Source organism: Pseudomonas indica NBRC 103045 (genome assembly GCF_002091635.1).
Taxonomy (GTDB): domain Bacteria; phylum Pseudomonadota; class Gammaproteobacteria; order Pseudomonadales; family Pseudomonadaceae; genus Pseudomonas_M; species Pseudomonas_M indica.
Genome location: NZ_BDAC01000029.1, coordinates 1 through 54,996 on the forward strand (window position 1 = coordinate 1; position 54,996 = coordinate 54,996).

The 54,996-nt window shown below is 65.0% G+C and carries 56 protein-coding genes and 1 riboswitch; of the genes, 24 read left to right on the forward strand and 32 right to left on the reverse strand.

Going from position 1 to position 54,996, the window contains the following annotated elements; all coding sequences use genetic code 11:
* The 4 genes from PIN01S_RS23515 to PIN01S_RS23530 all read right to left on the reverse strand — a co-directional run.
* Window positions 1–5,706: VCBS domain-containing protein (locus PIN01S_RS23515; RefSeq protein ID WP_139809710.1), on the reverse strand; the 5,706-nt coding region annotated here is incomplete at its 3' end.
* 60 nt (window positions 5,707–5,766) lie between these two features.
* Window positions 5,767–6,528: an efflux RND transporter periplasmic adaptor subunit gene (locus PIN01S_RS23520; protein WP_084339346.1), complete on the reverse strand. Its 762-nt coding sequence runs from the start codon at window positions 6,526–6,528 to the stop codon at window positions 5,767–5,769.
* The gene (locus PIN01S_RS23525; RefSeq protein ID WP_084339347.1) at window positions 6,525–8,045 is read right to left on the reverse strand and encodes a TolC family protein; all 1,521 of its coding nucleotides are present in this window, start codon (window positions 8,043–8,045) and stop codon (window positions 6,525–6,527) included. Before PIN01S_RS23525 ends, PIN01S_RS23520 begins: the two co-directional genes overlap by 4 nt.
* 589 nt (window positions 8,046–8,634) lie before the next feature.
* Window positions 8,635–9,189 (reverse strand): thioesterase family protein, encoded by a 555-nt coding sequence (locus tag PIN01S_RS23530; RefSeq protein ID WP_084339348.1) that lies wholly within the window; start codon window positions 9,187–9,189, stop codon window positions 8,635–8,637.
* 106 nt (window positions 9,190–9,295) lie between these two features.
* Between PIN01S_RS23530 and PIN01S_RS23535 the strand changes: the two genes are divergently transcribed.
* Window positions 9,296–10,267: a GlxA family transcriptional regulator gene (locus PIN01S_RS23535; RefSeq protein ID WP_084339349.1), complete on the forward strand. Its 972-nt coding sequence runs from the start codon at window positions 9,296–9,298 to the stop codon at window positions 10,265–10,267.
* A gap of 190 nt (window positions 10,268–10,457) precedes the next feature.
* Here PIN01S_RS23535 and PIN01S_RS23540 read toward each other — a convergent pair whose 3' ends face one another.
* On the reverse strand, window positions 10,458–11,672 hold the full coding sequence (locus PIN01S_RS23540) for an MFS transporter (protein ID WP_084339350.1): 1,215 nt from the start codon (window positions 11,670–11,672) through the stop codon (window positions 10,458–10,460).
* A gap of 99 nt (window positions 11,673–11,771) precedes the next feature.
* On the opposite strand from PIN01S_RS23540, the gene PIN01S_RS23545 reads away from it, so the two are divergent.
* The 3 genes from PIN01S_RS23545 to PIN01S_RS23555 all read left to right on the forward strand — a co-directional run bounded on the left by PIN01S_RS23545 (window position 11,772) and on the right by PIN01S_RS23555 (window position 14,443).
* Window positions 11,772–12,722, forward strand: coding sequence for a LysR family transcriptional regulator (locus PIN01S_RS23545; protein ID WP_084339351.1), 951 nt, complete (start codon window positions 11,772–11,774; stop codon window positions 12,720–12,722).
* A gap of 234 nt (window positions 12,723–12,956) precedes the next feature.
* Window positions 12,957–13,448, forward strand: coding sequence for a GNAT family N-acetyltransferase (locus PIN01S_RS23550; RefSeq protein WP_084339352.1), 492 nt, complete (start codon window positions 12,957–12,959; stop codon window positions 13,446–13,448).
* Between the two features lie 269 nt (window positions 13,449–13,717).
* Window positions 13,718–14,443, forward strand: a complete 726-nt coding sequence (locus PIN01S_RS23555; RefSeq protein WP_084339353.1) for an NYN domain-containing protein — start codon at window positions 13,718–13,720, stop codon at window positions 14,441–14,443.
* A 146-nt stretch (window positions 14,444–14,589) separates the two neighbouring features.
* Here PIN01S_RS23555 and PIN01S_RS23560 read toward each other — a convergent pair whose 3' ends face one another.
* On the reverse strand, window positions 14,590–14,964 hold the full coding sequence (locus PIN01S_RS23560; protein WP_084339354.1) for a hypothetical protein: 375 nt from the start codon (window positions 14,962–14,964) through the stop codon (window positions 14,590–14,592).
* Window positions 14,954–15,175 carry a helix-turn-helix domain-containing protein gene (locus PIN01S_RS23565; RefSeq protein ID WP_084339355.1) on the reverse strand — a complete coding sequence of 74 codons (222 nt, stop codon included), beginning with the start codon at window positions 15,173–15,175 and terminating at the stop codon, window positions 14,954–14,956. The genes PIN01S_RS23560 and PIN01S_RS23565 overlap by 11 nt, the downstream gene beginning before the upstream one ends.
* A gap of 55 nt (window positions 15,176–15,230) precedes the next feature.
* Here PIN01S_RS23565 and PIN01S_RS23570 point away from each other — a divergent pair, with 55 nt between their 5' ends.
* A complete protein-coding gene (locus PIN01S_RS23570) occupies window positions 15,231–15,551 on the forward strand; it encodes a DNA-binding protein (RefSeq protein ID WP_244505985.1) in 321 nt (106 codons plus the stop codon).
* A gap of 169 nt (window positions 15,552–15,720) precedes the next feature.
* Here the strand turns inward: PIN01S_RS23570 and xopAG are convergent, their stop codons facing one another.
* From xopAG to PIN01S_RS23595, 5 genes are all read right to left on the reverse strand, one after another.
* On the reverse strand, window positions 15,721–17,226 hold the full coding sequence (xopAG, locus tag PIN01S_RS23575) for a XopAG/AvrGf1 family type III secretion system effector (protein WP_084339357.1): 1,506 nt from the start codon (window positions 17,224–17,226) through the stop codon (window positions 15,721–15,723).
* Window positions 17,227–17,550: 324 nt separating this feature from the next.
* Window positions 17,551–17,817, reverse strand: a complete 267-nt coding sequence (locus PIN01S_RS23580) for a bacteriocin immunity protein (RefSeq protein ID WP_084339358.1) — start codon at window positions 17,815–17,817, stop codon at window positions 17,551–17,553.
* Window positions 17,818–17,990: 173 nt separating this feature from the next.
* On the reverse strand, window positions 17,991–18,242 hold the full coding sequence (locus tag PIN01S_RS23585; RefSeq protein WP_084339359.1) for a bacteriocin immunity protein: 252 nt from the start codon (window positions 18,240–18,242) through the stop codon (window positions 17,991–17,993).
* A 2-nt stretch (window positions 18,243–18,244) separates the two neighbouring features.
* On the reverse strand, window positions 18,245–19,561 hold the full coding sequence (locus PIN01S_RS23590) for an S-type pyocin domain-containing protein (protein ID WP_084339360.1): 1,317 nt from the start codon (window positions 19,559–19,561) through the stop codon (window positions 18,245–18,247).
* A gap of 84 nt (window positions 19,562–19,645) precedes the next feature.
* Window positions 19,646–20,341: a phytanoyl-CoA dioxygenase family protein gene (locus PIN01S_RS23595; protein ID WP_084339361.1), complete on the reverse strand. Its 696-nt coding sequence runs from the start codon at window positions 20,339–20,341 to the stop codon at window positions 19,646–19,648.
* 179 nt (window positions 20,342–20,520) lie between these two features.
* Between PIN01S_RS23595 and PIN01S_RS23600 the strand changes: the two genes are divergently transcribed.
* Window positions 20,521–21,360, forward strand: coding sequence for an EamA family transporter (locus PIN01S_RS23600; protein ID WP_084339362.1), 840 nt, complete (start codon window positions 20,521–20,523; stop codon window positions 21,358–21,360).
* Between the two features lie 230 nt (window positions 21,361–21,590).
* Here the strand turns inward: PIN01S_RS23600 and PIN01S_RS23605 are convergent, their stop codons facing one another.
* Window positions 21,591–22,868, reverse strand: coding sequence for an acetyl-CoA C-acetyltransferase (locus PIN01S_RS23605; RefSeq protein ID WP_084339363.1), 1,278 nt, complete (start codon window positions 22,866–22,868; stop codon window positions 21,591–21,593).
* 193 nt (window positions 22,869–23,061) lie between these two features.
* Between PIN01S_RS23605 and PIN01S_RS23610 the strand changes: the two genes are divergently transcribed.
* On the forward strand, window positions 23,062–24,414 hold the full coding sequence (locus PIN01S_RS23610) for a 3-oxoacyl-ACP reductase (protein ID WP_084339364.1): 1,353 nt from the start codon (window positions 23,062–23,064) through the stop codon (window positions 24,412–24,414).
* Between the two features lie 396 nt (window positions 24,415–24,810).
* Here PIN01S_RS23610 and PIN01S_RS23615 read toward each other — a convergent pair whose 3' ends face one another.
* Window positions 24,811–25,803 (reverse strand): AraC family transcriptional regulator, encoded by a 993-nt coding sequence (locus PIN01S_RS23615; RefSeq protein WP_084339402.1) that lies wholly within the window; start codon window positions 25,801–25,803, stop codon window positions 24,811–24,813.
* A gap of 182 nt (window positions 25,804–25,985) precedes the next feature.
* Between PIN01S_RS23615 and PIN01S_RS23620 the strand changes: the two genes are divergently transcribed.
* The 4 genes from PIN01S_RS23620 (at window position 25,986) to PIN01S_RS23635 (ending at window position 28,603) form a co-directional block, all read left to right on the forward strand.
* Window positions 25,986–26,840, forward strand: a complete 855-nt coding sequence (locus tag PIN01S_RS23620) for a MaoC family dehydratase (RefSeq protein ID WP_084339365.1) — start codon at window positions 25,986–25,988, stop codon at window positions 26,838–26,840.
* A gap of 70 nt (window positions 26,841–26,910) precedes the next feature.
* Window positions 26,911–27,216, forward strand: coding sequence for a nucleotide pyrophosphohydrolase (locus PIN01S_RS23625; RefSeq protein WP_084339366.1), 306 nt, complete (start codon window positions 26,911–26,913; stop codon window positions 27,214–27,216).
* The gene (locus PIN01S_RS23630; RefSeq protein WP_084339367.1) at window positions 27,213–27,965 is read left to right on the forward strand and encodes a methyltransferase; all 753 of its coding nucleotides are present in this window, start codon (window positions 27,213–27,215) and stop codon (window positions 27,963–27,965) included. The genes PIN01S_RS23625 and PIN01S_RS23630 overlap by 4 nt, the downstream gene beginning before the upstream one ends.
* 35 nt (window positions 27,966–28,000) lie before the next feature.
* Window positions 28,001–28,603: a DUF4136 domain-containing protein gene (locus PIN01S_RS23635; RefSeq protein ID WP_084339368.1), complete on the forward strand. Its 603-nt coding sequence runs from the start codon at window positions 28,001–28,003 to the stop codon at window positions 28,601–28,603.
* Window positions 28,604–28,615: 12 nt separating this feature from the next.
* Here PIN01S_RS23635 and PIN01S_RS23640 read toward each other — a convergent pair whose 3' ends face one another.
* The 12 genes from PIN01S_RS23640 to PIN01S_RS23695 form a co-directional block, all read right to left on the reverse strand.
* Window positions 28,616–29,410, reverse strand: coding sequence for a cobalamin-binding protein (locus PIN01S_RS23640; protein WP_084339369.1), 795 nt, complete (start codon window positions 29,408–29,410; stop codon window positions 28,616–28,618).
* A complete protein-coding gene (locus PIN01S_RS23645) occupies window positions 29,410–29,829 on the reverse strand; it encodes an MFS transporter (protein ID WP_084339370.1) in 420 nt (139 codons plus the stop codon). The genes PIN01S_RS23640 and PIN01S_RS23645 overlap by 1 nt, the downstream gene beginning before the upstream one ends.
* On the reverse strand, window positions 29,826–30,443 hold the full coding sequence (ribA, locus tag PIN01S_RS23650; protein ID WP_084339371.1) for a GTP cyclohydrolase II: 618 nt from the start codon (window positions 30,441–30,443) through the stop codon (window positions 29,826–29,828). Before ribA ends, PIN01S_RS23645 begins: the two co-directional genes overlap by 4 nt.
* A gap of 186 nt (window positions 30,444–30,629) precedes the next feature.
* The gene (locus PIN01S_RS23655) at window positions 30,630–31,277 is read right to left on the reverse strand and encodes a retropepsin-like aspartic protease family protein (RefSeq protein ID WP_084339372.1); all 648 of its coding nucleotides are present in this window, start codon (window positions 31,275–31,277) and stop codon (window positions 30,630–30,632) included.
* 18 nt (window positions 31,278–31,295) lie between these two features.
* Window positions 31,296–32,021: a substrate-binding periplasmic protein gene (locus PIN01S_RS23660; RefSeq protein ID WP_084339373.1), complete on the reverse strand. Its 726-nt coding sequence runs from the start codon at window positions 32,019–32,021 to the stop codon at window positions 31,296–31,298.
* An 8-nt stretch (window positions 32,022–32,029) separates the two neighbouring features.
* Window positions 32,030–32,515 carry a phosphatidylglycerophosphatase A family protein gene (locus tag PIN01S_RS23665; RefSeq protein WP_244506037.1) on the reverse strand — a complete coding sequence of 162 codons (486 nt, stop codon included), beginning with the start codon at window positions 32,513–32,515 and terminating at the stop codon, window positions 32,030–32,032.
* The gene (thiL, locus tag PIN01S_RS23670) at window positions 32,508–33,476 is read right to left on the reverse strand and encodes a thiamine-phosphate kinase (RefSeq protein WP_084339374.1); all 969 of its coding nucleotides are present in this window, start codon (window positions 33,474–33,476) and stop codon (window positions 32,508–32,510) included. Before thiL ends, PIN01S_RS23665 begins: the two co-directional genes overlap by 8 nt.
* Window positions 33,477–33,526: 50 nt before the next feature.
* The gene (gene nusB / locus PIN01S_RS23675; RefSeq protein ID WP_084339375.1) at window positions 33,527–34,015 is read right to left on the reverse strand and encodes a transcription antitermination factor NusB; all 489 of its coding nucleotides are present in this window, start codon (window positions 34,013–34,015) and stop codon (window positions 33,527–33,529) included.
* Window positions 34,012–34,488 (reverse strand): 6,7-dimethyl-8-ribityllumazine synthase, encoded by a 477-nt coding sequence (gene ribH, locus PIN01S_RS23680; protein ID WP_084339376.1) that lies wholly within the window; start codon window positions 34,486–34,488, stop codon window positions 34,012–34,014. Before ribH ends, nusB begins: the two co-directional genes overlap by 4 nt.
* A gap of 61 nt (window positions 34,489–34,549) precedes the next feature.
* Window positions 34,550–35,638, reverse strand: coding sequence for a bifunctional 3,4-dihydroxy-2-butanone-4-phosphate synthase/GTP cyclohydrolase II (gene ribBA, locus PIN01S_RS23685; protein WP_084339377.1), 1,089 nt, complete (start codon window positions 35,636–35,638; stop codon window positions 34,550–34,552).
* Between the two features lie 14 nt (window positions 35,639–35,652).
* Complete coding sequence (locus PIN01S_RS23690; protein WP_084339378.1) at window positions 35,653–36,315, reverse strand: riboflavin synthase; 663 nt, start codon at window positions 36,313–36,315, stop codon at window positions 35,653–35,655.
* 195 nt (window positions 36,316–36,510) lie between these two features.
* A riboswitch (FMN riboswitch) is annotated at window positions 36,511–36,660 on the reverse strand.
* A 158-nt stretch (window positions 36,661–36,818) separates the two neighbouring features.
* Window positions 36,819–37,016 carry a cation transporter gene (locus PIN01S_RS23695; protein ID WP_084339379.1) on the reverse strand — a complete coding sequence of 66 codons (198 nt, stop codon included), beginning with the start codon at window positions 37,014–37,016 and terminating at the stop codon, window positions 36,819–36,821.
* A 120-nt stretch (window positions 37,017–37,136) separates the two neighbouring features.
* On the opposite strand from PIN01S_RS23695, the gene PIN01S_RS23700 reads away from it, so the two are divergent.
* The 3 genes from PIN01S_RS23700 (at window position 37,137) to cueR (ending at window position 40,387) form a co-directional block, all read left to right on the forward strand.
* Window positions 37,137–37,505, forward strand: a complete 369-nt coding sequence (locus PIN01S_RS23700; protein WP_084339380.1) for a hypothetical protein — start codon at window positions 37,137–37,139, stop codon at window positions 37,503–37,505.
* A gap of 85 nt (window positions 37,506–37,590) precedes the next feature.
* Window positions 37,591–39,972 (forward strand): heavy metal translocating P-type ATPase, encoded by a 2,382-nt coding sequence (locus PIN01S_RS23705; RefSeq protein WP_084339381.1) that lies wholly within the window; start codon window positions 37,591–37,593, stop codon window positions 39,970–39,972.
* Window positions 39,973–39,985: 13 nt separating this feature from the next.
* On the forward strand, window positions 39,986–40,387 hold the full coding sequence (gene cueR, locus PIN01S_RS23710) for a Cu(I)-responsive transcriptional regulator (RefSeq protein WP_084339382.1): 402 nt from the start codon (window positions 39,986–39,988) through the stop codon (window positions 40,385–40,387).
* A 124-nt stretch (window positions 40,388–40,511) separates the two neighbouring features.
* Here the strand turns inward: cueR and PIN01S_RS23715 are convergent, their stop codons facing one another.
* From PIN01S_RS23715 to PIN01S_RS23730, 4 genes are all read right to left on the reverse strand, one after another.
* A complete protein-coding gene (locus PIN01S_RS23715; protein ID WP_084339383.1) occupies window positions 40,512–41,417 on the reverse strand; it encodes an EamA family transporter in 906 nt (301 codons plus the stop codon).
* A gap of 125 nt (window positions 41,418–41,542) precedes the next feature.
* Window positions 41,543–42,010, reverse strand: a complete 468-nt coding sequence (gene bfr / locus PIN01S_RS23720; protein ID WP_084339384.1) for a bacterioferritin — start codon at window positions 42,008–42,010, stop codon at window positions 41,543–41,545.
* An 85-nt stretch (window positions 42,011–42,095) separates the two neighbouring features.
* Window positions 42,096–42,989: a PA4780 family RIO1-like protein kinase gene (locus tag PIN01S_RS23725; protein ID WP_084339385.1), complete on the reverse strand. Its 894-nt coding sequence runs from the start codon at window positions 42,987–42,989 to the stop codon at window positions 42,096–42,098.
* Between the two features lie 131 nt (window positions 42,990–43,120).
* Window positions 43,121–44,011 carry a LysR family transcriptional regulator gene (locus PIN01S_RS23730; RefSeq protein ID WP_084339386.1) on the reverse strand — a complete coding sequence of 297 codons (891 nt, stop codon included), beginning with the start codon at window positions 44,009–44,011 and terminating at the stop codon, window positions 43,121–43,123.
* A 105-nt stretch (window positions 44,012–44,116) separates the two neighbouring features.
* Here PIN01S_RS23730 and PIN01S_RS23735 point away from each other — a divergent pair, with 105 nt between their 5' ends.
* Window positions 44,117–44,758: an NAD(P)-dependent oxidoreductase gene (locus PIN01S_RS23735; protein WP_084339387.1), complete on the forward strand. Its 642-nt coding sequence runs from the start codon at window positions 44,117–44,119 to the stop codon at window positions 44,756–44,758.
* Between the two features lie 44 nt (window positions 44,759–44,802).
* Entirely contained in the window at window positions 44,803–45,084 is a 282-nt protein-coding gene (locus PIN01S_RS23740; RefSeq protein WP_084339388.1) for a DUF2218 domain-containing protein, read from the forward strand.
* Window positions 45,085–45,099: 15 nt separating this feature from the next.
* On the opposite strand, the gene PIN01S_RS23745 is transcribed toward PIN01S_RS23740, so the two are convergent.
* Together PIN01S_RS23745 and PIN01S_RS23750 are read right to left on the reverse strand one after the other, a co-directional pair.
* The gene (locus PIN01S_RS23745; protein WP_084339389.1) at window positions 45,100–46,281 is read right to left on the reverse strand and encodes an HD-GYP domain-containing protein; all 1,182 of its coding nucleotides are present in this window, start codon (window positions 46,279–46,281) and stop codon (window positions 45,100–45,102) included.
* A gap of 12 nt (window positions 46,282–46,293) precedes the next feature.
* Window positions 46,294–49,770 carry a response regulator gene (locus tag PIN01S_RS23750; protein WP_084339390.1) on the reverse strand — a complete coding sequence of 1,159 codons (3,477 nt, stop codon included), beginning with the start codon at window positions 49,768–49,770 and terminating at the stop codon, window positions 46,294–46,296.
* Between the two features lie 144 nt (window positions 49,771–49,914).
* Between PIN01S_RS23750 and ada the strand changes: the two genes are divergently transcribed.
* From ada to PIN01S_RS26845, 8 genes are all read left to right on the forward strand, one after another.
* Window positions 49,915–50,979: a bifunctional DNA-binding transcriptional regulator/O6-methylguanine-DNA methyltransferase Ada gene (gene ada / locus PIN01S_RS23755; RefSeq protein WP_084339391.1), complete on the forward strand. Its 1,065-nt coding sequence runs from the start codon at window positions 49,915–49,917 to the stop codon at window positions 50,977–50,979.
* A 57-nt stretch (window positions 50,980–51,036) separates the two neighbouring features.
* Window positions 51,037–51,276 carry a hypothetical protein gene (locus tag PIN01S_RS23760; protein ID WP_084339392.1) on the forward strand — a complete coding sequence of 80 codons (240 nt, stop codon included), beginning with the start codon at window positions 51,037–51,039 and terminating at the stop codon, window positions 51,274–51,276.
* 76 nt (window positions 51,277–51,352) lie between these two features.
* Window positions 51,353–51,835, forward strand: a complete 483-nt coding sequence (locus tag PIN01S_RS23765; protein WP_084339393.1) for a CesT family type III secretion system chaperone — start codon at window positions 51,353–51,355, stop codon at window positions 51,833–51,835.
* 142 nt (window positions 51,836–51,977) lie between these two features.
* Entirely contained in the window at window positions 51,978–52,160 is a 183-nt protein-coding gene (locus PIN01S_RS23770; RefSeq protein WP_084339394.1) for a hypothetical protein, read from the forward strand.
* A 305-nt stretch (window positions 52,161–52,465) separates the two neighbouring features.
* Entirely contained in the window at window positions 52,466–53,227 is a 762-nt protein-coding gene (locus tag PIN01S_RS23775) for a phytanoyl-CoA dioxygenase family protein (RefSeq protein ID WP_084339395.1), read from the forward strand.
* A gap of 121 nt (window positions 53,228–53,348) precedes the next feature.
* On the forward strand, window positions 53,349–53,828 hold the full coding sequence (locus PIN01S_RS23780) for an LEA/WHy family protein (protein WP_084339404.1): 480 nt from the start codon (window positions 53,349–53,351) through the stop codon (window positions 53,826–53,828).
* Window positions 53,795–54,568 (forward strand): hypothetical protein, encoded by a 774-nt coding sequence (locus PIN01S_RS23785; protein WP_169715877.1) that lies wholly within the window; start codon window positions 53,795–53,797, stop codon window positions 54,566–54,568. The genes PIN01S_RS23780 and PIN01S_RS23785 overlap by 34 nt, the downstream gene beginning before the upstream one ends.
* 101 nt (window positions 54,569–54,669) lie before the next feature.
* The gene (locus PIN01S_RS26845) at window positions 54,670–54,813 is read left to right on the forward strand and encodes a hypothetical protein (protein WP_169715878.1); all 144 of its coding nucleotides are present in this window, start codon (window positions 54,670–54,672) and stop codon (window positions 54,811–54,813) included.
* Window positions 54,814–54,996: the final 183 nt, after the last annotated feature.

Below are 54,996 nucleotides of genomic sequence, written 5' to 3' on the forward strand. Positions count from 1 at the left end.
GGTCACGGTGATTGTGTGTTGGGTACCGTCCAGCGTGCTCACGGTGAAGGTCTCGACCTTAGTCTCACCGGCCTTGAGGTACTGCACCTGCGCGTTGGGCACGCTGTAAGTCCAAGTCCCGTTCGGAGCAATGGTCAGGGTGCCAAGGGCACCTGCGGACGGCGTGACGCTGCCTTGGAAGCTGCCTTCGCCGGTGTCCGGGTCAGCGATGGTCAGCACGCCGCCGGTGGTCAGATCGCCCTGACCATCGACATCGAGATCTTCGGTCACGCTACCGCTATCGGTACCGCCAATCACAGCCTCATCGTTCACGCCGAGGATGGTCACGGTGATTGTGTGTTGGGTGCCGTCCACCGATTGCACCGTAAAAGTCTCGACCTTTGTTTCACCCGCCTTGAGGTACTGCACCAAGGCGTTCGGCACGCTGTAGCTCCAGGTGCCATTGGAGTCGATGGAGAGCGTGCCAAGGGCGCCGGCGGACGGCGTGGCGAGGCTATAGAAGCTGGTCTCGTCGGTGTCGGGATCGGTGATGGTCAGCGAGCCGCCGGTGGTGAGATTGCCCTGGCCATCGACGTTCAGGTCCTCGATCACGCTGCCGGTATCGTTGCCGCCGATCACCGCCGCATCGTTCACGCCGTGAATGGTCACGGTGACCGTCTGCTGCGTGCCGTCCAGCGTGGTCACGGTGAAAGTTTCGACCTTGGTTTCGCCAGCCTTGAGGTACTGCACCAGCGCGTTGGGTACGCTGTAGATCCAGGTGCCATCCGCGGCGATGGTCAGGGTGCCGAGAGCGCCTGCGGACGGCGTGACGCTGCCTTGAAAGCTGCCTTCACCGGTATCCGGATCGGCAATGGTCAGCACACCACCCGTGATCAGGTCGCCCTGGCTATCGACGTCGAGGTCCTCGGTGACGCTACCGGTATCGCTGCCGCCAATCACCGCCGCATCGTTCACGCCAAGGATGGTCACGGTGACCGTTTGCTGGGTGCCGTCCACCGATTGCACGGTGAAGGTCTCGACCTTGGTCTCTCCGGCCTTGAGGTATTGCACCAAGGCATTCGGCACACTGTAGGCCCAGGTGCCATCCGGGGCGATGGTCAGGGTACCGAGGGCGCCGGCTGACGGCGTGACGCTGCCTTGGAAGCTGGCCTCGCCGGTATCCGGATCGGAAATGGTCAACGCGCCGCCGATGGTCAGGTAGCCCTGGCCATCGACGTCGAGGTCTTCGGTCACGGCTCCGGTATCGGTGCCGCCGATTACCGCGGGATCGTTCACCGCGGCGACGACGATGGTCACGGTGGCGGTGTTCGACACCAGGTTGCCGTCGGTGACCGTGTAGGTGAAGGTCGCCACGCCGTTGAAGTCCGGCGCCGGGGTGAAGGTCACCGTGCCGTCCTGGTTGAGCACAGCGGTTCCGCCCGTGCCGCTGGTGACCGAGGCGATGCTCAGCGAGTCGCCGTCGATATCGCCGTCATTGCCGATCAGTTGGGCGGCACTGTAGGTAACGGGCGTGTCCTCGGTGGCACCGAGATTGTCGTCGACGGCCACCGGCGCGTGGTTCGAAGGGGCCGCCACATCATTGTCCTGCAGGGTCGCAACGCCTTCGGCGCCAGCCAGGTTGGTTACGGTGCCGGATACCGGCCCAGTGCGCAGGCTGAAGGTCTCGTCCGGCTCGACGAAACTGTCATCCACCGTGGCGATGCGCAGGCGTACGGACAGCTCGCCGGGAGCGATGCTGACCGGACCGTTCACCACGACCCAGCCATTGCCGTCGAAACGCTCCAACTGCGCGGTCGTCCCGGTGTCGATGGCAATGTTGGCGGTGCCGCTGACCAGGACCGGGCTGAAGCCGATCGCCGTGGTGGACGGCTTGTCGAGGCTGACGACGAACTCGGCGTAATCCCCTTCGGTGACGGAGACGTTGGACACACTGAGGGTCGGGCGGTGGTCATCCAGCGTCGGGTAGCCGTTGCTACCGGATGCGTCCGGCGTGCCGGTGGTGTTGCCGGGAAGGTAGACGTCGCCTTCACCTTCGTCGTTGATGGTGCCCACCCCGATACTGCGGTCCCCGTTGCCGGTGGTGGCGATCAGCGTGAAGGACTCGTTGCCTTCGTGGATGTTGTCCTGGTTGACGGCTACCCGCACCAGCAGTTTGTCGCCGCTGGGGATGACCACCGAGCTGTCGGGGGTATAGCTCACCCAGGCGCTGCCATTGAAGTATTCCAGCGTGGTGCCGATGTCCGCGCCGCCACCCGACAGGCTGGCGCGGGTATCGCTCGCCGGCAGGCCGTCCGAATCGCTCAGCGCCAGGCTGACGGCGACTCCCGCACTGCCGCTCACGGTGAACACGGCATAGGGCGAAGCCTCGTTGACGAACACGCTGTTGACCGCAACGGTGTCGACGGCGCCTTCGATAGTGATCGTCAGGACGGCGATGTCAGACAGCCCGCTGCCGGAACGGTCGGTCACGGTGTAATTGAAGCGCTCGATCAGCGTCTGGCCGGGGTTCAGGGCCTGGACCGTGGAGTTGTTGTTATCGAGCACATAGGTCCAGTTGCCGCTGGCGTCGAGGGTCAGCGAGCCGTAGAGGCCCGCCAACGCGGAGCCCACCACACCGGCACTGCCACTGCCCTCCACCCCGCCGAGGCGCACGGCGGTCACGCGCAGCTCGCTGAGTACGTCGTCGACATCGGTGACGGGCGTCAGCACATTGCCGCTGGGGTTGTAGCCCGCCACGCCGTTGCTCACGCCGCTGGCCTCCACGGCGGCGGCGCTGGTATCGACCGCCACCGGCGCATCGTTCGCGCCGCGGATGGTGACGGTGAAGGTCGAGGAATCCCGCAGCCTGACGCCGTTGGTGGTCAGCCCATTCTCGAGGGTGTAGACGAAGGTGTCGGTCAGGGTGGCGGAGCTGTCCCGAAGCGCCTGGACCGTGGAGTTGCTGTTGTCGACCACGTAGGTGTAGGCGCCGTTGGCGCTGAGGGTCAGCTTGCCGTAGAGCCCGATGATTTCGGTATTGGTCCCGATGGTGGTGCTGGCGCTGCTGCTCGAGGCGCGGGCCGTGACGATCTGGTTGGTGCCGCTCGGCGTGGTGTCGTTGCTCAGCAGGTTGCCGGTCGGGTTCACGCCGGGCGTGCCGTTGGCCGTGCCGCCCTGCTCAGTGGCGAGCGCCGTGTCGGCCACGGCATTCGGGTCGTTGGTCCCGGAGCCGAGTACGGTGATGTAGAGGCTGGCGCTGCTGGTCACTCCGCTGGCGTCGCGCATCTGGTACTGGAAGCGCTCGACGGCCGACTGGCCCGCACTCAGGGCCGGGTTGTTGGCAGTCGGCGTGTAGACATAGCTGCCATCGGCATTGAGCAGCAGGCTGCCGTACTGGCCGACCAGCGTGACGCCGGCGCTCGTGCTGTTACCGAAGGTCAGCGCCTGGTTGTTCAAGGCCACGGCGGCGCTGAGCACGACCGAGGTGACCTGGCCGTTGCTGTCGTAGTTGATGCTCGTGATCGTCGGCGCGGTGGCGAGCCCGGTGCCGTAGACCGTCATGCCGACCGCGACGTTGCCCGTCATGCCGGACAGGGCCAGCGTGGTGGAGCTGCTGACGGTGGTCGAGTTGATGGTGCCGTCGACGAAGGTGCCGTTGCCCTTCATTACGCTGAAGCGGGTAATACCGGAGAGCGCGCTGGCATCGGAAAAGGTGAAGCCGATGGTGCTGCCGCTGCCGGTCTTGCTCGCCACCGTCACCGGCGAGCCGTTGGAAAACAGTTGCGTGCGGGTGCCGTCGCCGTTGAGGCGGTACACGGCGGCGCCGATGGAGATCGAGTTGGCGTCGTTGCTGTCGAGGGTGGTGTTGAAGGTGGTGGTACCGCCGGTGTTGCCGGTGGCTCCCCCTTCGATGCTGATGATGACGACCGTCTTGGTTTCCCCGTACCGATCCACGTCCACATCGTTGGTCAACACATTGCCCACGGCCTGGGACCCCAGCGGATCGCTGCCGTTATAGGCGGTGGAGTCGGTGCGCAGGGATTCCTTGGCGGTGCTGTAGTCGTCGCTCGCCAGCGGGGCATCGTTGGCACCGCGGATAGTCACCTTGAGCGTGGTGGTGGACGTCATGCCCGAGGCATCGGTCATGCGGTAGGTGAAGGTGTCGACCAGGGTGTCGCTGGCGCTGCGCAGGGCTTCGACCTGCGGGTTGGCGTCGTTCACCACGTAGCGGTAGCTGCCGTCCGCCCCCAGGGTCAGCGTGCCGTAGAGGCCGACCACCACGGTGCCGTTGGCCGAGGTGGTCGCGGTGTTCACGGCCTGGCTGGCGGAACCGGTGCCGACCGCCGTCACCTGCTTGGTGTCGGCCGAGGTGTCGTTGCCGAGCACGTTGCCGATTGCCGCGCTGCCGGCCGTGCCGTTCTGGCTGCCACCAGCCTCGACCGCCGCGCCGCCCGAGGTGCCGGCCGTACCGTTGGCGGTGTCGGCGACGGCCACCGGCGCCACCAGCGGGCCGACCAAGGCGTTGAGCGCCGCATCGACACGGTCGGACGACGAACCGACGTTCTTCAGGTTCGATACCTGGCTCTTCCAGCCCAGGCTGTCGAACCAGGCCTGGTCGACCACCAGCAGGAAGCCGCGGTTATCCGCGACGTTGCTGTCGCCATCCTGGTTGCCATCGGACTGGGCCAGGGCCAGCGAGGTGAAATCCGCATCGGTCCAGAAATAGAAGCCGCGCACCACACCGCCGCTCTTGATCGGCCGGCTGATCCAGCCGTAGTAAGTGGTGGAGCCGATGGTCACGGCGGTGGCCGAGACGTCGTTGCCGCTGAAGAAGCGGCTGTTGGTGGCATCGTTGACGGTCACCTGGCCGAGCGAAGTGAAGACGAAATCGTGGTTGTTGGCTTCCTTGCCCGCCGGGGTGGTCGCCGTGTTCACTTCGTAGGCGTTGCTGAAGGTCAGCGTGGCGAACTCCACGGAGACCGATTCGCCATCGAACTGCAGGGTGGCATGGTCGTTATCCACAGCGAAACCGGGTGTGCCGGTGTCGATGCCGCTGACCTCGGCGGCAAAGCGCTGCCCCTCGTCGCCGGCGGTATCGCCACCCTGGTTCAGCAGATTGTCGAGGTGATGGCCGTATTCCTCGATCAGCAGGCGCGACACCTGCTGCGTATCCAGCACGGCAAGCCAGTCGCGGTTGAGGAAGATCACCGGCGCACCGTCCGGCCCCTCCGCGGCATAGGCCGCCATGGCGCCCTTGATCTGGGCGTTGTCCAGCAGGGAGACGCCGATCTCCAGCGTTCCGTCTGCAATCGAAGTGCGCAGTCGCGCGAGTTCCGCGCGCCACTGCTCGCTTGGGGTGCTCTGCTCGCCCTTGAACAGCTCGAAAAGCTGCGCGTCGCTGGCCTGGGCCAGGAACTGGCGGATCTGCTCGGCTGCGCTCGCCGTCGCTTCGGCCAAGCCCGGATGGTCGCCGTCCGGCCTGAACAGGTCCGGCTGCTCGGCCGTCACCGGCTGGCGCTCGGCCGGCGCGGCATGCTCGATTGCCACGGCGGCCGAGCTTTCGGCAGCGTCCGACGCAGCCGGATCGGCCACCGGTTGGCTGGCCACGGTATCCACCGCATCGGCCGCCGCCCCATCGAAGACAAAGCGCTGCTCCAGGGCCAACGGCCGAGGGCGACCGCGCACCAGACGGGTGGATGCGGAGGGAGTTTTCGGCTGATCGGCCATCTCGGACCTCGATGCGCAGCGGGTTCGGGCGCAGGCCGCAGCCTGCGGTTCTGGGTTTGGTCAGGGCGAGGGCGGCGAGACCCGGACGCGGCCGCTCATACCGGCCATCAACTCGGGAAAACGCCCGTCGATAGCGGCAGCCACCTTCACCGATTGGCTGACCGGATCGACCCGTGCGCCGATGCGCTCGAAGCGCGCCGGATAACGCTGGCCGGTCTCGTCGATCTCGACATCGAAGGCCTGCCCCGGGCGCAGCCAGACGAGCCAGGCCGAGGGCACCAGGAATTCGAGTTCGAGCACGCTGTCGTCGAGGATGTCCAGCAGCGGTTGGCCGGGCTGCACGTACTGCTGCTCGCGAACCTTCTGCTCGGCGACCCGGCCGGCGAACGGCGCGGTGATGCTGCACTTGGCGAGCACCGCCTGCTGGGCACCGACCTCGGCCACCGCCTTCTGCCGGCCGGCGCGGCCCAGGTCGACCTCCAACTGGCCGACCGAATTCAGCTCGGCCAGGCGCCGGTTGGCCTTGTCGGTGGCCTCCGCGGCATTCAGCTCGGCGCGGGCCTTCTGCAACATGGCCTGCTGGACGCTGCAATCGAAGCTGACCAGCGCCTGGCCGGCCTTGAACGCACCGCCTTCGGGGATCGGCAGCTTGTTGACCTTGGCGCCGATCTCCGCCGCCAGGGTGGTGAACTGACGCGGCAGCAGTTGGGCACGAATCTCCTGCCGTTCGATACCGGCGCGGGCCGGAGCGACATCCACAGCCAGGGCCTGGACAGCGCCGGAGCCCAGCGCGGCCAGCAAACAGAGCGTCAAGCGTTTCATAGGCTCGCATCCTTGCGGGCGCGAGCGGCCAGCAATTGCCAACCGTTCCGGCTGGACGCCAACGTCTGGGTCAGGTCGTCCAGCGACATCTCGCCGACGCTACCGATCTTCGGCTCCACGCCCAGGGTCGCCTGCAAGCGGGCCTCGGCGGTCTGCGCCTGGGCCAGGGCCTGGTAGCGCCGGAGCAGGCTGAGGATCGCGGTGGTCTGGTTGGCCACCCGGTCCAGCTTGCTCTGCACTTGGGTCGCTTCGCGGTTGCTCATGTGCTCGCTGATGCGGCGGTCCACCTGCCAGATCGAATCGGCCCGCTGGAACTGGTGCTGCGCGTTGATCAACTGCTGCCGCGCCAAGTGCACTTGCGCCATCACCGCCATCTGCATCGAGACCCGGCGCTGGTCGGCCAGGGCGACGCCCGCCTCGGCCAGTTTGAGCTGGGCGGGACCGGTGAGCAGATTGAACAGGTTGAACGAGAGCTGGACCCCGGTCTCGTTCCACTGGCGGTTCACCAGGTAGCTATCGGTGTCGTAGTTGACCCCGTAGCTGAAATTGAGGCTGGGGAAGAGGCGCGTCAGCGTCTTGCGCGTCTCGTCGCGCGCGATGCGTGCGTTGTAATGCTGCTCGCGGATGTCGGCATTGGCCACCATGGCTACCTCCTCCATGGTCGCAACCGGCACCGCCAAGGCTTGGCGATCAAGATCGAAGTCAGGCTCGACCAGGGCGATGGGCTGGCCGATAGGCGCGTTGATCAGCGCGGCGAGTTCCGTCTGCGCGGTGGACAACTCCTGCTCGATGGCTTCGAGCAGGCGCAGGTTCTCCAGCACCTGGCGCTGGTAGCGCAAGGAGTCGAGCGGGTTGCGCAGGCGCTCGGTCTCCGCCTGATGGGCGTCGGCCAGGGCCTCTTCGGCAACCAGGGTAGTGGCGCGCACCTCCGCTTCGAGCTTTTGCGCGCTGACCGCGCGCCAGAAGGCAGTGCGTACGTCCTGCATCAGCAGGTGCATCGCCTTGCGCCGCTTCTCGCCAGCGATCAGCGCCCGGTCGGCCTGCTGCCGCGAACCGAAATAACCGACACCGAGGTCGAGCATGTTCCAGCTCAGGCTCAGGGAACTGACCGTGTGGTCCCGCTCCTGGGAGATGAAACGGGATTCGGAGAGCGTGCCATCGTCCGAATTGCGGCTCTGGCTGATCTTGTCGTTGTTGCGCGATGTATAGCCCGCCTGCGCCAGCAGCTTCGGAAGCATGTCGTAGCGGGACGCATCGAACTGCTGGAACGCCAGGGCCTCCTCCAGCATGCGGGCGCGACGATCCAGGTTGTACTTGAGCGCCCGGGCGATCACCTGCTCCAGGGTCAGCGGCCCGGTGATCGGCTCGACATCCTGCTGGGCCGCGACACGGTCCGCGCCGCCTTGCTCGCTCAGGGTCTGCTCGGTCAGTGGCTGGGGGTTCAAACGTACACAAGCCGTCAAGGAAAAAGCGACCATCAGGGCTAGGACGGTCTTGGCGGGCGGCAGCTCGATCATGGAGTGGTCTTCGAAGGGGTGGTTCTTTACGCCTGGCCAGGACGCCCAGACGCGTTACGGCACAACGCAATCAACCGCAGGCCCGAAACCCCGGTTGGCACAGGACTTCGGATCTTGCCGACTCGACGGTCGTCCGCGACCGAAGGCGTAGGCGTTTCCAATCACATCGAATCCATGAAGCGAGTCGCGCGAGGCCCCAACGATCCGAAATTGCTGCATCAAATATGTGGCTATTAGCCATCATTGCGCAACTTAAATATGCAGTACCCGATGGTTCACCCCGCATCTCTATTCAAGCGATAAGCGCGCAACCTGAAAATCGGGCGGCCCCCTAGGCCTCCCCCGGGGAAACACCTAGGGGGAAACCCCGATCCGCCTGGCAATTTCAAAGCCTCGCTCGGCGTAAACGGCAACGGTGTAAGAGGGACGTGTATGCGGCGCTCTGCCAAGTGCTCGTGGGGATCGAGGGTGTGGTGGCGAGCTCCGCATTCGGCAGCGGGCAGAAGCGATCAGTTCATGACAACAGCCGACGCTCGGCTACATCGTTGAGCTGTCATGAACGATTTTTTGCGTATGTTGCGACATCACCCTACTGCTGTATCTGTAGATATTCTTCTTCGCGAAGGCTTGCGCTAAGGCCGTCGCAGCTGGCCGACCACTCATACAGCCATTGAGGCAGCGGCGGCGACTGTTCTTCCAGGCCAAGCTCACGGGCAAATTCGGCAGGCGGAACAGTACCCTTGGGCCCCCGGAACAGACCGCGCATGACCACCACTGCGATTACCCGTTGGTCCTTGACGAAGCGGTGCTCGACAAAGCTCCACTTGTGGTCCCAGCCGAGCATGCGCGTGTGAATTTCAAAACTCTCGAACAGCTTCAGCTCGCGACGGAACTTGCCCCACACGTCGCCTACGATGGGTAGCGCACGGTGTCTAAGCGCCACGCGAAAAGCGCCGCTGCGCAGCACATAATCCATACGGCCGACGTCAGCCATGGTGAAGTAGCGACCGTTGGTGACGTGCCGGTTGAAATCCAGGTCAAGTGGCCAGACTCGCAGGCGGACCACAGTTGTGGCCAGCCCAGGCACAGGCCTGCGCCAAGGGCGGCGTAACAGCATCACCAGAAGGCGAAACCATAGATTCATACGGCAAGCACCTGACAAATGAAGAGCGCAGCAGTCTAGGTGGAGTATTTGCGGTAAGGTAGATGCAGAAATGACTATTAACATGCTGATTACGCAATAGCTTGCCATGCACATAACGCTTCTATTGGCCGAATACAGTTCACAGGCCACTGCCGCGCTGGCACTCGAAGTATTGGATGCAGCAAACCGTTTCTCTGCACCCACCGCACCGCCTTTTAGTGTGAGCGTGGCGTCATTGGATGGGCAGCCGGTGGGCAATGCCTTGGGCCGCAGTATGGCCGTGGACGTAGCGCTCAATGCGCTGGAACGAACCGATCTGGTACTGATTCCCGGCTTTCTATTCAGCTTGCGCGAGGCCCTGCCGACCTTTGAGCACTACTGTGCCTGGTTGCGCGGCCAGCATCAGCAGGGAGCGACCATCGCGTCGATGTGCACGGCTACCTTCATGCTCGCCGAAGCCGACTTGCTCGACGGTGTCGAGGCCACCACCCACTGGGCCTTTGCGGACCTTTTCCGCCGCCGCTACCCGACGGTCCGTCTGGATGAGCGACGCATTCTCTGTGAGGACGGACGCCTGATCAGCAGCGCCGGCGCAAGTGCGGCCATGGATCTGCTGTTGCACTTGATTCGCCGGTTCGCCTCACGTGAACTGGCGCAGCAATGTAGCCGGTACCTGCTGATCGACAGCGTGCGCAACGAACAGTCCGTCTATATCAGCTGGTCGATGCCCCGTGGCCACAGCGACGAGGCGGTGTTACGCGTGCAAGACTGGATGGAAACAAACTTCGTCACCCCTTGCGGTATCGACGAGCTGGCTGCAGCCTTCGGTTTCGGTGTGCGCAATTTCAAGCGGCGCTTCAAGGATGCCACCGGTTACGCCCCACTGGCCTACCTTCAGGCGTTGCGCCTGGAAAAGGCCAAGCAATTGCTGGAAACCACGCGTTTGGGCTTCGATGAGATCACCAGCCGCGTGGGTTATGAGGACAGCAACTCGTTCCGGCGCCTGTTTCGCCAGCGTGTCGGCATTTCACCCGCTGCTTTTCGAAAGCGCTTTCTTCGGGCTCCCCCTAGCTACTGACCGAAGATTGAATGCCACGAACGCTTGGAAGGTGAGTTCTGGAAGGGCAGCTTCGGCCAAGACCGACTTTTCTCCATTCGGCCGAACGCCCCCACTCCACAGCTCTCCCAGAGCTGCTACCCACAATCCCTATGAACGCTCGCCCCCTCGCCCAAATCATCTGACCCAGCCTATCCAGCCCGTAAGTCCATCACCTCCTGGAATCCGGCATCAGCCGCATAACCAGCGCGCCGAAGGACGCAACGATTGCCAGCACCACCACCCCGCTCCAGCCCCACTGAGCCAAAGCCGCGCTCCCTAGCCCGGCACCGGTTGCCATGCCAATGAATACGCCGGTGAACAGCACTGCATTCAAGCGACTGCGAGCGGGCGGGTCGATGCCGTATATGATGGTTTGGTGCGCGACCAGCGTCGCCTGGACGGCGAAGTCGAAGCCAATGGCGGCCACCACGATGAGGCCCAGCTGAGCCCCAAGGGGAACGGTGTCAGCCAGGCCCAGGACGGCGAACGAGGCCACAGCCAATGCCGCGCCGAGGCGGGTCACACGCTCGGGTCCGCTACGATCGGCGAGTCTGCCCGCTAACGGAGCCGCCAGGGCACCCGCGGCGCCGGCCAGCCCGAACGCGCCAGCCGCAGCGCTACCCAAGCCGAAATGGGCATGGAGCATCACCGCAAGCGTCGACCAGAACGCACTGAATGCCACGGACAACAAGCCCTGGGATACCGCTGCGCGGCGCAGGGCCGGATGCCGTGACCAGAGTTTCAGCATCGACCCGAGCAGCGCGCCATAGCCCAGCGACGTGGTGGGCGCGAAACGCGGCAACCCGCGCCAGGCACCGATGCCGAACAGCGCAATGGAGACAGCCGCCACCCCGTATACCGCACGCCAGCCAAATTGATCGGCAATCAAACCGCTCATGACCCGCGACAGCAGAATGCCGAGCAGCAAGCCCGTCATCACCGTTCCAACGACGGTCCCGCGTTGCGTCTCCGCCGCCATGGTCGCGGCAGCCGGAACGATGTCCTGGGCCATCGTGGCGGCGAGGCCGATCATGAGACTGGCGACGAGCAAGGCGCCTACGCCCGGGGCGATGCTGCTAAACAGCAAGGCCAGCATGAGCATGCAAGCCTTCGCCAGAATGATCCGACGCCGGTCGTAGCGATCCCCCAGCGGAGCCAGCAGCAGGATACCCAGGGCATAGCCAAGCTGCGTCAGCATCGGAACCATCCCTACCGCACGCTCGCCCGCCTGGATATCGGCGCCAAGCACACCCAGCATCGGCTGGCTGTAGTAGAGCGTCGCAACGCTGAGGCCAGTGCCCGTAGCCAAAAGAAGAATGAGCCCTCGCGAGAGTGCGGATGCGCTCCGTTCAAGCGCGGGGGACACATGTGCTGAGGTGGTCATAGCGGGATTCCATCTTGATCTGAACGAGGCTGCCATTCTCATCGCGTATTGAAAGGCGCTGTAGTAGCCTCGCAGGCAAATCTGTTATGCAGATGGCGTATGAACGAACCCACCCTTTCCGGCCTCGATCGCATTGAACTGCTGCGCACCTTCGTCCGCATCGTCGATGCCGGCAGCCTTTCGGCTGCGGCCGCGCAACTGAACACCACACAACCCACCGTCAGCCGCCGCCTGCAAGCGCTGGAGCGGTCGCTTGGCCTGCAACTGCTCAACCGAACGACCCACGGCATGCAGCTAACCGGCGATGGCGAGCGCTGCTACTCCTATGCCAGACAGGTGCTGGAAAGCTGGATGGAGATGGAGGATGAGCTGATCGGCGCTCGCGAAGACCCTCGCGGCACGCTCCGCGTTCAGGTACCGCATGCCTTCGGGCAGGACCAGTTGATCGCCCCGTTGGGGGAGTATCTGCGCCGGTATCCAAACGTGAGCGTGGAATGGACGCTGCATGATCGCCGGCCCGATTTCACCGCCGAGGGGATCGATTGCGCGATCCAGGTCGGGGTCATCGAAGACCCTTCGGTGGTTGCCATCCGCCTCGGCGAGGTGCCCCGGATCGTGGTTGCGGCGCCGGAGCTACTGGGCAGCACGCCGCTGCCCGCTTCGACCGAACAGCTCCAGCGCTTGCCCTGGCTGGCGCTACGCACCTACTACACCGACGAGGTCGTGCTGACCTGCCTGAGGGATGATCGCTCCCATCGCTTTGCAATCCAGCCCCGGATGAGCACCGACAGCCTCTACGCCCTGCGCAGCGCCGCGCTCGCAGGGCTCGGCGCGTGCGTCAGCTCGGCCTGGATAGTCGCTCGCGATATCGAGGAGGGCCGCTTGATCCAGCTGATACCGCAATGGCAGGCAGCGCCCCTGCCGGTCTACCTGATCTACCCTCACGCGCGCAGCTACCCCGCCAAGCTGCGCCTGTTCGCCGAGCTGATCCGCAACCGCATGCCGAATCTCGTTGGGCTGCGGGCAGCGAGCGCGGGTGCCTCGGAGTGAACAGTCGCCACTAAGGTAGTGCGGGTTTTGTGCGTTATGCGTATGGCCTGATTCTGGCCAGATAGCGTCTGATTCAACTGCCGTTATCCAGCAGAGTCGGGCCTCGCCCCTTCTCTTCGAGCCGCAACGTACAGCGCCCTAACGCAGCGCTGTATGGCGCATTTCCCTTCGATCTGCACCTATCAGCCACCCCGCCCCGGTTCTAGCATCGACCACTCCGAGCAGGTGCAGGCGATGAATGAGATTCCCGGTGAAATCGACTTTTCAGGTTTGACGGCACGCCGGCTGGGGCCGGATGACCTCCAGATGATCTGTGTGCATCGCGAGGCGATGTTTCTCGAAGCGGGGGGCGATCCAGCGGCGTTGCGGGTGATGACCGAGCACTTCCGCCCCTGGTTGCGGCCGCGTCTGGACGACGGGCGTTATTACGGATTTGCCCTGATGGACGAGGCACAGCCCGTCGCGGCGATAGGGCTCATGAGTATCGACTGGCCTCCGCACCCCGCCCATCCGAACCTGGACCAGCGCGGCTATGTGCTGAATGTTTTCGTCGAACCCGCCTACCGGCGTCGGGGCCTGGCTTCGGCATTGATGAAACTGGCGGAAGCCGAGTTCGCGCAGCGCGGCGTCAGCTTCGCCGTGCTCCACGCCACCGAGGCCGGCAAGCCGGTGTATGCGGCGTTGGGTTGGACCGCCACCGCGGAAATGGCCAAGACGATCGGCTGACGTGAGGGCCGCCCTGCCCGCGTCTCCGGTTCTTGAACCGGCCCCGGTGAGGCGGAGCGCATGAGCGTGCTAACCCTGCGCAGCCCGGTGCAGATGAGCCCAAGGCAGTACCAGAAATAGCTCCCAGAATAGTAATTGTCCTTATGCCGCCACTTGACCGTAGCAACTACCCACACTAACCTTCGCCGCATCCCGCCCAAGGCAGTAAGCCGTCCACCCTATCCAGGACGCGCCGACCCCTTGGGCGTTATGCTTTCTGGAGCGGTGAAATGCCAACGGCGATCCTGGTGGATGGTGCTTTTTTCATCAAGCGGTTCCGAAAGATTGAGCCGGCCAATGCCTATAACGCTGAGCGGGCAGCTGATCTCGTTCATCGCTGGGCCACCGCGCATTTGTTTCCAATCGGCCGGCCAGGAGGAAATGGCCAGGGCACTGGGAAACGGCGAGAACTCTATCGAATCTTCTTTTACGATTGCCCGCCACTACTCAAGAAGTACCACAACCCAGTTTCCGGGAAAGCGGTAGATTTCTCTAAGTCTGACGAGGCCGTTTTCAGGGAAGAACTGCACCGCAGACTCAGGGCAAAAAGGAAGCTGGCGCTTCGCCTAGGTCATCTGTCCGGCGATGTGTCTTGGACAATCAAGCCTGAAAAGATCAAGCAGTTGCTCAAAGGCGAGATACAAATTGCAGACCTCACGGAAACCGATGTAAAGATCGACACCAAGCAGAAAGGTGTCGATATGCGCATTGGTGTGGATGTAGCCTCTCTTTCCTTCAAGAAGCAGGTAGATCAGATCGTTCTGATTGCCGGTGACGCGGACTTTGTTCCGGCGGCGAAAATGGCACGTCGGGAGGGGATTGACTTCATCCTTGACCCCATGTGGCAAAACATCCCTGATGGCCTGATGGAACATATCGACGGACTTCGCTCCACATGCCCGAAGCCGCCGGCTCGCACAACGGCAACAATGCCGGCTGAGGCTGCAGCGGGTTAATTTTCTACCGGACTGCACCGGAATATTGAGCCACATAGGGCGAGTATTCCCCGCTCCGCTGCTTGCAGTTGTCGGCCCGGCCAGTTAAGCCGCTCCCCTCCTCTTCTCCCGGCACCGACCTCGGTGAGGCGGAGCGCATGAGTGTGCTAACCGTCCGACAGCTCTTCGCTGGCACACACCGAAGCCGTTCGCCCCAGGAAGCCCCAGCGAGCCGCGACGAGCAGGGGTTTCCACAGGAAGTTCCGCCCCTGCCGGCCTCGCATCTCAACCAAGTGCTGGCGCCGGCAGCGCGCCAAGGCCGCTGGGCTCGGTGCGGTGGCGCGGGCGTCGCGCAGGATGAAGCCAGCGGGCAGCGTCCGCGACCATTTGCGTGGCACCGCCGCCCAAGGGATGTCCGGGAGAAAGCAGGTATGGATGGGCAAGCAACGAATACCCCCTTCCGGCGCCTGCTCCACCAGGCAGAGCAGCTTCAATTCGCGGCGAGCAGAGCGCGGGAACGGCGATAGGCTTTCAGCGTTCATCCGTCCACCCCTGCTCCAGCAGCCAGCGACGCAGCAAGGCCGTATTCACCATGCGCAGCTTGCCGAGCTTCACCGAAGGCAGCACGCCCCGGTACACCCACCCCCGCGCCGTATCGAAAGACACCCCATTGCGCTGCGCCCACTGCGCAATGGTTTCCACATCCTGATGCGAACCCGCCAGCTTAGAAGGTTCCAGCTCTTCCAGTTCCATGCTCGTTCCGTCACTATTCGTGGCAATGCATACCAATGGCGTAAAGACAAATAATTTGTCTGCGCTCGATGCTAATGACAAATATTTTGTCAGGCAAATAATTTGTCTGCCTCGATTAGAGCTTTTTGGAATGATTGAAGAGCGTCTTAGATCGCTGGTTCGCTACATAGGCGCTACAAAGTTGGCCAGTGTGACAACTATAGAGCGCCGCCGCTGGCAGACCGTAGCGACCAACAAGGAAGTGAAGGCCCGCGTCGAGGATATGGAAGCGCTTTTGAAGGCCTTCCCACAGTACGAATTGTGGCTATGGAAAGGCGAAGTCGATCCCGACAACGGCCAAGTGGCCCCTAGCCACGAAGCCTCCCAAGCCAACTAGCCATCCGGAAATTCGCAATGAATCGGCACGCCTGAAGGGAACGTGCCCCAGGAATCGTCAGGCATGGAAAAGCACGAAATCGACGACCGCAATAAACGCCTCGGCCCAACCGGAACCGGGGAGCGTATCTCCCGGTTCCGTTTATAGGCGCCTGGCAAATCCCCTCAGATCAGCTCATATGTTTGCCGCCGTAGAATTCCTCCGCAGCGTTTTTACATACCTGTTTATAGAACTCGTCGCCGTCTTCAATGGTAAAACCAGCACCGACAAAGCAGCCTCGTGCGATTTCTCGGAGGGTATGCCGGATTCCGCTTGCATTGTCATATACGGCATTCAGGCTTCCAATGAGCACCGCCACGTCATCCTTGGACAGGGGCTTTTCACCGCTCATGATGCGTGCGTGATTGACGCAGGAAGTGGCGTTGAGAGCCGTAAACGAGTCGCCTAGACCCGAGCAGTCCTCAAAGCCCGTGCCGTTTTCGTTGACCTTGACATGGGATATCGGCAGGTTTTGCAAATCCGCCATCGCTTTGTGCTTGAGGTCCGCTATCGTTTCAGGATCTCGCTTGAAAACTTTCTCCTGCATGTAGATATAAGCACTATTCAATAGCGGTCCGGCGACGCTGGTATTTCTCTTGAATATGCCCTTGTCCAAATCATCCTTGAAGAATGGTCGACTGAATTCGATTCTATCGGTCTCCGCTTGAGTCACCCTGCCTCGCGCAAAGTGGTCCGCCAGTACCACACCTTCCGCATCCCCCCAACTGTCGGGGCCGGCATAAACCTGTCTGAAAATCAAAAGAGCCTGACCCGCGGCGAACTGGGCTTCGGCGTTGAACTTTCCGTCTTTGCGAAGCAAGTCTTCAAGGGACTCCATGCATTGCCTGGGTGTCAGCGCCCTTTCGCTTTGGGTGGCTTCGAGGAAATGCTTCAAGCCTTTTTCTACAAATGGCGTTGTGACCGATCGTGAAGTGTATCCAGTAGAGCCTGTTTCATCGTTCGGAACGCCGGTCAGCGAATACTTGTTCTTCTTTTCATATGCCGCCGTCTTCGTCAGATCAAAATCCAAAGGAACCTTTTCTGGCTTGAGCTTCTCCACAACCTCCTTATTGGCCAGCTCTCCTTTCAGACACTTGATATTCGTATGCATCGACTCATGCGCCTCCTTGGTATCAAGGAGATTAGCAAGATGCACATTGGTCGCCGCACGATAGTCAACCATGGATGCGAACCGGTTATCCCCACAGAACCGAAGCGAATCCAAGAGCCGGCCAGTTGATTTCTGCCCATCCTGGTTACCGCCATGGTAGCGCTGGTAATACCCTTGGGCTTCTTTCTTGGCTTTGTTCAGCCTTTCATCGCTGGTGAACCCGCCTTTCCCATCATGCAGGGATGTTGTAGACAGGAAGAACTTATTGGCCGCTTTGTCATAAACATAGGCTAGTCCCGCCAGGTATGCCGCATACTTCATCCCGCGAAAACCGGGACTTTGGCCATTACCGGACTGACCTTTCGAAGACTCTGCAGTGGAAGCCGCTATTTCATGTCCTGCCTGGGAAGCGGTGGATGTGGCCGTTTTGTGAAGTGTCGCAGCCGCTTTCTGCGACTGTTTTTGTGCCGTGGTATTTTCCACAAAACTTGCGATTGCGTCGAAATGACTACTCCTGATTCTCATAATTCCCTCACGTCAAATAATATTAAAGAGCCATCAAAACAACAAAATTTGACAGTGAGAGGTATGTGGAAATTACGTCAACGCAGTTCCAACTCTTCTATAGCATCAATAAGCATAAAGCCTTTTAAAATTCTAACCATCATCGCCTGGGTAGTATCAACCTTTGCTGGCGGAGCCGTTGCAAGCCTGACTCATGCCAGCAAGGGGATACATCCAGCCATGTATACGTGCGCAGCCCATACTATTGCGGAGCCTTGCCAGCCAGAAAAGGTTCGTACTTAATAACGTGCATGGGGCGGACAAGTCCGCCCCATGCCCCTGTGACTACTTCTTGAAGCCAGGCAACCCGTTAGCCGCCCGCCACTCTTTGACTGTTCTAGTGATTCCTTCGGCCGAATTGTCGGCCCCAGGCTCCGGCCAATAAATCAAGTCGCTACCAACAGGATGGCCCGTTATTACTATAAAGTGTTCTAGTAGTTGATCTGCACGCTCATCCGTGTCGGACTCATCTTGCCGCGATATTTCTTTTAAAAACTCGACAAAGTCAGATTCCGTAAAGTCCTCAAGACTGTGTTTTCTCAGAAAATCCATGACCACTATCCTTTTTGGTGAAGCCGAGTATGATTTCCTGACTCAAACTAGCAAGATGGCACATCCAGCCATGTATACGTACGCAGTCATACTATTGCGGAGCCTTGCTAGCCAGAAAGGTTCGCACTTAGTAACGGGCAATGGTCGGACAAGTCCGCCGCATGCACTTGTGACTACTCCTTGAAGCCAGGTAGTCCGTTAGCCGCTCGCCACTCTTTAACTATCAGAGTAATTCTTTCTGGCGTACAGTCCGCATCAGACTCAGCGTAATAGATCAAATCTGTTCCAGCCGGATGCTCGGTTAGTTTTCTAAACTCATCTAATAGAATATCCAGCCTGTCGTCTGTCTCCGCTTCGTTCTCGATGAAGATTTCTTTCATGAAGGCAATGAAATCCGACTCTGTATAATCTGAAATTCTCTTCATCTTTACTCGCCCCGATGAATATCAATGTGATTTCTTGGCGTGTTAACACGTAGGTTATCCACGTTGTAAACCTGCCCTCCTTGGGCTACCGACTCAACATGATGCAACTCATAGCTTTCTCTTCCCCCAACCCTGTCGGCTTCTCGCACTTTGGGAGCCTTACCTTTGAGCATTCGTTTTTGGTTAGCCACAATGAACTGCCCACTCAACTCCGCATCATCCGCCACAGTTCTCCAAAACTCAGCCCTGAACGCATCGAAGCTGGAAAACGCCTTTCCCCTGAGCCTATCCGCAATCTGCGCCGGAATCGGTGCCCCAAGCTCCCGGCTGGCCTGTTCCAGCCATATTCCCGTGACGACTTCACCCTGCCCCGTGACCACGCCAGGATCAAGCCGGATGTTCATCACGACGTAGAGCGGCGGCACACCACTGTCAGCCGGGAACACTACGATGGCGTCCCGGTAATCATCCGGTAGCACGGGGTTAACGAAGGTTTCTCCGGCCTTCTCTACGCTGGGGAAGACCAAGATGGCCGGCGTGTTCGGGGCTTGCTCCAGGGTGGGAATACGCCCCTTGTCGTTGGGGTCTGTCGCGGGTGTCCAGATCAGCCCTATACCACTGACATCCGCCACCATCCGGTCGCCTTGGGGCTGGAATTGCACGACAGGAACCTGTTCCCATTGCCCTAGGCGCTCGGTGTTGAACGCATAGCCCCGGAGCTTGCCGTCTGGCTGTTGTTCGATGTGCAACCTAACCCGTGTCCGGGCCGTGGCCATGCCTCTGAGTTCGTCTTCGGTGTAGAGCGCGCTATCGCCCATCCTGGTTGACCATACAAGTGTCACAAGCCCTATCAGGAGCCCACCCGCAACCCCCGTCGTGATGCCTGGGACAAGCCCTCCACCCGCTTCCCCTACGGCTGTTCCAGCGATAGCCAGCCCACCCAATGCCTTGGGCAAATCGGGAGCATTGATCCTCTCGAGCGGGAGGTTCCCAGAGACATCCCGTTCCATGGCCCCCAGCACGGCAACCTCGCCATAGTCCCGCAGAAGATCAACGTACAGCCGCCCCTGACGGCTTATCTGGCCATCCGGCAGGTCGCAGTGTTTGACGAAGGAGCAGACGCGCCGGACGGGCTCGGGCGGAGGCGGTGGATCGGGACGGATGAGTTCGCGAGGCGGTTGCTTGTCGAACTCCCAGCCGTCGAGAGGCGGCTGTGGAAGAGTGGGTTCCTGGGGTGTTCGCCAGGTTTTCGGTGGGTCGTTCTTCAGTGCCGGTCGGCAAACGCTGGGCATCGGCCCAGGTCCTTGATCGCGTGCCATGGTGTTCTCCCTGTCCAAGACAGGGACGACTGTAGGGACGTGCACCCGCCGGTGCCGTGCCGTGATCGACCAGCCGACCGAGCGTCACCGCGCAGTATCAGGCATTTCTCCCAAGTCAAAGTCTGCGGGATCGAAACGCTCGGTGGTGTCCATCCGAATGCCTCGGAGGCTCGCCGTTTCCAGGTGTGCGGCGTAGAGAGGCTCCGCAAAGTAGCTGATCAGGAGGGAGCGGCGGCGTGCGCCGGTCGAGTTCAGGCTGCCCGCGTGCACCAGATCGGCATCGAACACCAGGATGTCGCCTGCGGTGCCTGAAAGTTGCACGGAGCGGGACTCGTCCTGGAGGTCGAACGGCGGCTCTCCTTGCCGCGGGCGGTGGCTGCCGGGGACGATGCGGGTCGCGCCATTCCCGGGGCCGTAATCGTCGAAATACGCCAGGGCGTTGACGCTGTCGCCTGGCCGTTGGGCCGACAAGTCACGGTGCAACTGCTGGTAGCCGCCGCCGGCAAGGGGTTCGCGCCCCTCCACCTGCGAGAGGAAGAAGCGTTCTCCGATCAACTCGCCAACCACCGCCAGCAACTGCGGCAGACGACACACGGCTTGGACCTTCGCCTCGACGTCCAGCAACGAATGGCGCCAGTCCATGCCACGCGGTACCGGCCATTGCTCCGACGGCTTCACCCCTGCATCGAACACGGCGCGAAGGTCATCCAGCCACTCGGCCGGGATCGCTCGACGGAGCAGCGCATAGCCTTCTCGATGGAGCTGCTCGCGATCAGTCATGGCTTCTTCAACTCCGGCCGCCCTGCCTTCAGTAACTTGGCTGACAGTATTCGAGCAGCGGGCGATTTACCATCCGGATATCCCAAGGGACTCCCACCATCGACCAATACCGCCGCACTTGCCGCGCTGGCTACACTCCCCGCATCACAACAACACGGCTACCCGACAACGGAGTGCCCATGCCGCTGCGTACCCTGCTGCTGACGGCCCTGGCAATGATTGCCTTTGCCGGTAACTCCCTGCTCTGCCGGTTGGCGTTGAGGGAAACGGAGATCGATGCCGCCAGTTTCACCGGGGTGCGGATTCTGTCCGGGGCGGCCATGTTGTGGTTGTTGCTGCGTTTTCGCCGGGGCGATGGGGCGCCGGCGGGGAACTGGTGGTCGGCGCTGGCGCTGTTCGCCTATGCCGCTGCGTTTTCCTTCGCCTATATCCGCCTGGATGCCGGGGCCGGCGCCTTGCTGTTGTTCGGCGCGGTGCAGGTGAGCATGTTGTGCTGGGGGCTGTATCGGGGCGAGCGGCTGGGCCTGTGGGCCACGCTGGGGTTGCTGCTGGCGATGGCGGGGCTGGTGGCGCTGCTGTTGCCGGGGGCGAGCGCACCGCCCTTCTTCAGCGCAGTGCTGATGCTGCTGGCCGGCGTGGCCTGGGGTGTGTACTCGCTGTTGGGCCGTGGAGTGGCCGATCCGCTGGCGGCGACAGCGGGGAATTTCCTTCGGGCGATTCCGTTTGCCGTGGTGCTTGGGCTGGCCTGGCTCGGCGGGATGCACTGGGACGGGGCCGGCTTCGTCTATGCGCTGCTCTCCGGCGCGGTGACGTCGGGCGTCGGTTATGCGATCTGGTATACCGCGCTGCGCGGGTTGCGCTCGTTGCAGGCGGCCAGCGTGCAGCTCAGCGTGCCGGTGCTCACCGCCCTGGCCGGCAGCCTGTTGCTGGACGAGGCGCTGACGCTGCGGCTGGCGCTGTGCAGCGTCGCGGTGCTCGGCGGCATCGCCCTGGTGCTGGGGACGCGACAGCGCGGGTGAGCGATATCCACGCGATGGGAAAATGAATTCGCCCCTGCGGATAGCTTTTCGTAGGAGCCAGCTCTGCTGGCGATGCGGTGGTGGGGCCCATCGCGAGCAGAGCTCGCTCCTACAAAAGCACAACGCTGCAACAGCCGTAGGGGTGAATTCATTCGCCCGGCGGGGTTGAGTTGGGCGAATAAATTCGCCCCTACAGGTGCATTGCGTTTTTTTAACGCCCCCGCCCTTCTTCAGCGCTCAAGAATCGCCGTCACACCCTGCCCACCAGCCGCGCAGATGGAGATCAGGCCGCGTCCCTGCCCTGCTGCGTCGAGCAGCTTGGCCAGGTTGGCGACGATGCGCCCTCCGGTGGCGGCGAAGGGGTGGCCGGCGGCGAGGGAGCTGCCCTTGACGTTGAGCTTGGTGCGGTCGAGGGCACCCAACGGGGCGTCGAGGCCGAGGCGGGTCTTGCAGTAGTCGGCGTCTTCCCAGGCCTTGAGGGTACAGAGCACCTGGGCGGCGAAGGCTTCGTGGATTTCGTAGTAGTCGAAGTCCTGCAGGGTCAGGTTGTTGCGCGCCAGCAGGCGCGGCACGGCGTAGACCGGTGCCATCAGGAGCCCTTCGGCGCCACCGACGAAGTCCACCGCCGCCGCTTCGCCGTCCTTGAAGTAGGCGAGGATCGGCAGGCCGCGGGCCTTGGCCCAGTCTTCGCTGGCCAGCAGCACCACCGAGGCGCCGTCGGTCAGCGGGGTGGAGTTGGCGGCGGTCATGGTGCCGCGCGGGCCCCGGTCGAAGCAGGGCTTGAGGGTGGCGAGTTTTTCCAGGCTGATGTCGGTGCGCAGGTTCTGGTCGCGCGTCAGGCCGCGGAACGGGGTGAGCAGGTCGTCGTGCCAGCCTTCGGCATAGGCCGCCGCCATTTTCTGGTGGCTCTCGTAGGCGAGGCGGTCCTGTTCATCGCGGGGGATCGCCCAGGTCTGCGCCATCCGCTCGCAGTGCTCGCCCATGGACAGGCCGGTGCGCGGTTCGCCGTTACGCGGGATCGCCGGGGCCAGGTGGCGCGGGCGGACTTTCAGCAGGGCCTTGATCTTGTCGCCGGTGGTCTTGCCCCGGTTGGCCTCCAGCAGGATCTTGCGCAACCCTTCATTGACACCGATGGGCGCGTCGGAGGTGGTGTCCACGCCCCCGGCGATGCCGCAGTCGATCTGCCCGAGGGCGATCTTGTTGGCCACCAGGATCGCCGCTTCCAGGCCGGTGCCGCAGGCCTGCTGGATGTCATAGGCCGGGGTTTCCGGTGCCAGGCGCGAGCCGAGCACGCATTCGCGGGTCAGGTTGAAGTCGCGGGAATGCTTGAGCACCGCGCCGGCGACGACTTCGCCGAGGCGCAGGCCATGCAGGTTGAAGCGCTCGACCAGCCCTTCGAGGGCGGCGGTCAGCATCTCCTGGTTGCTCGCCGTGGCGTAGGCGCTGTTGGAGCGGGCGAAGGGAATACGGTTGCCGCCGACGATGGCGACCCGGCGCAGCTGGGTCATGGGTGACTCCTTGCGGTGATTGATTGAAGGCTGCTCGACAGCCTAGCGGCCTTTTTAGGTAGAGAAGCCTAGCTTGCCGGCCCCACACTGCATTGGCCGGCTCGCCGACGCGCCGGGCGGCCCGGTCAATGCGTGAAACGCGCGACTGGGTAGAGTGTCCACCACTGAAGACTCATCGAGCAGGAGCCCGTTCATGTCCGATCGTTATATCGACTTCGCCAACTCCAGCTTCGGCCGCCGCCTGGTCGATGCCGTCGGCCTGCCGGCGCCGGTGCGCCTGGAGCGCTGGGAGGCCGGCCGTTCGCGGCCGGTGGACGGGGCGCTGCTGATCGGCGGCGGCGCCCTGGCCGAGGCGCTCGGCGACTGCCTGCCGCGCCTGACCAACGAAGTGTTCGCGTTGCAGGAGGGTCTGCACGGTCTGCCGCGCTGGACCGCCGAGCACGGGCCGAAGCTGAAGGCGCTGGTGTTCGACGCCAGCGGCATCGCCAGCACCGAGCAGCTCGGCCAGTTGCATGAGTTCTTCCAGCCGGCGCTCAAGGGCCTGGCGCTGTGCCCGCGGGTGGTGGTGCTCGGCCGGGCGCCCGAATCCCTCAAGGACCCATTCGCCGCCAGCGCCCAGCGCGCGCTGGAGGGGTTCACCCGCTCGTTGGGTAAGGAAATCCGCCGCGGCGGTAGCGTGCAGTTGCTGTATGTCGGCAAGGGTGCCGAGGATCAATTGGAAGGCGCCCTGCGCTTTTTCCTGTCGCCGAAAAGTGCCTATGTCTCCGGTCAGGTGCTGCGCCTGACGCCTTGCCCGACCCAGGTGAAAGATTGGACGCGCCCACTGGCCGGCAAGAAGGCCCTGGTGACCGGCGCCTCGCGCGGCATCGGCGCGGCCATCGCGGAAACCCTGGCACGCGACGGGGCCGAGGTGATCCTGCTCGACGTGCCGCCGGCCAAGGAGGCGCTGGACGCCCTGGCCGCGCGTCTGGGCGGACGCGGGGTGGCGCTGGACATCTGCGCCGAGGATGCGGCCATCAAGCTGGTCGAAGCGCTGCCGGAAGGGCTGGATATTCTCGTCCACAACGCCGGCATCACCCGCGACAAGACCCTGGCCAAGATGAGCGAGCAGCTCTGGGATTCGGTGATCGACGTGAACCTGCGCGCCCCGCAGGTGCTGACCAAGGCGCTGCTCGACGCCGACAAGCTGCACGAGAACGCCCGCGTGGTGCTGATCGCTTCCATCAGCGGCATCGCCGGCAACATGGGGCAGACCAACTACGCGGTGAGCAAGGCCGGACTGATCGGACTCGCCCAGGCCTGGGCGCCGGCGCTGGGCAAGCGCGGCATCACCATCAATGCGGTGGCGCCGGGCTTCATCGAGACGCAGATGACCGCCGCCATCCCCTTCGCCATCCGTGAGGCCGGTCGGCGGATGAATTCCATGGGCCAGGGCGGCCAACCCCAGGACGTGGCCGAAGCCGTGGCCTGGTTCGCCCAGCCGGGCTCCGGCGCCGTGAGCGGCCAAGTGCTGCGGGTGTGCGGGCAGAGCCTGCTGGGCGCGTGAGGCGGACGCACGTTTTGTAGGAGCGAGCCCTGCTCGCGAAGCGGAGTATCGCCGAACGCACGAATCGCCAGCAGAGCTGGCTCCTACGGAGAGCGGAATCGTGCATTCCGATGGGAGCGAATTCATTCGCGAAAGGCTTCAACGGGGCAGCCCTATGGGCTGCTTGGGCGAATGAATTCGCCCCTACGGGTGAATCGTCTCGGGCGGATGTCGCCCAAGAGCTGCACATTGTAGGAACGAGCCCTGCTCGCGAAGCGGGGTACCGCCGGACGCACGAATCGCCAGCAGAGCTGGCTCCTACAAAAAGCGAAATCGGCGCACGCTCTGTGTAGGGGCGAATTCATTCGCCCAAGGGGCGCGGAGCGGCCCTGAAATGCCTCTACAAGAGCGTCACGCTTAGCCCTTGCCGCGCCGGCGGAATTCCACGGGGGTTTCGCCGACCCAGCGCTTGAAGGCCCGGTAGAAGGTGCTCGGTTCGGAGAAGCCGGTCCGCTCGACGATGACCTCGATGCGTTCATCCGTCTTCAGCAGCAGTTCCTTGGCCAGTCGGCAGCGGTAGTCGGTCACCAGGTCGTTGAAACGCACTCCAGCCATGGCCAGGCGCTCGCGCAGACGGCGCGGCGGCATGTTCAGGCGGGCGGCGACCTGTTCCAGGGTGGCGCCGCTGTCCACCAGCAGTTCACCGATCAATTCGCGCACCTGGCGCACCAGGTCCAGCCGTTCCACTTCGGCCAGTTGCCGCCGCGCCAGGGATTCGTGCATGCGTAGCAGTTCCGGCGCCGCGTGGCGCGACGGTTTGCCCAGCACGGCGGCGTCGAAGACCAGCGCATAGCTGTCGGCACCCAGCCGCACCGGGCAACCGTAGACCTCTTCGTACAGGTCTTCCGGGGCGCCTTCGTTGTGCATCAGGCGTACCTCGTGCGGGATGAAGTCGCCTTCGGTGAGCGCATCGAACAGGCGGATCACCGCCCCGGCGAGCATTTCCGGGAAGTGCCGGGTGGTATCGGACATCTGCCCCAGGGACAGGACGGCCAGCTCGCCCTGTACGTCCAGGCGGGCATTCAGGGTGTCGGAAAGCAGGCGCACGTAGCGCAGCGCATGACGCAGGCCGTCGCCAAAGGTTTCGCTGGAGAGGAACAGGTACTCGAGGAGAAGGCCGTGAAAGGCCGGCAGGTGCCGGGCCAGATACAGGCCGACGTGTTCCTGGCCGCATTCCTCGGCCGCGGCCTTCCAGAACAGTACCTGGGCGGAATGAGGAAAACGGCCGGCCGGCAGACCGCCCGGCGGCAGACCGACACGTCCCAACACCCGATCGGGATCGGTTCCGCTGGCACGCAGGGCGTCGATCACCGGGCGCATCAGCGCCACATCGTCGGTCAGATCACGCATCATTTCACAGCATTCTTCTTATTTGTGAGGCGAGCCATCTTATGCAGCTTTGCTGTTACGGCTCAAGGCGTGCAATGCGTCACAGACGCGATTGACTGCACCGCCGGTGCGCCACGCCAGGCGGCCAATGTGTCCCGCCCCGGCCTGACTAAGCTTCCGGGACCACTTCAAGGAGATCGCCCATGTCCACCGATTGGCTCGACCTGCATACGCTTCCCGCCCTGCCCGGCCTGTTCGCCCGCGCCGCCCTGCGCCGTGGCGTGAAGGGCAAGACCCTGCCGGACCGTGGCTTGCGTTGCGAGGTGCAGGTCGATCCCCGGCACCTGGCGCGCTATCGCCAGGTCTGCGGCTTTCGCAACGATGGCCGGCTGCCGGCCACCTATCCGCATATCCTCGCCTTCCCATTGCAGATGAAGCTGCTCACCGATCCGACATTCCCGTTCCCCTTGCTCGGCCTGGTGCATCTGGAAAACCGCATCCGTGTGCTGCGTACCCTCGGCGGCCTCGGCCCCTTCCGCGTCAGTGTGCGGGTGGACAATCTGCAACCCCACGACAAGGGCGTGCTGTTCAGCCTGATCACCCGCCTGGAGGACCAGCTCGGCCTGCTCTGGGAGGGCGATAGCCGTATCCTTTGCCGTGCCGTGCGTCTGCCCGGCGATCTCGCCAAACGGGTCGAGGAGGCGCCGCTGCCGCTGCTGCCGGTAGACCAGTGGCCCGCCCCGGCCAACATCGGCCGGATGTATGCCCGGGTCGCCGGCGACTACAACCCGATCCACCTGTCCGCCCTCAGCGCCAAGATGTTCGGCTTTCCCCGCGCCATCGCCCATGGCTTGTGGAACAAGGCACGCAGCCTCGCTGCCCTGGCCGGGCATCTGCCGGATGCCGGATACGACGTGGAGGTGCGCTTCCAGAAGCCGGTGCTGTTGCCAGCCTCGGTCAGCCTGCTGGCCAGCGAACCGGCCCCACACGGGCAGTTCGCCTTGCGTGGGAAAGACGACCTGCCGCATATGAGCGGGGCCTGGCGGATGCTGGAGTGAAACCGGCGCCCTCTCCCCCTTGCACCACCCGCGCATCCACCGGAAGCTATGCGGCCTCCAGGAGATGCGCATGAACCTCGACGAACTCACCCAACGCCTGCACGCCATCCGCGACCGTAACGATTGGCGCCGCTTCCACAGCCCGAAGAACCTGGCGATGGCCGCCAGCGTGGAGATGGCCGAGCTGGTGGAAATCTTCCAGTGGCTGAGCGAGGACGAATCGCGCCGCCTGCCCCCGGAAAAACTGGAGCACGCCGGCCAGGAAGTCGGCGACATCGTGCTTTATCTCCTGTTGCTCTGCGCCGAACTGGGCATCGATATGGAACAGGCGGTGCGCGCCAAGCTGGCCGACAGCGAGCGGAGGTTCGCCCGATGAAGGATCGCCACTTCGACGAACTGGCCACCCGCTTCGCCGAGAAAATCTACGGCGGCGCCAAGGGCGCGATCCGCCTGGCCGTGCTCCAGGCCGACCTGGCCGAAGCGCTGCCGCAGCGCTCGCTGCGGGTGCTGGACGTCGGCGCCGGGCTCGGCCACATGGCCTTGTGGCTGGCCGAGCGTGGCCATCGGGTCACCCTTGCCGAGCCGGCCGAGCCCATGCTCGAAGCCGCCCGCGAACGCTTCGCCCAGGCCGGGCAGCCGGCCTCCTTCATCCAGGCGCCCTGGCAGGACCTGCTGGGCCAACTCACCGAACCCTACGACCTGGTGCTCTGCCACGCGGTGCTGGAGTGGCTGGCCGAGCCCCACGCCATCCTGCCCGTGCTGCACCAGCTCTGCGCACCCGGCGGCTGGCTGTCGCTGGCCTTCTATAACCGTGATGCGCTGATCTACCGCAACCTGCTCAAAGGCCACTTCCGCAAGCTGCGCAAGGAGAAGTTCGCCGGCGAAGGCCAGAGCCTGACGCCCCAGCGTCCACTGGACCCACGCGAACTGGAAGGGCAACTCGATGGGCTCTGGACGGTCGAAAACCGTAGCGGCGTACGGGTGTTCCACGACTACATGCCCCAGGAATTCCAGGCCCGCGCGGAGCTGGTCGACCTGCTGGAGATGGAGCTGGCCTACCGGCGCCACCCGAGCTTCGCCGGACTGGGACGCTACCTGCATTGGATCTGCCGTCCGGCGGCGTAGAATGCGGCGAACGGACCGTTCGCCGGAGGGAAGCCATGGCCAACCGACTCATCCTCGCGACCCTGCTGCTCGGCCTCGCCGGCTGCCAGAGCCCGAATCCCTATACCGCCAGCTCCAACCCGCTGCCGCCGGCGCCTCCGCTGGCGGCCAACACCCTCGACCTCAGCGCCTACCCGGCCGCGCCGCGTGACTATGGGCGCTATCGCAGCTGGACCTGGCTCGATGGCCGCCTGCCGGCCGGTTCGGCCTGGGCCAGCCCGGAGCAGATTCGCGAAGCCGTCAGTGCCGCCCTCGATCAGCGGGGGCTACGCCCGGCCCAGGCCGGTGCCACGCCCGATCTCAAGGTCAGCGCCGACATGCGCCTGGAGCGCCGTCTGCGACAGGTCCGCGAGGATTACGGCGGCTACTACGGCCACGGTCGTTACTGGAATGACTACGGCGCCTGGGGCAGCGTGCCCATCGTGCGGACCTACGAAGAAGAGGTCATCGTGGTGCGCGTCGACCTCTACGACGCCGCCGACGGCCAACCGGTGTGGAGCGGTACCGGGGAGATGTACAACCGCGGCGACCAGGCCGAACGCGCCGATGCGCTGCGTGAAGCGATCAAGCGCGCCCTGGAAAGCTATCCGCCGGCGTAACGTCCAAAGCGGCTAGCGTGCCTGCTCCAGCAGCTCGCACAGCCGTGCGGTCGCCTCCAGCATCTGCAGGCTCGGGCGCTCCAGGCCTCGGTCGGGTACGGCCCAGACCTGCCCGTGGCGCACCGCATCCAGTTGCGGCCAGGCTTTCCAACCGTCGATCAGTTTCGCTTCGCTGGCCAGGATCACCTGCGGATTGCGCGCCAGCACCGCCTCCACACTGATCTGCGGCGCCGGTTGCTGGAGGTCGGCAAAGACATTCTCGGCCCCGCAGACGCGCAGGGCATCGCTGATGATCTGCCGGCCACCGACGGTGTATAGCGGCTGGTCCCAGATCTGATAGAACACCGTCAGCGGCCGCTCGCGCCGATAACGCTGCTGCAACGCGATCAACCGCGAGCGGAAGGCGGTGGTCACCTGGCGAGCCCGTTTGCCCCGGCCGATGCGCTCGCCGAGCTCGGCGGCCTGATCGGCGAGGTCCGCCAGCCGATGCGGCTCGGCCTCGTAGAGGGGAATGCCGAGCTGGCGGAGCTGATCGCGCTGGCCGGGGCCGATGCTGTCCGGCCAGAGCAGGATGAGATCGGGGCGCAAGCGCAGCAGGCGTTCCATCTCCAACTGGCCGTAACGGCCGACCGAAGGTTTGTCCGCCAGCGCCGGCGGCCGCTCGCCGCCATCCAGCACACCCACCAGCAGGTCCCCAGCCTTTAACTCCAGCATCAGTTCGCTGAGGGAAGGCGCCAGGCTCACCACCCGTTCGGCCGCCTGCACCGGCAGGGCCAGCCAACAGAGGACTAACAGGACAGCGCGCATCAATGCAGTTGAGCCGGAATGCGGTAGAGGTAGAACAGGATCAGGCTGGCGATGGCCAGCAGCATCAGGGGGATCGCTTCGAGGCCGACGAATACCGCCAGGGCGGCGATCCAGGCGGGGAGCCCGGCCGCCAGGAAGGCGATGCGACGACGACGCGCCAGTTCGAGCCAGGCTGCCGGCTCTTCGGGCGTATCCAGGGCCTTCTCGGTGGCGATCAGGCCGCGCTTGTAGGCATGAAACTGCGGCAGGCTGAAGAACAGCGAGGCCAGGCCGGCGACGAACAGCGGCATCTGCAGTACCGGCATGATCGGATCGGCGCTGCCGAACAGCAGGCTGAAGACGAATACCGGGGCCAGGGTCAGGGCGAGCTGGCGCCACCACTCCATGGCCAGTCGGCGCCGCACTTCGCCACGGGTCATGGTTGTTCCACTTCGCCCTGGTGGAGGTTGCCGAGCAGGTGGCCAAGCTTGCCGGCCTTGGCCGCGAGGTACTTGCGGTTGTGCGGGTTGAGCCCGGTCTGCAACGGCTTGCGCTCCGCCACGCGTACGCCGAAACCTTCCAGCGCGTTGACCTTGCGTGGGTTGTTGGTCATCAGCTTGAGTGCGGTGATGCCCAGGTGTTCCAGCATCGGCTTGCAGATCGCGTAATCGCGCATGTCGGCGCCAAAACCGAGCTGCTCGTTGGCTTCGACGGTATCCGCTCCGCCGTCCTGCAACTCGTAGGCGCGGATTTTGTTCAGCAGGCCAATGCCACGGCCTTCCTGACGCAGATAGAGCAGCACGCCCCGACCTTCGGCGGCGATGGCACGCAACGCGGCTTCCAGCTGGAAGCCGCAGTCGCAACGCAGGCTGAACAGCGCATCGCCGGTCAGGCATTCGGAATGGAGACGACCGAGCACCGGCTCGCCATTACCCACGTCGCCCAGGGTCAGGGCCACATGTTCCTTGCCGCTGGCTTCGTCGAGAAAACCGTGCATGGTGAAAACCGCAAAGGGCGTCGGCAGTTGGGAGGCGGCGACGAAGACGACGGACACCTGAAGACTCCTGAAAATTCGGCAGGGCGGCATTGTAACAGCCGCATCGGCGAGCGGGTCAGCCTGAATTGTCGATCATAATGATCAACAACAAGCCCCAAGCTCCACAGTATGCAGATCACTCTCGACCTGACACCAAACCCCGCTTTTACTTGCCGCTTACAGCTTGAAGCTTGCCGCTACCCCTTACATTTTGGATTCCAGCATGAGCACGCCCTGTTCCTCGCGCCAACGCACGCGGTTGAGGAAGCTCATGCCGAGCAGTGCTTCGGTGGGCGAATCGCCTTCCAGCACCACGGCTTCGACGCCGAGGACTTCCAGGCCGCCGACCTTCACGCTGTTGAGGTCGACCCGCCAGGCCTTGGCCGTACCGCTGGCGGTGCTCACCACCATGGGCCGGCCGTTGACGCGGAAGTCGAGGCCGAGGCGCCGGGCCTGGGCTTCGTTCATCGCCACCGAGGTGGCTCCGGTATCCACCAGGAACTGCACCGGATGGCTGTTGATGGAGCCGGCGACCCAGTAGTGGCCTCCCGCGCCCTGGGCAATGCTCAACTGGCTGCGGGTCGGCGCGGCGAAGCCCTGGCTGTACTCGCGCGTCATGCCGTAGGTGCGTTCCACACCGTCCACCCGCAGCACGGCGCCGCGACTGTCGGCACTGACCACCACCACCCCGCCGGGCCCGGTCTGGCCGACCTTCACCAGCTTGCGCTGGCCGTCCACGTTGAGCACGGCCGCTCCCGGGAACAGGCCCACTACCTGCACCTGGGTCTCCGCCTGGCCTGACAGCGAGGTCACCAGCAACAGGCCGGCACAGATCAGTTTGAAACGACGCATCTGGTTCCACCGAATGGGTCAATCGAAAGGGTAAGGCTGCTTCCAGCGCTCGAACATCGGCCGCAGGCGCCCGGACCGTACCAGCTCCGCCATGCGCCGGTCGAACAGCGCAGCCAACTGGCGCCCGCGCGGGCTGTCGGTGAAGCCCAGGTAAAGCGGCAACAAGGTCAGCCGGGTAACGCGGTAGGCGTCCTTGTCCTTGGCCTGCTCGAGCAGTTCCTCGATCTCGGTCTGGGCATCCAGATAGTAGTCGGCATGGCCGTAGGCGAGCATCGCAAGGATACTGCCCGAACGCTGGATTTCCTGGTATTGCTTCAAATTCGGCAAGTATTGCTGGTACTCGTAGCCACGCAGCCAGACCAGCCGGTAATCGCCGATGGTCTCCAGGGTCGGTGCCGGCTTGTCTTTCAGGCCGAGCGCGCAGATGCGGTCGGCGTCGTAGTGCCAGCGCGGATAGAACGCCCCTTCGACTTCGTTGAGGTAGGAGCCGACCCAGGCGTCCGCGTCGCCACGCAGCACCAGCCCGGTGGAACGGGTATAGGGCATGCTGCGGTATTCCAGCTTGACGCCCACGGGCTCGAAGACTTCACGCAACAGCTCCCAGGCCAGCCCGGTACCGTCGGCATTAGTGTGGTCTTCCCAGACCTCGCTGACCATGCGAATGCGATCGGGCAGCGGCTCACCGGCCAGGACCGTGGTCCAGCCGAGCATGCCCAGCAGCAATCCGCATAACCAAGTGCGCATCGGAACCTCTACAGCACCGCCCAGACGATCAACTGCATCGCCAGCCAGGCGAAGACCCCCGCCAGCACGTCGTCGAGCATGATGCCGAAGCCACCGTGGACGTGACGGTCGATCCAGCGGATCGGCCAGGGCTTGGCGATGTCCATCACCCGGAATACCAGAAAGCCTAGCAGCAGCCAGACCCAGCCCTCCGGCACCAGCCAGAGGGTGATCCACATACCGACCATCTCGTCCCAGACGATGCCTTCGTGGTCATGCACCTTGAGGTCGGTAGCCACCTTGCCGCACAACCAGCAGCCGAACAGCATGGTGACGCCGAGCATCAGCCAGTAACCCCAGTCCGGCAGCATCTGCCAGAGCGGGATGAACGGCAGCGCGACCAGCGATCCCCAGGTGCCGGGCGCCTTGGGCAGGGTGCCCGAGCCGAAGCCGAAGGCCACGAAGTGCCAGGGGTTACGCCACACCGTGGAAGGTGCTTTTACCGTGTCAGTCACCGGCACTCCCGAAATGTTGATAGCCCCGGGCCGGCGGGTCGATGACCCGGCCTGCCGCATCGAGCAGTTGAACCCCTTCGCCAGCCTCCACGCGGCCAATGACCCGCACCGGCCAATCTTCGGCACGCAGGGCGGGGAGATGCTGCTCCGGCAAGGTGAAAGCCAACAGGTAATCGTCGCCACCGCCCAGGGCGCACTCGACGGCCCTCGACTCGCCCAGCAACGCGAGCAGCGCAGGGGAAAGCGGCACGCGGGCAGCCTCGATCTTCAGTGCGACCGCCGAGGCGTTCGCGATGTGCCCGCAATCGGCGAGCAGCCCGTCGGAAATATCCAGCGCCGCCGAGGCGCGTCCGCGCAGGGCCTGACCCAGCGTCAGTTGCGGCTGTGGCGACCAGTAGCGGGCCAGCAAGGGCGCGGCGACCTCTTCGGGTGCGCTCATCCGTTCCAGCACCAGCTCCAGCGCACCCGCCGCATCGCCGAGATCGCCACCGACGCAGAGCAGATCGCCGGGGCGCGCACCGTCACGGGTCAGCGCCTGCCCACGCGGCACCCGGCCAAACACAGTGAGGGTCAGGCATAACGGGCCGCGCGTGGTATCGCCACCGATCAGCGCCAACCGGCACTGCCGGGCCATGACATCCAGGCCACGGGCGAACGCCTGCAGCCAGTCGGCGTCGGCCGTGGGCAACGTGAGCGCCAGGGTGAAACCGATGGGCGTGGCGCCCATGGCGGCCAGGTCGCTGGCGGACACCGCCAGGGCGCGCTGGCCGAGCAGGAAGGGATCGCAGGAAACGGGGAAATGCACGCCGGCGACCAGGGTGTCGGTGGACACCGCCAGTTGTTCGCCGGGCGGCAGGTCGAGCAATGCGCAATCGTCACCGATGCCACGGGCCACGCCCTCCGCCGGCTGCGCGCAGGACGCAGCGGCGAAGAAGCGGCGAATCAGCTCGAATTCACCCATGGCTCAGACCGCCTCGGGGCCAGCCGCCATCAACGGACAGCGGCGCCCGTTCAGCGCTTCTCGCCCCGCACTTCGGCCGCACGCAGGCGCGGGGCCAGCTTGTCCAGCACGCCATTGACGAACTTGTGCCCGTCGGTGGCGCCGAACACCTTGGCCAGCTCGATGCCTTCGTTGATCACGACCCGGTAGGGCACGTCGACGCGGTTCATCAGCTCGTAGGTGGACAGCCGCAGGATCGCCAGCTCGACCGGGTCGAGCTCTTCCATCGGCCGATCCAGGCAGGGCTCGATGGCCTCGTCCAGCTCGGTCTTCTGGCGCGGCACGCCATGCAGGATTTCATGGAAGTAGGCACCGTCGACGCCGGCGAAATCGTTGTCCACGCGGAACTGCGCTTCGATCTCGTTCAGCGCCTGACCGGCGATGTGCCACTGATACAGGGCCTGCATGGCCAGGCTGCGCGCGACCCGGCGCTGGGCGATCTTGCCCTTGGCCGGCGGCGTCGGCTGGGCGTCCGGGCTGTCGTCTCGATTCAGGCTCACTTGGCCTCCAAGGCCGCCAGCAGGCTGACCATTTCCAGGGCGGAAAGCGCGGCCTCGGCACCTTTGTTGCCGGCCTTGGTGCCGGAACGCTCGATGGCCTGCTCGATGGTGTCGACAGTCAGGACGCCGAAGGCGACCGGTACACCGAACTCCATGGAGACCTGGGCCAGGCCCTTGGTGCACTCACCGGCGACGTATTCGAAATGCGGGGTACCGCCACGGATGACCGCGCCGAGGGCGACGATGGCGGCGTACTCGCCTTGCTGGGCGACTTTCTGGCAAACCAGGGGGATTTCGAAGGCACCCGGCGCCCGGATGATGACGATGTCGTTTTCGCTCACGCCGTGGCGAACCAGGGCGTCGACGGCGCCGCTCACCAGGCTTTCGACGACGAAGCTGTTGAAGCGGCCGACCACCAGGGCGAATTTGCCTTTGGGGGCGATGAAGGTACCTTCGATGGTCTTCAGGGTCATGGACGAGTCTCTTCTCTTTAAAGAACGAGGGCGCGGCTCCGTCGGAGCCACGCCCTGCGGGTCATTCAGCGGGGAGGTATTCTACAACTTCCAGGTCGAAACCGGATATCGCGTTGAACTTCATCGGCGAACTCATCAGGCGCATCTTGCGCACGCCGAGGTCGCGAAGAATCTGCGAACCGGCACCAACGGTGCTGTAGGTGGTCGGTGCCTTGCTCGGCACGCTCTCCGCCTCGCGGATATGCGCCAGCACCGCATCGCCTTCCAGCGGATGGCCGAGCAGCAACACCACGCCGCTGCCAGCCTTGGCCACTTCGGCCATGGCCGCGCGCAGGCTCCAGCGGCCCGGCTGGCGGACCATCAGCAGGTCGCGCAGCGGGTCCATGTTGTGCACCCGCACCAGGGTCGGCTCCTCCGGACAGATCTTGCCGAGGGTCAGCGCCATGTGCACGTCGCCCTCGACCGAGTCACGGTAGGTCACCAGATTGAAGTGTCCCAGCTCGCTGTCCAGCGGCTGTTCGGCGACACGCTCGATGGTGCGCTCGTGGATCAGCCGGTAGTGGATCAGGTCGGCGATGGTGCCGATCTTGATCCCGTGCTGCTCGGCGAAGACTTCCAGCTCCGGGCGACGGGCCATGGTGCCGTCGTCGTTCATGATTTCGCAGATCACGCCGCTCGGTTCGAACCCGGCCATCCGCGCCAGGTCGCAGGCCGCCTCGGTGTGGCCGGCGCGCGCCAGGGTGCCGCCGGGCTGGGCCATCAGCGGGAAGATGTGACCCGGGCTGACGATATCCTCGGCCTTGGCGCTCTTCGCCGCGGCCACTTGCACGGTGCGCGCGCGGTCGGCGGCGGAAATGCCGGTGGTGACGCCTTCGGCTGCCTCGATGGAGACGGTGAACTTGGTGCCGAAGCCGGAGCCGTTGCGCGGCGCCATCAGCGGCAGCTTGAGCAGCTCGCAACGCTCGCGGGTCATGGGCATGCAGATCAGGCCACGGGCGTACTTGGCCATGAAGTTGATGTGCTCGGCCTGCACGCATTCGGAGGCCATGATCAGGTCGCCTTCGTTCTCCCGATCCTCGTCATCCATGAGGATGACCATCTTGCCCTGGCGGATGTCTTCGATCAGTTCGTCGATGCTGTTGAGTGCCATCGTGGCGTTTTCCTTCAATTCTTCAGGTAGCCGTGTTCGGCCAGGAAACTTTCGCTGATGCCGGAAGCCTTGGGCTCGGCAGCCTTGTCGCCGAGCAGCAGGCGTTCGAGGTAGCGGGCCAGCAGGTCCACCTCCAGGTTCACCTGCCGTCCGGGGCGGTAGTCGGCCATGATGGTCTCGGCCAGGGTGTGCGGGACGATGGTCAGCTCGAACTCGGCGCCGTTCACCGCGTTCACCGTCAGGCTGGTACCGTCCACGGTGATAGAGCCCTTGAGGGCGATATAGCGCGCCAGCTCGCGCGGGGCGCGGATGCGGAACTGTATGGCGCGGGCGTTATCGGAGCGCTCGACGACTTCGCCGACACCGTCGACGTGGCCGCTGACCAGGTGGCCACCGAGGCGGCTGGTGGGCGTGAGGGCTTTCTCCAGGTTGACCCGGCTGCCGGCCTTCAGGTCGATGAAGGCGGTGCGCGCCAGTGTCTCGCGGCTGACATCGGCCCAGAAGCCGTTGCCGGGCAACTCGACCGCGGTCAGGCAGACACCGTTCACCGCGATGCTGTCGCCCAGCTTGACGTCGGAGAGGTCGAGCTTGCCGGTCTCGACATAGACACGGACATCGCCGCCCTTGGGGCTGAGCGCGCGAATGGTGCCGATGGCTTCGATTATGCCGGTGAACATGAAACCTCCCTCGCGGCGAACGAACGCGAACAGCGAATTATAAGCAGCGAAGCGCTGCCGGCGAGCCTGCCGGAAAGCGACCTGTCTGCGGGGTAAAACCGTCGTGGCATGGAACAGACTCCTGTTTTGGGAAAAACAGGGCTTGGATCGAAAGGGATTTTCGGTCAGGCACGCGCGGCGCGCCCGTGCAGGCAATCCCGTTCTCTCTTCATCCGGACTGTGACCGTCGGCCCCGGAATCGCACCGGGTCTGCTGACCTTGACCGTATGGACAAGCGCTCGCGGGCTAGACGCATTGCGCGCCATTACCGCCGGTGGGGAATTTCGCCCCGCCCTGAGAACGTACATCCGCCATCTGCATGGCTGGGTGGCGTTGTATCACACTTGCCGCTTGCGTGCATGGGCCGCCGGCCAATGGCAGCGACAGGAATGGCAGGGAATTCGCTCGATGAAGCGGAGGGAGAGGGCCCGGCGCCGCAGGTACGGCCCGGGCCGGTGGCGTCGTCAGGCGGCGCTGACCTGATAGCCCTCTTCTCGGATCGTCTCGATCAGTTCATCCAGCGGCAACCGGCTGGCCACCCGGACTTCGCCGGCGCCCAGATCGACCTGCACGTCCGCCGCCTGATCGCGGGACTGTACGGCCTCGGTGATCGCCTTGACGCAATGCCCGCACGACATGCCCTGCACTTTCAATATCTGCATGATGAAGCCTCCTGGGTGAGTGTGCCGACAGTGTCATCCTTACCATCGTGGCAAGGTCAAGCTTGCCCGCTCGCGTGGTCTCGACCAAGCTCCAGAGAGTCCACATGCCCAGGAGCCGTCATGCGTATCCGCCCGTTGTTCCTCGCCCTCGGGGCCGCCTGGACGGCCCTGGCCGGCGCACAGACGCCCGTCGACTATGCGGTGCTGATCATCTCCCGCGAACGGCTGGAACTGCCCAACGCCTGCGACGTCGGCCTTTACCTGCAAGACCAGCTGGCCGCCCGCTTGGTCCAGGGTGAAGCGGTTTCCTTCAACCTGCCCCCCGGCCCGCTGAGCATCCGCCTCGGCACCTTGGGCGCCGGCCCGTGCAAGCCCGGCATCGAGCAGCAGATGCGCCAGGACCTCCGGCTACAAGCCGGACAGATTCGCAAATATCGCCTCGCCCAGGGCACTCAGGGGCTTTACCTGATCGAGACGCCAAATCCATAGGGGCTATTCATTCCCAAAAGGCTTCGGGGCTTGACCTTACCAAGGGGGCAAGGTTGATCCTAGGCGGGAACTCAAGGAGATCCCCATGGCGAGCCTCAATCTTGACCTCCCCATCAGCGGCATGACCTGCGCCTCTTGCGCCGGCCGGGTCGAGCGCGCCCTGCGCAAGGTGCCCGGCGTGCAGAGCGCCACCGTCAACCTGGCCAACGAACAGGCACGCATCGAAGCCAACGACGCCACGCTGCCGGCCCTGATCGAAGCGGTGGAAGCCGCCGGCTACGGCGTGCCCAGCCGCACCCTCGAACTGGCGCTGGGCGGCATGACCTGCGCCAGTTGCGCCGGCCGTATCGAACGTGCCCTGCGTAAGGTGCCGGGCGTGCGCGACGTGACCGTCAACCTGGCCAGCGAACGCGCGCATCTGGAACTGCTCGGCGATGTCGACAGCGCAACGCTGGTCCAGGCCGTCGAGGCCGCCGGTTACCAGGCCCGGCCGCTGGACGATGCCCAGCCGGCCGAAGACCTGGCCGAAAAGCGCCTGCGCCACGAGCGCTGGTCCGCCCTGCTCGCCCTGGCCCTGGCGTTGCCCCTGGTAGTCCCGATGATCGCGGAATGGCTGGGCCTGCACTGGATGCTGCCGGCCTGGGTGCAATTCCTGCTCGCCACGCCGGTGCAGTTCATTCTCGGCGCGCGCTTCTACGTGGCCGCGTGGAAAGCGGTGAAAGCCGGCGCCGGCAACATGGACCTGCTGGTCGCCCTCGGCACCAGCGCCGGCTATGGCCTCAGCCTGTACCAGTGGTGGGCCGCGCCGGCTGGCGTCCTGCCGCACCTGTATTTCGAAGCCTCGGCCGTGGTGATCGCCCTGGTCCTGCTCGGCAAGTACCTGGAAAGCCGCGCCAAACGCCAGACCAGCGCGGCCATCCGAGCCCTGGAGGCGCTGCGCCCGGAACGCGCCGTGCGGGTGGTGGATGGTCGCGAAGAAGACGTCGCCATCGCCGCACTGCGCTTGGGCGACCAAGTGCTGGTCAAGCCCGGCGAACGCTTCCCGGTAGATGGCGAAGTGCTGGAAGGCCAGAGCCACGCCGATGAGGCCCTCATCAGCGGCGAGAGCCTGCCGGTGCCCAAGCGTCCCGGCGACACGGTGACCGGCGGCGCCATCAACGGCGAAGGCCGCCTGCTGGTGCGCACCACCGCACTCGGCGGCGAGACCGTGCTGGCACGGATCATCCGCCTGGTGGAAGACGCCCAAGCCGCGAAGGCACCGATCCAGAAGCTGGTGGACAAAGTCAGCCAGGTATTCGTCCCGGTGGTCCTGCTGATCGCCGTGCTGACCCTGGGCGGCTGGCTGCTTGTCGGCGCCGAGCTGGAGACTGCCCTGATCAATGCCGTCGCCGTGCTGGTGATCGCCTGCCCCTGCGCGCTCGGCCTGGCCACCCCGACGGCGATCATGGCCGGTACCGGCGTGGCTGCGCAGCACGGCATCCTGATCAAGGACGCTGAGGCCCTGGAGGTCGCCCACGGTGTAACGGCCGTCGCCTTCGACAAGACCGGCACGCTCACCTCCGGCACCCCGCGCATTGCCCGTCTGGCAGCGGTCGACGGTGACGAAAGCGCTCTGCTGGCCCTGGCCGGCGCGCTCCAGCGCGGCAGCGAACACCCGCTGGCCAAGGCGGTGCTGGACAGTTGCGCCGAGCACGGCATCGACGTACCCGCCATCCAGGACAGCCAGGCCCTGGCCGGGCGCGGCATCGCCGGCAGCCTCGATGGCCGGCGGCTGGCCCTGGGCAACCGTCGCCTGCTGGAGGAAAGCGGTCTGGAACCCGACGGCCTGGCCGAATCCGCACGAGCTTGGGAAGCCGAGGGGCGTACCCTGTCCTGGCTGATCGAGCAGGCGCCGCACCCGCATGTGCTCGGCCTGTTCGCCTTCGGCGATACGCTCAAGCCGGGCGCCGACGAGGCCGTGGCCCGGCTGAACGCGCACGGCATCCGTAGTCACTTGATCACCGGCGACAACCGCGGCAGCGCGCGGGTGGTAGCCGAGGCGCTGGGCATCGACGATGTCCACGCCGAAGTACTGCCGGCGGACAAGGCCGCCACGGTCGCCTCGCTCAAGCAGGGCGGCGCGGTGGTGGCGATGGTCGGCGACGGCATCAACGACGCGCCGGCCCTGGCTGCCGCCGACGTCGGCATCGCCATGGGCGGCGGCACCGACGTGGCCATGCACGCCGCCGGCATCACCCTGATGCGTGGCGATCCGCGCCTGGTGCCGGCGGCCCTGGAAATCAGCCGGCGCACCTATGGCAAGATCCGCCAGAACCTGTTCTGGGCCTTCATCTACAACCTGATCGGCATCCCGCTGGCGGCCTTCGGCCTGCTCAGCCCGGTAGTCGCCGGTGCGGCCATGGCCCTGTCCAGCGTCAGCGTGGTAAGCAACGCGCTGCTGTTGAAAACCTGGAAACCGGAAGAATGAGAGGGAACCCACCATGAACATCGGTCAGGCAGCGAAGCAGAGCGGACTCTCGGCGAAGATGATCCGCTATTACGAGTCCATCGGGCTGATCACCCCGGCCGGGCGCGGCGACAACGGTTACCGGTACTACAACGGCGACGACCTGCATCGTCTCGCCTTCATCAAGCGCGCGCGGGACCTGGGCTTCTCCCTCGAGGAAGTGGGCAAGCTGCTCACCCTCTGGCAGGACCGCCAGCGGGCCAGCGCCGACGTGAAGGCGCTGGCTGGCGCCCATGTCGAAGAGCTGAACCGCCGGATCGCCGAGATGGTCGGCCTGCGCGACACCTTGCAGGAGTTGGTGGACCATTGCCAGGGCAACGACCGCCCCGATTGCCCTATCCTCCGTGACCTGGAGTCGGGTGGCTGTTGTCATTGAGCGGAACGCAGCCCGGATAAGCGAAGCGCAATCCGGGCCGGGGTTGGGCATTACGGGGCCGCTACGCGGCCTTGGGCGAATGAATTCGCCCTATCGATGTGTTCCAGGCGTCAGGCTATGGCGATCACGACGACGCACTCGCCGCATCACCGAGACGTCCCCGTAGCCGGGCCAAGGCCTCCTTCGGCAGGATGGTGATCGCCAACCCACCGAACACCAGCCCACAGGCCAGCCAGCCCGCCGCATCCAACGCTTCGCCGAGCAACAGCCAGCCGGACAGCAGCCCCGACACCGGTACCGCCAGGGCGAACGGCGTCACCAGGCTGGCCGGGTAACGCCGCAGCAGAAAGCTCCACAAGCCGAAGCCCACGGTGGTCGCCACGTAGGCGATGAACAACAGCGCACCCACGCCTCGCCAGCCGAGCCCGTCGAACGCCCCGACGATCGCCTGCGGCCCTTCGAAGATGTATGACAGCACCAGCAGCGGCAAGGGCGGAATCAGGCTGACCCAACTGATCAGGCGCAGCATGTCGCTGGCACCGGAGCGCTTGGTGGCGATGTTGGCGAACGCCCAGGCCAGGGCTGCGCCGATCACCAGCAGGAAGGCCAGCAGACTGTCGCCCAATGGCCGGTCCAGGCCGATCAGCACCAGCCCGCCCACCGCCAGCAACATGCCGACCAACGCTCGCGGGCCAGGCCGTTCGCCGAGGAACAGCACGGCGATCAGTACCGTGAAAAATACCTGGCTCTGCAGCACCAGCGCGGTCAATCCGGCCGGCATGCCCAGGCGCATGCCGACGAAGACCATGCCGAACTTGATCACCCCGAGCAGCACGCCGATCTGCACGATGCGCCAGAACGGTGCCGGCAGCGGCCCGCGCAGAAACAGCAGCGGCAAGGCCGCCAGGGCGAAACGCAGGGCGCAGAAGAGCAACGGCGGGAAATCTTCCAGGCCGACCTTGATCACGACGAAATTAAAGCCCCAGATCAGGGTGACCAGCAGGGCCAGCAAGGCATGGGGGAAGGACATGAGGCGCGCTCCGACAAGGCGAAGAGCACGCTAGCAGCTCGGGCAGCGGATGTATGGATACAGTTGGGGAGTAACAGCTGGAGACCAATCGCTCCCGTCGAGCAATGGGAGCGATGCCGGGACGATCAGGACATCTGCGATTGCAGGTAATTCTGCAGGCCGATGCGGTCGATCAGGCCGAGTTGCTGCTCCAGCCAGTAGGCGTGGTCTTCCTCGGTGTCCTTCAACTGAGCCTGGAGGATGTCGCGGGTCGGGTAGTCCGCCAGTTGCTCGCAGAGTTCGATGCCCTTGGCCAGCGCGGCGCGGACCTTGTATTCCAGGGCGAGGTCGTTGCGCAGCATGTCCGGCACGGTCTGCCCCGGGTTGATCGGCTCCGGCGTCATGTCCGGCGTGCCTTGCAGGAACAGGATGCGCTGCAACAGGGCGTCGGCGTGCTGGGTTTCCTCTTCCATCTCGTGGTTGATCCGCTCGTAGAGCTTCTCGAGACCGAAGTCGGCATACATCCGCGAATGCAGGAAATACTGATCGCGCGCCGCCAGCTCGCCCCGGAGCAGCTCCTTGAGATAATCCACCACCTGTGCCTGGCCTTTCATCCGTTCACTCCACATGGGTATCGCTGAATCGCGCAAGGATCGACGCAGCGGCGGCGGCGGTCAAGCGTGCGAAAGAGGTAGTGGCTCAACCGCGCAACCAGGGCGGCGTCGGCTCTTCCTTCTCGTGTGGCTGCTCGTCGGCCTTCAGCGCCGCCTCCCGGCGCGCCTGCTCGGCCAGGGCCGCCTTGATCTCGCGCATTACCGCGGCGATGTCGGCGGCATCCTCGGGCTCCTTGAATTCGCCGGTCAGACGGGTGTCTGGGGTCAGCCTGCCGGCCTCGTAGAGCGCCCACATTTCCTTCGCGTAACGGGTATATCTCAGCTCCGGGGCGAAGCGGCCGAAGTAGGCGGCCATATTGCCCACGTCGCGCTCCAGCATGCGGAACGCATGGTTGTTGCCGGCGGCATCCACTGCCTGGGGCAGGTCGATGATCACCGGACCGTCCGGGCCGAGCAGCACGTTGAACTCCGACAGGTCGCCATGGACCAGCCCGGCGCAGAGCATCTTGACGATCTCGCCGATCATGAAGGCGTGGTATTCGCGGGCGTCGTCCGGGTGCAGTTCGACGTCGTTGAGGCGCGGAGCAGCATCGCCGTATTCGTCCTGCACCAGCTCCATCAACAGCACGCCGTCGAGGAAGTCGTAGGGTTTGGGCACTCGCACGCCAGCATTGGCCAGCCGGAACAGGGCCGCGACCTCGGCGTTCTGCCAGGCGTCTTCCTGCTCCTTGCGGCCGTACTTCGAGCCCTTGGCCATGGCTCGGGCATCGCGGCTGTTGCGGGTACGGCGGCCTTCCTGGTATTCGGCCGCGTGGCGGAAACTGCGCTTGGCGGCCTCCTTGTAGACCTTGGCGCAGCGCAGCTCATCGCCGCAGCGCACCACATAGACCGCCGCTTCCTTGCCACTCATCAGCGGGCGCAGCACCTCATCGACCATCCCATCGTCGACCAGGGGCTGGATACGTTTTGGAATCTTCATCAGCTTGCCAGGGGTCCTCTTGCCTGCGCCCAGTGGCCGTTATACGGCAAATCGCCAGGGATCGCCCAGGTTGCCGACGAGAATGGCGCCGATTTTCACAGTTCGGAACCGCCTACCGGACACCCGGCGACTCATCGGGCCGCCAGCAACGTCTGCCGCAGGGCCTCGATGGCGTAGCGCACCTTGGCCGGCTGGGCATCGCGGCGGGGTGTGACGAGGTACAGGCCGATCGTTTCCGGTTGCCAGTCCGGCAGCAGCACCAGCAATTCGCCACGGGCCAGCAGGTCGCGAATCTCCGGCTCGGGTTGCAACGAGGCGCCCATGCCGGCCAGGGTGAACTGGCGCCCGGCGAGGATGTTGTTGCAACCGATGCGGCTCTCCAGGCGCAGGTGCTCCTCGGCGCCGCCGGGGCCTCGCAGCAGCAGATGTTGGAAGCGGTCGGTGTTCAGCCCGATCCAGTCCAGTTCGAGCAATTGCCGTGGCGTCTCCACCCAACCGCAGCGCGCCAGGTAGGACGGCGCGACGCAGAGCAGCATGCGCCAGTCCGTCACGTAGCGCGCCACCAGGCTGGAGTCGTCCTGGCGCCCCACACGGATGGCCAGATCGATGCGTTGCTCCACCAGGTCGATCACCTCGTCGTGGAAGAACAGCCGCAGGCTGAGCCCCGGATGGGCCAGCAGCAGGGGCGCCAGGGCCTCGCTGATCATCTTGCCGGGCAACCCCACCGGCGCGGCGATGCGCAACTCGCCCACCGGCGCGTCGCGCAGCTCGGCCAGGCGCTGTTCGGCTTGCTGAGCCAGTTCGAGTACCTGGGCACAACTGCGGTAGAACACCGCGCCAGCTTCGGTCAGCGTCAGTTTGCGGGTGGTGCGGTGCAGCAGACTGACCTGAGTGCTTTCCTCCAGCCGGCGAATCTGCTGGCTGACGGCCGAGGCGGTCATGCCGAGGGCCTCGGCGGCGGCGACCATGGAGCCCTTATCGACCACAGTGGCGAACAGCGCCATGCGCTTGAGCTGCTCCATCTTTAAGCTCCGATTAACAGTGAAAGCATTTTTTGCCACTTTTTCGGCTGTTTATCCAGCAGCGATCATGGATGCCACTTTTCCATCGCCCATAGAGGAATCACCATGAAACTCGCCCTGATCGGTGCCAGCGGCTTCGTCGGATCGGCTCTCCTGCAGGAGGCCCTGGAACGCGGCCACCAAGTCACCGCCATCGTCCAGCACCCGGAAAAACTGCCCTCCCACCCCAACCTCACCGCCCTCAAGGCCGACGCCTACCAACCCGATGCCGTGGCCACGGCCGTCGCCGGGCACGACGCGGTGCTCGACGCCTTCAACCCCGGCTGGGGCAAGGAAAACATCCGCGAGCTGTTCCTCCAGGGCACCCGCTCGATCTTCGCCGGGGTCAAGCAGGCCGGCGTGAAGCGCCTGCTGGTGGTCGGCGGTGCCGGCAGCCTGTATGTCGCACCGGGCGTGCAACTGATCGACACCCCGCACTTCCCGGCCGAATGGAAGGAAGGCGCCGAAGGCGCACGCCAAGCCCTGGAGCTGATCCGCGCGGAAACCGGGCTGGACTGGACCTTCGTCTCGCCGCCGGCCCTGCTGGAGCCGGGCGAACGCACCGGCCGCTTCCGCCTCGGCGGCGACGAGCTGCTGATGAACGGCGATCACCCGGCGAACATCTCGGTCGCCGACCTGGCCGTGGCCATCCTCGACGAGATCGAGCAGCCGAAGCACATCCAGAAACGCTTCACCGTCGGTTACTGATCGAACCGGGCGGCCTGCCCAGGCCGCCCCAACCAGGAGTTGCCATGTCCCTCAACGCTACCGCCCATGTCCCCACCGACACCCCCGGCCGCTACATCGGTCGCCTGTGCAAGCACTTCGCCCATAAGCTGCCGGTCAGCCATGACGAAACCAGCGGCCGTATCGAATTCGATGGAGGCGTCTGCCTGCTGAAGGCGGAAAACCAGGGCCTCAGCCTGCGCGTGGAAAGCGCTCGGGAAGAAACGCTGGAGCGCCTGAAACAAGTGGTCGCCAGCCATTTCGAACGCTTCGCCTGGCAGGAAGCGCTGCAGCTCGATTGGCAGTGAACCAGCCATCGGCCCTCACGACGGCGGCACCAGCTCGATGTTCTCCGCCAGGGAGTCTTCCATGCGCTGCAATTCCTGGCTGATGGCCTCGTCGCTGTCGGCGTGGGTCCGGGCGATTTCGGCGAACTGCAGCGCCACTTCGAGGAAGGCCAGCACCACTTGCGGATCGAAATGGCTGCCACTGGCGGCGCCGATCCGGGTTTCCGCTTCGTCGCTGCTAAGCGACTGGCGGTACGGATGCCGGCTGGTCAGTTCGTCGTAGTAATCGGCCAGCGCCAGCAGGCGCGCCGACAGCGGAATCTGCTCGCCGCGCAGCCCCTGGGGATATCCCGAGCCGTCCCAGCGCTCGTGATGGCAGTAGGCGATTTCCTTGGCGTAGGTGAGGAAGCTGGTTTCCGTACCCAGCTTGCGCTCGGCCCGGTCCAGGGCGTCGCGGCCGGCGCGGGTGTGGCTCTGCATCAGCGCCAGGTCTTCACCCTCCAGGGGAGCCGGGCTGAGCAGCAGGCGGTCCGGGATTGCCAGCTTGCCGATGTCGTGCAACTGGGCCGACTTGGCCAGCAGGGCGATGCGCTCGTCGCTCAGCTCATCGCGCAGCCCGGGTACTTGCCGCGCCAGCGCGCCGGCCAGGGCCTGCATGTACAGCTCGATGCGCACCAGATGCTTGCCGTCGGGGTTGTCGCGGGTGTCGGCGAGGATCGCCATGGATTCGATCAGCGCATCGTGCAGCGCCTGGATCTCGCGGGTGCGCCGCCGCACCTCCAGTTCCAGGTATTCGCTCTTGTCGCGCAGGTAGTCGGCGGCCGCCTTCAGTTGCAGTTGGGCACGCACCCGCGCCAGCAGGATCGGCGCGCTGACCGGCTTGGTCAGGTAATCCTGGGCGCCGAGATCGAGGCCGTGCTGCTCGTCGCCCTCCTGGTTCATGGCGGTGAGGAAGATCACCGGGATCGCCGCGGTGGCGGGGTCGGCCTTGAGCCGGCGACAGACCTCGTAGCCGTCCATGTCCGGCATCATCACATCGAGCAGGATCAGGTCCGGCTGCGGACTGGCCGCGGCCAGGTGCAGGGCCTTCTCGCCGCTGCCGGCGACCTTGACCCGGTACCGATCGAGCAACAGCCCACTGATCCGGTCGAGGTTGGCCGGTGTGTCGTCGACCACCAGGATCAGCTCCTGGTCGGGTCTGTCGAGCATCGTATCCATACGCTCTCCGCGTCAAAGACTGATGTCCCGTTGCCGTGCCGCCACCCGCAACGCCTCCAGCGCCGTCTCGAAGTCGTAGTCATGCAAGGCTTCGGCGATGGTCGCATAACTCTCATTTAAGGCGCTGCGCAGGGTTTCGGCCTGCTCGTCGAGCAGTTTTCCGGCGCGCGGATCGTCCGCCGAGCACAATTCCGCCAGGCGGGCGCAGAGACGGGCCAGGTCCGTTTCCGGTACCACCGTGCCCTGCCCCTCGCCGGCTTCGGCCATACGTGTCTCGATGGCATCGATCAGCACTTCCAGGCGGGTCGCCAATGCATCGATGGACGGCTGCAACCCGGCCGGATCGTTCCCCTGCTCCAACGCCGTTTCCAGTTCGACCGCACGCCTACGCAATTCGTCCGCACCGAGGCCGGCGGCCAGCCCTTTGAAGGTATGTAGCAGGCGCGCCGCCGTCGCCCGGTCTCCCGCGGCCAACGCTCCACGCAGACGGGCGACGAAGGTCTTTTCGCTGGCGGCGAAGCGGCTCAGTTGGGAGCGATAGAGGTCCTCGCGCCCAGCAACGAGGCGTAGCCCCGCCGCGACATCCACGCCGGGCAGCCCCCAGCTCGGCGCCTTCGGCATCGCCGCCGCCGAGGCCGTGGTCTCCTCCTCCGCATTGAGCCAGCGCGACAGCGTTGTCCACAACTCGGCGGGTGAGATCGGCTTGCCGAGGTGATCGTCCATGCCCGCCTCCAGGCAGCGCTCGCGATCCGCCGGCAAGGCGTTGGCGGTCATGGCGACGATCGGCAGGTCGCGAAAGCGCTCCTGTTCGCGGATCGCCCGGGCCGCGCCGATGCCATCGAGCACCGGCATCTGCATGTCCATCAGCACCAGGGCGTAATGGCCCTCGTCGTGGAGCTGGAGAAGGTCCAGGGCCACGGCGCCATTCTCCGCCACATCCACTTGCAGGCCGCTTTCGCTGAGCAGCTCGCGGGCGACCAGTTGGTTCAGCTCGTTGTCTTCCACCAGCAGGACCCGCTGCCCGGCGAACGATGGCAATGGCGGCGGCACCGGCGGCGGGCGCGAGCTGCGCTGGTCGGCGGCCCCGCTCAGGCAGAGCAGCGCCACCTCGAACAACTGGGTCGGCGTCAGCGGCTTCGCCAGCACCGCGCTGATGCCCAGCTCGGCCGCGACGGGCGGCTCCTCGCGGCCGAAGGCACTGACCAGCACCACCCGCGGCGGGGTTCTCAGCCCCAGCGCGGCAATGCGGCGGGCGGTTTCCAGGCCGTCCAGCTCGGCCATCTGCCAGTCCAGCAGCACCAGATCGAACGCCGCGCCCCTGGCCGCTGCCTCCTGAATCCGCTGGACCGCCAGCGTGCCGGACGCCTCCGTGGCGACGCGAAAGCCCATGCTCTGGAAAATCTCGCCGAGCAGCCGGCGCGCGCTGCCGTTGTCGTCCACCACCAGCACCCGGCTGCCGCGCACGCTCAGACGCGGCAGCAACGGTTGCGAGGACAGCGCGACACCAAGCGGCAGGCGACACCAGAACAGGCTGCCCTCGCCCAACCGGCTCTCCACCCCGACGCTGCCGCCCATCGCCTCCGCCAGCCGCTTGCAGATCGCCAGGCCCAGCCCACTGCCGCCAAACTGGCGGGTGATGGAGCTGTCGCCCTGCTGGAACGGCTGGAACAAGTGGCGCTGCTGCTCAGGATCGAGCCCGATGCCGGTGTCGCGCACACCGAGGTAGAGCAGCAGGTCGCGCTCGCCCTGGCGCTCGGCGCGCAGGATCACCTCGATCTCGCCGTGCTCGGTGAACTTGATCGCGTTGTTCACGTAGTTGATCAGGATCTGACCGATCCGCAGCGGATCGCCGAGCAGCCGGCCGGGCAGGCGGTCGTCCAGGTTGAACAACAGCTCCAGGCGCTTCGCCGCGAGCTTGGGACCGACCATGTTGACCAGATCGTCCAGCAGCGACTGCAAGCCGAATTCGATCCGCTCGATGGCCAGCTTGCCGGCCTCGGCGCGGGAAAAGGTCAGGATGTCGTCGATCACCCGCAGCAGGTGCTGGCCGGCCTGCTGGATCTTGTTCAGATAATCGCGCTGGCGCGGGTTCGGCGACGTCTGCAAGGCCAGGTGCGCCATGCCGATGATGGCGTTGAGCGGCGTGCGGATTTCATGGCTCATGTTGGCGAGGAAGTCCGACTTCAGCCGGGCGGCCTCCTCCGCCAATGCCTTGGCCCGGGCCAGCGCCTGCTCGGTCTGCTTGCGCGCGGTGACGTCGTGGCTGACCGAGACGCTGCCGAGCAGCTCGCCGGACTCATCGTGGAACGCGGCGCGCTGGGTATCCAGCAGCACGCGGCGACCGTCCGGGTACTGCGCCCAGCTCTCGTCGGCCTCTGCCGTACCGCTGGCCCAGGCCGCGCCGTCGCCCAGTTCCTGGTCGCGACGGCCGAGCAGCGCCTCCAGCGGACGGCCGATCAGGGTCACGTAGGCCTGGTTGGCGCCCAGGTAGCGACCATCGGCGTCCTTGTAGCAGATCGGGTCGGGAATCGCGTTGACCAGCGCCAGCAGTACGCTGCGCTGCCGCCGGGCTTCCGCCTCGGCGCGTTGGCGCTCGCGGATCTGCACGCGCAGCCGGCGGTTCCAGTACAGCATGCTGGCGATCAGCAATAGCAGGCCGCCGGCGAACGGCCAGGCCACTTCCAGCGCCTTGCGCCAGTTGAACTCGGTGAGCGGCGGCAGCCAGCGGTCGCGGATCGCCTGGCGCTCCTGCTCGCCGAGCGTCGCCAGGGCGCGGTCGATCAGTTCGACCAGCTCCGGCCAGTCCCGGCGCACGGCGAAGTGCAGGTCGCCGGTCTGGATGCCGGTCTCGCCGCGCAGTTCGAGGTTGGTGAGGTTGTGCTGGCGAATCAGGTAGCTCGCCACGGTCATGTTGCCGACATAGGCATCGGCCTTGCCGGACGACACCAGGCGCAGCGCCTGTTCGGTGTCGGCCGTCTCGACGAACGTAACGCCGGACACCTGTTCGTCGACCATCTGGCGCAGGACGAAACCGCGCTCGACGGCTACCCGTTTGCCGGCCAGGTCCTTGAGCGACTGCACGGGGGAATCCTGGCGCACGAAGATCAGGTTGCGGCTGCTGAGGTACGCATCGCTGAACAGCAGGCGCCTCTCCCGCTCGGGGCTGTAGGCCACCGACGGCAGCAGATCGACGCGGCCGCTGGCCAGGGCCTCCAGGGCTTCGTCCCAGCCGTCCACCAGGACCAGGTTGAAGTGCACGCCGATCCGCCGGCCCAGGGCCGCCAGGTAATCCGCGCTGATGCCGCCGTGCTGGCCCTGCTCATCGACGATATCGAACGGCGGCCAGCCCCCTCGGCTCATGCCCACCCGCACCACCGGATGCGCATCGACCCAGGCCTGTTCTTCGGCCGTCAGGTCCATCCGCTCGGCGGCGGACACGGAGAAGCACAGCCAGACCAGGCCAATCGTCAGCCATCCGCGAAATTCCATGGAGCGTCCTCTTCTTCCTTTCGCCACGCCGCCGCTTCCCTCAGCTTAGTCAACGCACCCGGGGAACCGTCACTTTGAAAGCGCGATCCGGATTGGCAGCGATCGCCCTCCGGCCGACAATGACGGCAAGCCCTGGAGACCACCATGCTCGATCCCGAACTCTGCTGGCAAGCCGTCTGCGCTCGCGATGCCTCACGCGACGGTCAGTTCGTCACCGCCGTTCGCAGCACCGGCATCTACTGCCGGCCAAGCTGCCCGGCGCGGCGTCCGCGGCGTCCGCGGCGGGACAACATCGAGTTCCACCCCTCTGCCGAATCCGCCGAGTCCGCCGGCTTTCGCCCGTGCCGACGCTGCTCGCCGAAAGGCGCGAGCCCGGCCGAACAGATGGATGCCCTGGTCGCCGCCGCCTGCCGTCTGCTGGAACAGACGTCAACGCCGCTCACCCTGGCACAACTGGCGGCGCGAATCGGCCTGTCACCGTCGCATCTGGCGCGCGCCTTCAAGGCGCGTACCGGCCTGACCCCGAAGGCTTGGGCCGACGCCCGCCGCCGTGCCCGTCTGGAAGCGGAGCTGCCGCAGGCGCCCTCGGTACTCGCCGCAGCGCTGGAGGCCGGTTACTCCGGTACCCGCGCCCTCTATGAACGCCCCGGCGCCCTGAGCCCGGCCCAGCAGCGCCGCCAGGGTGCCGGCGAAGCCCTGCGCTACGCCATCGCCCCCTGCCCGCTCGGCCTGCTGCTCCTGGCCGCCAGCGAGAAAGGCGTCTGCGCCCTGCTGTTCGGCGATGACGAAGCCTCGCTGGAGGACGATCTGCGCCACCGCTTCGCCGCCGCCCGGCTGCAGCGCGACGATGCCGGGCTCGGCGATTGGCTGAACTCGGTCGTTGCCCAACTAGAAGAGCCGGAACGCGCCGCCCGCCTCCCGCTGGACCTGCGCGGCACCGCCTTCCAGCAGCGCGTCTGGCGTGCCTTGACCCAGATTCCGAGCGGCGAGACCCGCCGTTACGGCGAACTGGCCGCCAGCCTCGGCACCCACGCCCGCGCCATCGCCCGCGCCTGCGCCAGCAACCCGGTCGGCCTGCTGGTGCCTTGCCACCGGGTGGTCGGCGGCGACGGCGCACGCCTCGGCTACCGCTGGGGCGCGCAGCGCAAGGCGGCCCTCCTCGACGGCGAACGGGCCGTCCTGCACGAGCCGGAACCGGAAGCGGGCTGACACGGGAAATTCCCGGCGGCCCGGTGGTCCCAATCATAGGAACCCCGGAGACCGCCCATGCACGAACTCAAACGCTACCGGATCGACTACCGGCTGAACGGCCAGCTGGCCTCGCTGATCCTCGACGAATTCCACGAACCCACCCTCGACCAGGTCCGCCTGCGCCTCCTGCACGAACACACCCGCGAGCCGCGCGTGGTGGAAGACGCGCCCTGGGAGCAGAACTGCCGTCCCAGCCTGGAAAGCCGAGCCGATGAAGTCGGGCTCAGCGATATCCGCATCCAGCCGTTGACCTGAACACTTCGCCCGGAACTCTTTCGCTGTCGACGCCACACAGCAGCCGTAATGTCGGAAACGAAAGCAGGGAGCGGCCATGCAGCCGATCAAGGCGAAAGAACAACTGGACCAGTGGCTGCGTCGACGCGGCATCACCGTCGCCATGGAGACGAAGAACGACCGTCACTTCGTTTGCACGGCCGAAGGCGAGGAGTGCCTGCTCTGGCTGCCCGAGATGGACACCACGCTGTTCATCTTCACCCTGGTGGACCGCCTGACCATGCCCAAGGACAACGACCTGCTCACGCTGTCGATGGCGCTCAATCTCGAACCGACCCGCACCGGCGGCGCCTCACTCGGCTACAACCCGGAATCGAAACAGCTCATGCTGCGCAGCGTTCACGACATGACGGGACTCGACGACGTCGCGCTCGACCGCATCCTGGAGCAGATGTCCAAACTGGCCGGCGCCCTGCGCCTGTATCTCGACGCCTTCCGCAACCAGCGCTCCGGTACCCGCCATACCGCCAAGGGTCCGCTGCTCACCCCCGGCTTCCACTCCCCCCGTCTGTTCACCTGAGAGGCCCCGCATGGCAACGTCGCCCATCGGCCCGACCCATAGCGCTGGGATATCTTCCTCTCACGAGGGTGCTTCGAGTTCCTCGCTGCGACCCGGCTCACCGGAAGCCTTCACCCACTTCCGTCCTCATGCCGAGGGCCCGATGGTGCGACTGGACGGCGCTGAGGATATTTTCTTCGATGCACGCTCCTCGTTTTCCTCGGTCGACCCCAGTGATTTGCCCACTCCCGAAGAGGCGGAAGCGCAGCACCGCTCGCTGCGCACCCTGCTGCCGGATTTGATGGGGTCTCTTGCGTTGCTGCGCGACAAGCCCTCGTCGCCCTGATGATGGCAAGAAGAGCCTTCCTTCCAAGCGGCGCCTCTTACTGTAGGAGCGAATTCATTCGCGAAAAGGAATAACTGCTGAACGGCGGGCTGAATGCCGCGCAAAAAAAAGCGCAGCTCGTGGCTGCGCCGGGTGCTCCGCCCATGCGGAGCCAAAGAAGCAGGAGGTTGGAACATCGCTTGTGGCAACGTTCCGGATGCGCCGATGGAAGCAGCGCGTGAATCGGGGCGCGATGCTACGGGTCGAACCTTTCACCAAGCTGTCGATCCGCCCCCATACTGCTGAAAGCCCCCGACGAGCCCGCCATGCACCCGACACCCGAATCCACCGCCCGGCACCTGCGCGCCCTGCACGAGCAAGGCTTCGCCCTCCTGCGCGGCGTGCTGGGCGCGACACAGGTCGCCGAGCTGCGCGACGCCATCGATCGCTTGCAGCCGATCCACTGGGATTACACCGGTCTGGTGGATCACTACAAATGCCTGTTCAACCGCGATCCGCTGTGGCTGCCCTACCTCGACAGGCCCGGCGTGATCGAACTGGCGGAAGCCAGCCTGGGGGCCGACTGCCATGTGATCGGCCAGACCGCCTGGCGCAGCCATCCTGGCTTCATCGGTGCCGACCTGCATGTGGACTATCTGGTGATGGAACTGCCGGAAAGCCTGCTGGCCGCCCCCTCGTTCGAGCTGCCGATGCAGATTTGCACGGCCATGTTCTACCTGGACGACATCGACGAAGCCCTCTGCCCCACCCTGGTCATCCCCGGCAGCCACCGCGCCGGACGCAAGCCCCGCGAGGGCGAGGCCGACTGGCATGGCCGGGTACCCGAGCCGGTGCTGTGCCGGGCCGGCGACGTGCTGTTCCTGCGCAGCGAGCTGTGGCACGCCGGCAGTCGCAACCGTACGCCAGACCGTAGCCGCTACCTGCTGCAGGTGCACTATGGCCGACGCATGGTGGCGCAGAAGTTCTCGCCCTACCTGCATTGGCGCTTCAACCCGGAGGTCCTGGCCGCCTGCACGCCGCGGCAATTGCGGCTGCTGGGCGATCACGAGGAAGCGGAATACGACTGAGAGTCACAGGTGTAGAAGCTATCGCAGCCACGACGGATGGCAGCCGCTACGCTGAACAGGACGGAGCAAACGCTCCGTCAGCCTGTCCACTGCTTGAGTCCAGCCGATGCGGAAAACCGATATGTCCGTTCTTGCCCGCTCTCTCTTCCTGCTCCTGGTTCTGCTGGGGTTGAGCGCCTGTAGCACACTGAGCCCGCGCGATCCGTTACACATCGATCTGGTCGGCCTGGAGCCCTTGCCCGGCCAGGGATTGGAGGTGCGTTTCGCGGCGAAACTACGGATTCAGAACCCGAACGAGACGGCCATCGACTACAACGGCGTGGCGCTGGAGCTGGACATCAACGGCCAGCCCCTGGCCAGCGGCGTCAGCGACCAGAGTGGGCAGGTGCCGCGCTTCGGCGAAACAGTGCTCAGCGTGCCGATCACCATTTCCGCATTTTCCGCGGTGCGCCAGGCCTGGGGCATCGCCGGTTATACGCCCGGCCAGGGTCTGCCGTACGTGCTGCGCGGCAAGCTGGCCGGCGGCCTGCTCGGCACCCGTCGCTTCACCGACAAGGGCGTGTTGAAGTGGCCGGAGCCGGCTCCGGCCGTGCGGCCTTAGTGGGTCTTGGCGATCTCGGCGATCCGATGTTTGTCGCAGCAATTCAAGCCAAGCCGTCTACAACATCTCACAAACCGATTGGGAGCTTTTCGGAAGTGCCGTCAACTCATGGTCGGCAATATCTCGAAGAGCCATCGAAGATGTGGCACAAGAGCAAATGCTCGATCATATGCACGATCAAGCCCAATATCGCTTCTGGGGAGCCGTTGCCAGTGGCTGTCGCTTCTAATCGCCTTGCTGCACTTTGTCTTGCGCTAGCCCCGTGCCTGACTCTGGCCCCGCCCGAAAGTGAACGCCTGCAAATCTTCGCCGCAGAACGCCTCAGCAATGCCCAAGCGGAAGCCGAGGTCCGCTACCTGCACTGCATCGCGCCCGGCGCTCCCGTGCTGCCGGTCGACACCTTCAAGAGGCTGGAACTGAGCGATGAGGAGAAGAAGCTCGCTCTGCTCTACTTCAATGCCCGTGCGCGTCGAGCCTGCACCGAGCAGACAGACACCGCCCTGTTGGTAGCGAGCCAACTGGCGAGGGAGGCCGGGCTGCCGGAGTACGCCAGGGCCGATGACCCGCATGCAGAACGGGTCGCCGCAACCCTTGCCGAGTTGTACAGCGAACAGGAATACAAGGCGCGCTACTGGGCGGTGCCAGAACCCAAGCGAGAGAAGCTGGAGCGAATCGACGCACTACAACAGCGTTTCGACCTCATCGAGTCCGCCCATGCGGTCGGCCTGCCGTTGCCGTAGACAGCCGGCCAAGCGGTCTTCGGCGATCTGATCGGGCCGGGGAAACATTCATGGCCGGGGGCAGTCGACTGGAAAGGCTCAACCATTCCCGAGGACTCGCCATGAAGCTGAAACTCCCTGCCGCCCTTTTCGCCGCGCTGCTGCTCGCCGGCTGCTTCGACAGCTCCGATGCGGACAAGAGCAGCAACTCCAGCCAGGAAAAGGCTTCCATCCAGATGCAGCAGAAGGACGACGCCGAGCAATAGCGACGATTCGCCAGCAGAGCTGGCTCCTATACAGGCAGGACAACTGCCTCTGCTGTGGGAGCGAATTCATTCGCGATAACCGGCAGTCCCTTCGCGGATAAATCCGCTTGTATGTTGTGCCTGTCGGCGCGCTCTCGTAGGAGCCAGCTCTGCTGGCGAAGCGTCTGGCTCGGGTCTACGAGA

Coding starts and splice junctions, on each gene's coding strand:
- PIN01S_RS23745 (WP_084339389.1), bottom strand. CDS start 46,281: ATGGATACGATGCTCGACAGACCCGACCAGGAGCTGATCCTGGTGGTC.
- PIN01S_RS23520 (WP_084339346.1), bottom strand. CDS start 6,528: ATGAAACGCTTGACGCTCTGTTTGCTGGCCGCGCTGGGCTCCGGCGCT.
- PIN01S_RS23645 (WP_084339370.1), bottom strand. CDS start 29,829: ATGACCCGTGGCGAAGTGCGGCGCCGACTGGCCATGGAGTGGTGGCGC.
- PIN01S_RS23590 (WP_084339360.1), bottom strand. CDS start 19,561: ATGGCACGCGATCAAGGACCTGGGCCGATGCCCAGCGTTTGCCGACCG.
- PIN01S_RS23555 (WP_084339353.1), top strand. CDS start 13,718: ATGCCAACGGCGATCCTGGTGGATGGTGCTTTTTTCATCAAGCGGTTC.
- PIN01S_RS23630 (WP_084339367.1), top strand. CDS start 27,213: ATGAAGGATCGCCACTTCGACGAACTGGCCACCCGCTTCGCCGAGAAA.
- thiL (WP_084339374.1), bottom strand. CDS start 33,476: ATGGGTGAATTCGAGCTGATTCGCCGCTTCTTCGCCGCTGCGTCCTGC.
- PIN01S_RS23540 (WP_084339350.1), bottom strand. CDS start 11,672: ATGACCACCTCAGCACATGTGTCCCCCGCGCTTGAACGGAGCGCATCC.
- PIN01S_RS23715 (WP_084339383.1), bottom strand. CDS start 41,417: ATGTCCTTCCCCCATGCCTTGCTGGCCCTGCTGGTCACCCTGATCTGG.
- PIN01S_RS23770 (WP_084339394.1), top strand. CDS start 51,978: ATGGTGCGACTGGACGGCGCTGAGGATATTTTCTTCGATGCACGCTCC.
- PIN01S_RS23600 (WP_084339362.1), top strand. CDS start 20,521: ATGCCGCTGCGTACCCTGCTGCTGACGGCCCTGGCAATGATTGCCTTT.
- PIN01S_RS23740 (WP_084339388.1), top strand. CDS start 44,803: ATGTCCCTCAACGCTACCGCCCATGTCCCCACCGACACCCCCGGCCGC.
- ribH (WP_084339376.1), bottom strand. CDS start 34,488: ATGACCCTGAAGACCATCGAAGGTACCTTCATCGCCCCCAAAGGCAAA.
- PIN01S_RS23525 (WP_084339347.1), bottom strand. CDS start 8,045: ATGATCGAGCTGCCGCCCGCCAAGACCGTCCTAGCCCTGATGGTCGCT.
- cueR (WP_084339382.1), top strand. CDS start 39,986: ATGAACATCGGTCAGGCAGCGAAGCAGAGCGGACTCTCGGCGAAGATG.
- PIN01S_RS23585 (WP_084339359.1), bottom strand. CDS start 18,242: ATGAAGAGAATTTCAGATTATACAGAGTCGGATTTCATTGCCTTCATG.
- PIN01S_RS23765 (WP_084339393.1), top strand. CDS start 51,353: ATGCAGCCGATCAAGGCGAAAGAACAACTGGACCAGTGGCTGCGTCGA.
- PIN01S_RS23550 (WP_084339352.1), top strand. CDS start 12,957: ATGAATGAGATTCCCGGTGAAATCGACTTTTCAGGTTTGACGGCACGC.
- PIN01S_RS23690 (WP_084339378.1), bottom strand. CDS start 36,315: ATGTTCACCGGCATAATCGAAGCCATCGGCACCATTCGCGCGCTCAGC.
- ribBA (WP_084339377.1), bottom strand. CDS start 35,638: ATGGCACTCAACAGCATCGACGAACTGATCGAAGACATCCGCCAGGGC.
- PIN01S_RS23615 (WP_084339402.1), bottom strand. CDS start 25,803: ATGCGTGATCTGACCGACGATGTGGCGCTGATGCGCCCGGTGATCGAC.
- PIN01S_RS23705 (WP_084339381.1), top strand. CDS start 37,591: ATGGCGAGCCTCAATCTTGACCTCCCCATCAGCGGCATGACCTGCGCC.
- PIN01S_RS23635 (WP_084339368.1), top strand. CDS start 28,001: ATGGCCAACCGACTCATCCTCGCGACCCTGCTGCTCGGCCTCGCCGGC.
- PIN01S_RS23695 (WP_084339379.1), bottom strand. CDS start 37,016: ATGCAGATATTGAAAGTGCAGGGCATGTCGTGCGGGCATTGCGTCAAG.
- PIN01S_RS23655 (WP_084339372.1), bottom strand. CDS start 31,277: ATGCGTCGTTTCAAACTGATCTGTGCCGGCCTGTTGCTGGTGACCTCG.
- PIN01S_RS26845 (WP_169715878.1), top strand. CDS start 54,670: ATGAAGCTGAAACTCCCTGCCGCCCTTTTCGCCGCGCTGCTGCTCGCC.
- PIN01S_RS23530 (WP_084339348.1), bottom strand. CDS start 9,189: ATGAATCTATGGTTTCGCCTTCTGGTGATGCTGTTACGCCGCCCTTGG.
- xopAG (WP_084339357.1), bottom strand. CDS start 17,226: ATGAGAATCAGGAGTAGTCATTTCGACGCAATCGCAAGTTTTGTGGAA.
- PIN01S_RS23610 (WP_084339364.1), top strand. CDS start 23,062: ATGTCCGATCGTTATATCGACTTCGCCAACTCCAGCTTCGGCCGCCGC.
- PIN01S_RS23760 (WP_084339392.1), top strand. CDS start 51,037: ATGCACGAACTCAAACGCTACCGGATCGACTACCGGCTGAACGGCCAG.
- PIN01S_RS23725 (WP_084339385.1), bottom strand. CDS start 42,989: ATGAAGATTCCAAAACGTATCCAGCCCCTGGTCGACGATGGGATGGTC.
- PIN01S_RS23565 (WP_084339355.1), bottom strand. CDS start 15,175: ATGGAACTGGAAGAGCTGGAACCTTCTAAGCTGGCGGGTTCGCATCAG.
- ada (WP_084339391.1), top strand. CDS start 49,915: ATGCTCGATCCCGAACTCTGCTGGCAAGCCGTCTGCGCTCGCGATGCC.
- bfr (WP_084339384.1), bottom strand. CDS start 42,010: ATGAAAGGCCAGGCACAGGTGGTGGATTATCTCAAGGAGCTGCTCCGG.
- PIN01S_RS23640 (WP_084339369.1), bottom strand. CDS start 29,410: ATGCGCGCTGTCCTGTTAGTCCTCTGTTGGCTGGCCCTGCCGGTGCAG.
- PIN01S_RS23660 (WP_084339373.1), bottom strand. CDS start 32,021: ATGCGCACTTGGTTATGCGGATTGCTGCTGGGCATGCTCGGCTGGACC.
- PIN01S_RS23595 (WP_084339361.1), bottom strand. CDS start 20,341: ATGACTGATCGCGAGCAGCTCCATCGAGAAGGCTATGCGCTGCTCCGT.
- PIN01S_RS23620 (WP_084339365.1), top strand. CDS start 25,986: ATGTCCACCGATTGGCTCGACCTGCATACGCTTCCCGCCCTGCCCGGC.
- PIN01S_RS23730 (WP_084339386.1), bottom strand. CDS start 44,011: ATGGAGCAGCTCAAGCGCATGGCGCTGTTCGCCACTGTGGTCGATAAG.
- PIN01S_RS23775 (WP_084339395.1), top strand. CDS start 52,466: ATGCACCCGACACCCGAATCCACCGCCCGGCACCTGCGCGCCCTGCAC.
- PIN01S_RS23580 (WP_084339358.1), bottom strand. CDS start 17,817: ATGGATTTTCTGAGAAAACACAGTCTTGAGGACTTTACGGAATCTGAC.
- PIN01S_RS23625 (WP_084339366.1), top strand. CDS start 26,911: ATGAACCTCGACGAACTCACCCAACGCCTGCACGCCATCCGCGACCGT.
- PIN01S_RS23700 (WP_084339380.1), top strand. CDS start 37,137: ATGCGTATCCGCCCGTTGTTCCTCGCCCTCGGGGCCGCCTGGACGGCC.
- PIN01S_RS23560 (WP_084339354.1), bottom strand. CDS start 14,964: ATGAACGCTGAAAGCCTATCGCCGTTCCCGCGCTCTGCTCGCCGCGAA.
- PIN01S_RS23535 (WP_084339349.1), top strand. CDS start 9,296: ATGCACATAACGCTTCTATTGGCCGAATACAGTTCACAGGCCACTGCC.
- PIN01S_RS23735 (WP_084339387.1), top strand. CDS start 44,117: ATGAAACTCGCCCTGATCGGTGCCAGCGGCTTCGTCGGATCGGCTCTC.
- PIN01S_RS23780 (WP_084339404.1), top strand. CDS start 53,349: ATGTCCGTTCTTGCCCGCTCTCTCTTCCTGCTCCTGGTTCTGCTGGGG.
- PIN01S_RS23750 (WP_084339390.1), bottom strand. CDS start 49,770: ATGGAATTTCGCGGATGGCTGACGATTGGCCTGGTCTGGCTGTGCTTC.
- PIN01S_RS23545 (WP_084339351.1), top strand. CDS start 11,772: ATGAACGAACCCACCCTTTCCGGCCTCGATCGCATTGAACTGCTGCGC.
- PIN01S_RS23605 (WP_084339363.1), bottom strand. CDS start 22,868: ATGACCCAGCTGCGCCGGGTCGCCATCGTCGGCGGCAACCGTATTCCC.